Below are 53885 nucleotides of genomic sequence, written 5' to 3' on the forward strand. Positions count from 1 at the left end.
GGCTCTGGAACGTGCTTGAGAACGAGGTCGAGAAGCGGCGCGAGGCCCTCTTCCTTCGGACCTTCCGGATTGAGGTTCATCCAGCCGTTGCGGCCCGAACCGTAGAGGATCGGGAAATCGAGCTGCTCGTCGGTCGCGTCAAGGTTCGCGAAGAGGTCGAAGACTTCGTTGATGACTTCCTCATGGCGGCCGTCGGGACGGTCGATCTTGTTGATCGCGACGATCGGGCGAAGGCCCACTTTCAGGGCCTTCGAGACCACGAACTTGGTTTGCGGCATCGGGCCTTCTGAAGAGTCAACCAGAACGATTGCGCCATCGACCATCGAAAGGATACGCTCGACTTCACCACCGAAGTCGGCGTGGCCGGGCGTGTCGACGATGTTGATGCGGGTGCCCTTCCACTCGATCGAGGTGGCCTTCGCCAGAATGGTGATGCCGCGCTCTTTTTCGAGATCGTTCGAATCCATCATGCGCTCGGTCGTGCGCTGGTTGTCGCGGAAAGAACCCGACTGCTTCAGAAGTTCGTCGACAAGCGTGGTTTTCCCATGGTCAACGTGTGCGATGATCGCGATGTTGCGCATTTTCATGTGTGAATACTCGGAGGTTTCGGGGCGTATCTTAGGCACGCCGCATCTTCAATTGCGCGGCTCATACAGGTTTTTTTGCATTTGCGAAAGGGGGCAGGCTGCAAAGTCTTGCAAGACGGTGATCTCGTTGGCTGTCTCATACCGAATTTCCGGCGGGATCGAGCGTGATCTGCCAGAGCTCCCGATCGTCCCGGTCCATCAGCCGAACCGTCATCTGCTCGGTCTGGCCGTTGATATCGACAAGGCCGAAAAATTGCAGCCCGGTGGAGGGCGGCAGGTTCTGGTCAATGCCACCGCCCGAAGCCTTGATGAAGCGCACGTCGGGGCCGAACGTCATGTCCAGTTCCTTCGGGCCGTAGGTACCTGAATGCAGCGGGCCGGATACAAACTCCCAGAACGGCAGGAAATCCTTGAAGGCGCCGCGGGCGGGGTCGTAGTGGTGGGCTGCGGTATAGTGCACGTCGGCGGTCAGCCAGACGATGTTCTGAATGGCATTGTCGCGGATGAAGCGTAGGACATCGGCGAATTCCCGCTCGCGCCCGCCGGGCTGGCCGTTTTCGCCATTGGCGATCGCGTCGGAGCCGCGCTTGTGGCCAAAGTCGTCCCAGACCACGAGACCGAGCGGCATGTCGCAGGCAATCACCTTCCAGGTGGCCTTGGAGGCGGCCAGTTCCCGCTTCAGCCAATCGGCCTGCCGCCAGCCGAACAGATCGGCATTCGCATCGCCCTGGTTGGCGCTGCGATAGGAGCGCAGGTCGACGAAGAAGACATCGAGCAGCCGGCCATAGGGGATCTTGCGGAAAATGCGACCGGGCTGGGCCGGAATGGCGCGGATTGGCGTCATCTCCTGAAACGCCCGCATGGCGCGCGCCGCATAGACCGAAACATCTTTTTCCGGATAGCGCGGATCGTCGCGAAGGTCGGTCGATGCCGACCAGTTGTTCAGCACCTCGTGGTCGTCCCATTGATAGAAGGTCGGACAAACGGCGTTCATGGCGCGGACATGCTCGTCGAGAAGATTGTATTTCCACTGGCCGCGATATTCGTCCAGCGTGCGGGCGACCTCTCGCTTCTCGGGCGTGACGATGCGGTTCTTCCAGACCGTCCCGTCCCTGAGCGGTATCTCGTCGGGGATCGGGTTGTCGGCATAGATCGTGTCGCCGGAATGGATGAAGAAGTCCGGTTCGTGCAGCTTCATCGTCGAATAGGTCTTCATGCCGACATCGTCGATGCCCCAGCCCTGTCCCGCCGTGTCACCGGACCAGACGAAGCGGACGGAGCGCCTGTGAAGCGGTGCGGTGCGGAAGCGGCCGACGATCGGCTCGGAGACGCTGTTGCTGTCGTAAAGGTCGGTCGCGGTGAAACGGTAGAAGATGTCCTGATCGGCCAGCAGATTGTCAAGCGCGCATTTGACCGTGAAATCGCTGCCGGGCAATGCGTCGATCGGTGGTAGCCGAACCGGCGACGAAAAGCTTTCGGTCATCGAATATTCGACCGCGATGCGCGACGGGCGGTCGGCCCGCGTCCAGACCATGCCGGACTTGGTATCGACATCGCCGGACTGGACGCCATGGGTGAAGGAAGGCCTGCCGAAGTTTCGCGCGTAGAAGGGCGTAGCAAGAACCGACGTGGCCGCAAAGCCTGCGGCACCCGCGGAAAGCAGGAAGGAGCGGCGGGTCAGTGTATCGTGGGTAGTGGCCAAATCTGCCTCCGGTACCGTCTCGGGGAATCTTGGGAATCCCGAGGCGGACCTTTGGCGAAGTGCATGTCAGCTGGTTTACAGTTGGATGAATCTATTCCAACGGTTTGGCGACAGTTTCGTGACTCTCCGTCTTCGTCGTGCAATTTATTGACAATATATGCTACGATGCCCACTATGAAGGCTCACTAGGAGACCATCATGGCGTCTGAAAGCATTCATGTCCGCGTGACCGGCCCATTGCAGGCCCACATTCAACAACAGATTGGCCAAGATGGCCTTTACGAAAACGCCAGCGAATATATTCGTGCGTTGATCCGCCGTGACCTGCAAAACCGGACAGAAGCCTGGGCGTGGCTTCAAAAGAAGCTGGAGCCTGCTTTGAGGGCTGACGAGAGCGACTATGTCGCCGTCTCCGCCGAAGACGTCATTCGCCGCAATACCAGCCGATAGGATGAGCGGATACCTGTTCTATCCGCCGGCCGATGCCGCGCAGGACCGCATCTGGAGGGATACGGTTGACCAATGGGGCGAAGCGCAAGCGGTCGCCGACATTTCCGGCCTGCACGCACATCTGCAAAAGCTGTCGGAGACCAAAGCTCTCTGGCGCAAATTACCGGGCGATCTTGCGGTTCCAGCCGGTCTGAAGGCTCAGGCCTTTTTCACGAGATACGAGCGGCATTACCTGTTCTTCCGCGAACTCCGCAGCGGTATGATCGGCGTCATGGCCATCCTTCATGACAGGATGGATATCCCCGTGCGGCTGCTCGAGGATCTTGTCGGTATCGCTGATAGGCTCAGGGACGAGTAGCCCGGGCCTCAGGCGTCGGAGCCGGCCAGTTCTTCCATCATCGCCAGCCCCTTCTTCCTCAGCATCGCCTCCGGGCTCGGCAGTTTGCCGCGGAAGGCCTTGTAGGCGTCTTCCGGATCGATCGAGCCTCCAACGGAATAGATGTTGTCCTTGAGCTTTTTCGCCGTTTCTCGATCGAAGGCATCACCCGTTTCCTCGAAGGCGGCGAAGGCGTCGGCGTCGAGCACTTCCGACCACATGTAGGAATAGTAGCCGGCCGAGTAGCCGTCGCCGGAAAAGACGTGCTGGAAGTGCGGCGTCGCATGCCGCATGACGATCGAGGCCGGCATGCCGATCTTTTTCAGAACCTCGGCCTGCACCGCCATCGGATCCGCGACGGTGCCCTGCGTATGAAACGCCATATCCACCAGCGCCGAGGAGGTGAACTCGACGGTGGCGAAGCCTGAATTGAAGGTGCGGGCGGCGAGGACCTTGTCGAGCAATTGCTGCGGCATCGGCTCACCGGTTGCCTCGTGCACGGCATATTTCTTCAGGATCGCCGGCACGGTCAGCCAGTGCTCGTAAAGCTGCGAGGGCAGCTCGACGAAGTCGCGCGAGACGCTGGTGCCGGAAACCGAGGGGTAGGTCACATCCGACAGCATGCCGTGCAGGGCGTGGCCGAATTCGTGAAACAGCGTGCGGGCGTCATCGAGCGAGAGCAGTGCGGACTTGCCGTCGGCCGGCTTGGCGAAATTGCAGACATTGTAGATGATCGGCAGTTCGCCGATAGCGCCGTTCTTCAGCGGCAGCCGGTGCTGCGACTGGAAGGAACTCATCCAGGCGCCGGAGCGCTTCGAGGCGCGGGCGAAATAGTCACCGAGGAACAGCGCGACGAGCTTACCGTCCGCGTCACGGATGTCGAAGACGCGGACATCCGGATGATATCCCCTGACGCCCTTCTTCTCCGTTGCCGTGATGCCGAACAGCCGCTGCGCAACATCGAAGCAGGCGTCGATGATCTTTTCGAGCTGCAGATAGGGCTTCAGCTCGCTTTCTGAGAAATTGAACTTCTGCGCGCGCAGCTTTTCGGCATAGTGGCGCCAGTCCCAGGGCATGACCGGGTGGTTGCGGCCTTCCGCCGCGATCAGCTCCGCCAGATCGGCCTCCTCCTCCCGCGCCCGCGCAACCGCCTTTTCCCAGACCTGGGTCAGAAGTCCGTTCACGGCCTCCGGCGTCTTGGCCATGGTGTTGTCTAGCTTCAGTGCCGCATAGTTTTCGTAGCCGAGCAGCTTCGCCTTTTCGGCGCGCAATGCCAGCGTTTCGCGGATGATATCGCGATTGTCGGTCTCGCCGCCATTGGCGCCGCGCGCCACCCAGGCCTTGAAGGCCTGTTCGCGCAGATCGCGTTTTTCAGAAAAGGTCAGGAACGGCTCGATGATCGAGCGCGACAGGGTCACGGCATATTTGCCGTCCTCGCTACGATCGCTCGCCGCGGACGCCATGGAGTCTCTGAGGAATTGCGGTAGGCCTGCGAGATCGCCTTCGTTGTCGAGAACAAGCGCCCAGCTCTTCTCGTCTGCCAGCACGTTCTGCCCGAACTTCGCACCGAGGCTTGCCAGCGTCTCGTTGATCGCCGCCAGCCGCTCCTGCTCGACCTTCGGCAGTTTCGCACCGGATTTGACAAAACCCTTCCAGTGTCGCTCAAGCACGCGCGTCGCCTCCAGGTCGAGCCCCAGCTTGTCGCGGCCTTCCCACAGGGCGTCGATGCGGGCAAAAAGCGCGGCATTCATGCCGATCTTCGAATAGTGGCGAGACATCTTCGGCGCAATATCGCGCTCCAGCGCCTGGATCGTGTCGTTGGTATGGGCGCCGGCGCGGTTCCAGAACAGAGAGGAGACACGCGACAGCCGATCGCCCGCGATCTCCAGCGCCACGATGGTGTTGTCGAAGGTCGCCGCCTCCGGGTTGTCGGCAATCGTGTCGATCTCCGCCGCATGCTCGGCAAGTGCTGCGTCGAACGCCGGCGCAAAATCGCCGTCGCTGACCGCCTCGAAGCGAGGCAGGCCATCCGGGCCATTCCAGTCGGTGACGGCGGGGTTCAGCGCGGGGCTCGAAGTCATGAGGGGCAGTCCTTTCGCATTTCGATTTTTCCCGCCAGGGACGGCGGGACGCGGCCTGATCTTGTCGGCAGCGATTGTGGAGATATCAAGATTGTCAGGTGGGCGTGTGCAGGCTCCGTATCAAGCTTTGCGTACACCCAGTAGCCCCGGCGTCGCATGCCAGATCGCCTGCACGGCAAAGCCGATGAACAGCACGCCCGAAAGCCGGACGATGGCAAGTTCGTGTTTGCGATAGAAACGCCGCACGACGGACGCGCCGATGATGCCGATCAGGATAATGTAGGCGACGAGAAATCCGAGGACGGACACGGCGAGCAGCACCGGCAAGGCGCGGAAGTCCAGTGCATTCGAGGAGCTGGCAAGCAGGGCCGTAAACGTGGCAAGCGCCACTGGATATCCCTTGGGGTTGGTGAGGCCGAAAATCAGGCCGCGGCGATAAGGCCGCTCGACGGTGAGCAAAGGCCGGTTTTCGCCGCGCGGCTTTGCCCGGAGCGCCGTCCAGCCGATCCAGGCGAGATAGAAGCCGCAGAGCAGACCGAGAATATCGAAGATCGTGCTGCCGACGGTCTTGGCGCCGACGATCGCCACCAGCGCCAGCGCCGACCAGAGAAGATCGCCCGCCAGATGGCCGCCCATGAACAGTGCGCCCGCCGTGCGGCCCTGACCGGCGCCGATGCCGAGCAGGGCAAGAAAGGCGGGACCTGGAATGAGCACGTAGAACAGTGCCGCCAAAAAGGCGCCGAAGAGCAGGGCCTGCGTCATGGAATCTCCTTGCGTGTGGAGAGCCATTCCACCTTGCGTTGTCGATTCCGTCAAGATGGCGGCAGGGCTTTTGAGGGCCCTGCCGCGCCGGGCAATTCGAATTACTTCGCTTCCGTCGCCTTCATGGCATTGTCGAGATGCTTGGCGCAGTCGTCGGTCTTGCCGTCCTTCATGGCCATCTTGGCGCTGTCGACTTCCTTCATCGCCATCATCATTGCGTCCTTCTTCGTCGGATCGGTCATGCCCTTGGCCATTTCCTCGGTCTTCATGATCGATGCCTCGTCGCAGGCCATCATGCCCTGAGCGAAGGCCGGTGCCGACAGGCCGGAAATAAGGACCGTGGCGGCAAGAATTGTCTTCAACATTTTCTCTCTCCCAGTGAACGCGGGGCGTGGTTGCCCCAAGACGGACTGTGCACCCGCCGTGCGAACACGTTCAATTCACGCGTTCGCGATGCACGCTGTTGTCATCTGGCGTGCCTGCCTGTGATATTTCCGTGATCTGTCTATTCCTGTTGTTGCGCATGCTCAGATGCGTCCCCTGGGCCAAACTTGTCGCCTTCGTCGCAAGATGCTAAGTAAAACTTACGATAAACGGCGCCACGAGTTCTTATGCCCGTCAGACTGGAAACCGATACGATCGGCATGTTGCTGACCGATGTGTCGCGGCTTTTGCGCGGCGCCTTCGACCGGCGCATCAGTGCATCCGGCCTCGGCCTGACGCCGGGCGAAGCCCGCGCGCTGATCCAGGTCGCGGCGACCGAAGGCATCAAGCAGGCGGATATCGCGATCCGGATGGGCATCGAACCGATGACACTCTCCACCTATCTCGATCGGCTTGAAGGACTTGGGCTCGTCGAGCGGGTTCCCGATCCCTGCGACCGGCGGGCCAAGAACGTCGTCGTGACAGCCACGGCGGACCCGCTGCTCCTCAATATCCGCAAGGAAGTGCGCGGGCTGATGGATCAGGTGACGGCTGGGCTGGACGCCGACGGTCGTGAGGCCTTGCGGCTGAGCCTCAAGGGCTTGCGCGAGAACCTGCATCAGTTGGATCGCTGTGGGTTCACTGACAAGAAGAGTATCGCCGAATGAGCTTCCGGATGAGCGCACGCCGCACCAGCATGCTCGGCGCATTGCTTTCGACCCTTGGGCCGATCTCCATGTCGATCTACACGCCGGCCATGCCGGAACTGGTGCAGGCCTTCGGCACCACGGAATCGATGATCAAGCTCACTTTGTCGGTGTATTTCGGCGGCTTTTCCATCGCACAGCTCATTGCCGGACCGATGTCGGATGCATTCGGCCGTAAAACGGCGACGCTCGCCTTTGTCGGCATCAACCTCTTGGGCAGCCTCGTCTGCGCCTTCGCACCCTCCGTCGAATGGCTGCTTGCCGGCCGGCTGATCCAGGGTATCGGCGCTTCGGTCGGCATCACCGTCGCCCGCGCCGTCGTCCGCGACCAGTTTACCGGCGTCGAAGCATCGCGCATCATGAACCTGATCGGCATCATGCTGGCAATCGGCCCCGCCATCGCGCCGACGCTCGGCGGGCTGGCACTTGCCGCCTTCGGCTGGCAGGCGATCTTCTTCCTGCTCATCGGCTTCGGCTTGCTGGTCGCTGGCGCCGTGACCGCCTTCATGCGCGAAACCAGTGTACCTGACAGGTCACGCGCGCGGCCGTCGAAGCTTCTTGCCGCCTATGCCGAGCTGATCCTCGATCGGCGGTTCCTGGCTGGCACCATGGTTCTCGGCGGTTCGATCGGAACGCTCTATGCGCAGGCAACGATGTTGCCGTTTATCCTGATCGAGCGCGTTGGAATGACGCCGACGGCGTTCGGGATCGGCATGCTCATGCAGACGATTCCCTTTTTCCTCGGATCGGTCTGCCTGCGGCTGGTGTCGCTGCGGCTCGGCGGGGAAGGGTCGGTTCGTGCCGGCCTCCTCTCGCTTGGGCTTGCCGGCGCCCTCGCGGCGCTTTCCGTGCAACTGATCGAGCCAAGCTATCTGTCGATCATGGTGCCGGTGGCCTTCCTGAGTTTCGGCATCGCCTTCCTGACGCCGCATATGACGACGACGGTGCTGCGACCTTTTCCGCACATCGCCGGTTCCGCCTCGGCGATGATGGGGTTCATCCAGATGGGCAGCGGCTTTCTGGGCGGCTTCGCGGCGGCGATGATCGGCGTTCCGGTCCTCGCCTTCGGGATCATCATCCCGGTCATGACCCTGACGGCGATCATCGGCTATTATCTGTTTCAGCACGTTGCGCGGCAGGCTGTCTTGGCGGAAGCGGCCGCCGGGGAATAGCAAAGGAAAAGCCCGCCTCCTTCCGGAAGCGGGCTTCGATCCCAAACGTTTGCCGCTTCTTACTTGTCGCGGTTGCGGGCCGCCAGCGTGCGCAGGCGCAGCGCATTGAGCTTGATGAAGCCGGCGGCATCCTTCTGGTCGTAGGCGCCCTGGTCGTCTTCGAAGGTGACCAGCTTGTCGGAATAGAGCGACTTGGCGCTCTCGCGGCCGGTGACCATGACGTTGCCCTTGTAGAGCTTCAGCGTCACTTCGCCTTCGACATGCTCCTGGCTCTTGTCGATCAGCGCCTGCAGCATTTCGCGCTCCGGCGAGAACCAGAAGCCGTAGTAGATCAGCTCGGCGTAACGCGGCATGATCTCGTCCTTGAGATGCGCGGCACCGCGGTCGAGCGTGATCGATTCGATGGCGCGGTGGGCGGTGAGCAGGATGGTGCCGCCGGGAGTCTCGTAGACGCCGCGTGACTTCATGCCGACGAAGCGGTTTTCGACGAGATCGAGACGGCCGATGCCGTTGTCGCGGCCGAGCGCGTTGAGCGCCGTCAGGATCGAGGCCGGGCTCATTTCCTTGCCGTCGATCGAAACGGCATCACCCTTGCGGAAGCCGATCTTGACGGTCGTCGCCACATCCGGAGCCTCTTCCGGCGAGATGGTGCGCATGTAGACGTAGTTTGGCGCTTCGACTGCCGGGTCCTCCAGCACCTTGCCCTCGGAGGAGGAGTGCAGGAGGTTGGCATCGACGGAGAACGGCGCCTCGCCCTTCTTGTCCTTGGCAACCGGGATCTGGTGCTTTTCGGCAAATTCGAGCAGGTCGGTGCGGCTCTTGAACGACCAGTCGCGCCAGGGAGCGATGATCTTGATGTCGGGGTTCAGCGCGTAAGCCGACAGTTCGAAACGGACCTGGTCGTTGCCCTTGCCGGTCGCCCCGTGGGCGATGGCGTCGGCGCCGGTTTCGCGGGCAATGTCGATCAGGTGCTTGGAGATCAGTGGCCGGGCGATCGAGGTGCCGAGCAGGTAGACACCTTCATAGACGGCGTTGGCGCGGAACATCGGGAAAACGAAATCCTTCACGAACTCCTCGCGGACGTCCTTGATGTAGATTTCCTTGATGCCGAGCATCTCCGCCTTCTTGCGCGCCGGCTCGAGTTCTTCGCCCTGGCCGAGGTCGGCGGTGAAGGTCACGACTTCTGCGCCGAGTTCGGTCTGCAGCCACTTGAGGATGATGGAGGTGTCGAGACCGCCGGAATAGGCGAGGACGACCTTTTTCACTTGCTTTGCCATGTTAATCTGTCCGTCTTGTCGGAAAGGCACGGGATCGTGCCCCTAGGAAAAATTCTGCGGCACTTTTAGCGAGATTGCCGGGGCGCGCAAGCCTTTCGGCCAACGGAATTGCTGACTGTGCGCCTTTCCGAAGCCGGCTGGCGCGAAACATGGAGACCCGCCGCCCATGATGGTGGCGGGCGCTGATCTGATCGCTCTGTTTCACACCCTCTTACCAGCACTGCCGGCGAGGACCATAATATGGCTGGTAGGTGTTGTCCCAGGCGCGATACGAGCGATAACGGGCATAGCACGAGCGAGCATGTGCGTTTCCGCCATAGTAAGCTCTGTGGCCGTAATACGCTCTGGGACCATAGTAAGCTCTAGGGCCATAATAGGCTCTAGGACCATAGTAAGCTCCCGGGCCATAGTAAGCCCCCGGGCCATAGTAACTCGGTCCATAGTATGGGTAGCCGAGCATGCTGCCGAAGATCATGCCGGCCGCAAGACCACCGATGATCGCGCCGCCATAGTTGTGCCGGTGCCCGCGATAATAGCCGCGGCGATAGTAGTGCCCATAGCGATAGTCACGCCGGTCATGATAGCGCCGGTAACGAACGTCGACGACATCCGGATTTTTGACGGCGGTGGCCATATTGACGGGCGGGAATGCCTGTGCCGGTGTAATGCTTGTGAAGGCTGTGATCAGCGACACTAAAATGATCGCGAGTTTTCTCATCAGCTTCTCTCCTGTGTCAGCCCTTCTCCTCTTTTGTTTATATAAGAACTCTCGAACATGCCAAAACGTTCCGATAGGGCGTCCAAAAGCGGGTCCTGCCCTTTTAGAACATTCACCGCGCCTACTTTTGCACTAGCGATATCGCGGTGTTTTCGATACATGCTCCAGCGATTGCGCATGTTGCCATTCGAGGAATTCGCTCCATGGATTTTCTGCCCAGCCTGCCGACGCTTCTCGCCTTCACCGCCGCGACGCTGCTTCTGGCCGCGACGCCGGGTCCTGACATGACGCTGTCGATCAGCCGGGCGCTGTCGCAGGGCAAGGCGGCCGCCTTCTTCATCGTGATCGGCACGAGCCTCGGCTGTGTCGTGCACACGCTTCTCGTCGCCTTCGGCATTTCGGCGCTGATCACCGCCTCGCCGACAGCCTTCATGATCCTCAAGACCGGCGGTGCGGCCTATCTGTTCTGGCTGGCGGTGCAGGCGATCCGCTACGGCTCGAGCCTGTCGGTGAAGAAGGTGGAGGATACCGGCGCGTCCGCCATGGCGAACATTTCGACGGGGCTGTGGGTCAATCTGCTGAACCCGAAGGTCATCATCTTCTTCATGACCTTTCTGCCGCAATTCGTCACCGCCAACGATCCGGCCGTGACGCAGAAGCTCTTGTTTCTCGGATTCTTCTTCATCGTCGCGGCAATGCCGGTCAACGTGCTGGTGATCCTGACAGCCGATTGGCTGTCGGGCTGGCTGCAGCGCAAGAAAAGCGTCATGCGCGGCATAGACTACACGTTTGCCGGCGTGTTTTCGGTCTTCGCGGTCAAGATCCTGTTCACGCAGACGCGGTAACCGGCCTTCAGCCAATCAGGTTCTCGACCTGCAGCGTCGCCGGAGACGTAGAGCACCGTTTCGCCGGCATGCAGCATGCTGCGGTGCGGACGGTCACTGCGAGAGCAAGCAATCAATCCTCGCCGTGATTGGAGATCATCATGGCTTCGAAGGCCATGCGATCGACCTTGCGCATGCGCTCCGATTCGGACTTCAGCTGGCCGCAGGCGGCCAAGATGTCGCGGCCGCGCGGGGTGCGGATCGGCGAGGCGTACCCGGCCGCATTGATGAAATCGGCGAATTTCTCGATGTGCTCCCAGGAGGAACACTGGTAGTTCGTGCCGGGCCATGGATTGAAGGGGATGAGGTTGATCTTGGCGGGAATGCCCCGCAGGAGGCGCACCAGTTCCTTGGCATCCTCCAGGCTGTCGTTGACGCCTTCCAGCATCACATATTCGAAGGTGATGCGGCGCGCATTCGACAGGCCGGGATAGGCGCGGCAGGCGTCGAGCAGTTCCTTCAGCGGATATTTCTTGTTGATCGGCATCAGCATGTCGCGCAGGTCGTCCTTCACGGCATGCAGCGAGATCGCCAGCATGACGCCGAGCTCGGCGCCGGTGCGGTGGATTTCCGGAACGATGCCGGAGGTCGAGAGCGTCACGCGGCGCTTCGACAGCGACAACCCGTCACCGTCGGTTGCGATCAGGAGCGCTGTCTTGACGTGCTCGAAATTGTAGAGCGGCTCGCCCATGCCCATCATGACGACGTTGGAAACCTTGCGGCCTTCAGCCGGAACGATGGCGCCGGCCGGCGTATCGCGGTCCGGGAAATCGCCCAGCCGGTCGCGGGCGAGCAGAAGCTGCGCCAGGATTTCTTCCGCTGTCAGGTTGCGCACCAGCTTCTGTGTGCCGGTATGGCAGAAGGAACAGGTGAGCGTGCAGCCGACCTGGCTGGAAATGCACAGCGTGCCGCGGCCTTCCTCGGGAATATAGACGGTCTCGATTTCCACCGGGCGCCCAGCGCCGCGCGGGGGGAAGCGCAAGAGCCACTTGCGGGTGCCGTCGGTCGAGATCTGTTCCTCGACGATTTCCGGGCGGGCGATGGTGAAATGCTTCTTCAGCATTTCGCGCATGTCCTTGGACACATTGGTCATGTGGTCGAAATCGGACACGCCGCGCACGTAGAGCCAGTGCCAGAGCTGGCTCACCCGCATCTTCACCTGCTTCTGCGGAACGCCGATTTCGGCCAGAGCCTTGCCCATGTGCTCGCGCGAAAGACCGATCAGCGACGGCATTTCGGCTGGCATGACCGGACGGACCGGTGCCTTTAAAGGGCGGTCCAGATTGAGTGCTTCAGTCGCGGCCATTCTCGCCAATTCCCGTTTCGAGATACGCAACGCCCGTTCAAGCGCTTTCGCCTGCGGCCGGTCGCGTAAATGCTGAGATCAGAGTTCGTTTGCCGCGCCTTGGGATCGCCAAGGATCCGCGCAGCCATCATCGAGCGGGCCTTTAGCACGGTTTTTGGTTGACGTCACCATCCGGCGCGTCAGGGCAGATCTGCAAAAAGGCGAATGCCTTAACGGCAGAAGGCCGGACGAACCGGCCTTCTGTAACAACGATAGGATCGAACCGGTCCTACTTGCAGCCTTCGATCTGCTTCAGCGCGGCCGAAATGCCCGAGAGGGAGTAGGAGTAGGCCGTCGGCGTGCCCTTGCGCGACTTGGCGGCAACGGACATCGCCTTGCCGGATTTCATCGCGGCGACGAGCGCCGGTTCTTCGGCGGCGTTCTCGACCCAGGCGGAATTGCCCTTGGTGAACATGACGAAGTCCTTGGCGTCGATCGTGACGGTTACTTTGGAATTTTCCTGCAGCGGATAGCCCATCATGGCCTGCGGCTCGTAACTGATGTTCTGGCCGGGGCGCTGCGACACGAGGAAGAAGATATCGCCATGATCGACATTGGCCGGGGTCTTTTCCTTCGGCACGGACAGGACATAGCAGACCTTGCTGGAACCGGACTGATAGGAATAGGCACCCCAGGCATTGAACTGCTGGATACGGGTCGGCGACTGGGCCGAAGCCACGCCGGCAAACGCCGCCACGAGTGCGAGTGTGAGGTTAAGCTTTCTTACAAACATCTTGTCCTGCCGGTTTCTTGGCTGCCAGAGCCCGATCAGCATCAGCCGGGCAACGCATGGTCACGATTTGCTTTATTTTGACTTAATTCAGGTTACCAAACCGTCAACATTCTCTGAATTCACGGCGCATCCGCTTTAATACGGAACAGACTACGACGCAAATCCTGCTCGAGTTTCAGGCTTGCGAAAGCTTCCAGGCTTGCGACGGCGCGCCCGAACGACGCAAGCCTGTTTGATTCACGGTTTTGCGAAAATCCAGGGAACGGCTCCGGCGAGACGTGCCGAATTCCGTCTGCCTTGCGCGCTTCGCTTGCTGAGCGGCTGCCCATCAGCCAAAGCGTGCTCGACGCTCGTTTATGTCACAAAGAATCAGGCAAGAGTTTGACCTTTGGCAAAAGCGCTGTACCTGCCGTGGGATACTGAGAAAACGTGGCGGGGAAGGCCGTCAAAAGTGGAATGGATGTTTGGCAAGAGAGCAGTTCTTGCCGCGCCAACGGCGGCTCAGTCCGGCAGTTTGTCCTGCAAGGCTTCGTCCGCCCTGACGTAGTGCTGTTCCTTGATCTGGCCGGCGATCGCGGCGAAGGCGGCTGTCAGCACGGCGATGTCATCGGAAAAGCCGACCACGGCGAGAACGTCGGGGATGAAATCGAACGGCAGGACGAAATAGGCGAGCGCGCCGAGAAGGATGCCACGCGTGCGCATCGGCGTCGCAGGGTCCATGGCGCAATAATAGGCGGCAACGAGGTCGCGGCCGAACGGCACCTGCCGCATGGCGCGCTTCAGGGTGGGCCAGAAGCGGCGCTCGACCTTGCGGGCCCTTGCCTCCTGTTCGCTCTCCTCGCCAGGCAGCAAAATCTCGCCGATCTTGACGTCATCCATCTTCTTCGCCCCGTCCGTCATGGGAAATGTCTGTCATGGAAAAGCATATGGTGAGCGCGGCGGCTATTTCAAATGGGCCTCCTTCATATGGTCGGGCATGCGCCCGGCCGCAGCGCGGTCCATGCGCGCGGCGAGCTTGAAGTCCAGTTCGGTCAGGCCGCCAGAATCATGCGTGGTCAGCGTCACGTCCACCTTGTTGTAGACGTTGAACCATTCGGGGTGATGGCCGAACTTCTCCGCCGCCAGCGCGCATTCGCTCATGAAGCCGAATGCCTCGACGAAACTCTTGAACCGGAAGGTCTTCCAGATCGACAAGCCGTCCTCCGCCCGCACCCAGCCCTCCATCTTGTGCAGGTTCTCGGCAACGGTCTCGGCGGTGAGCTTTTCCTGTTTCATGACGGTTCCCTTTTGTCGATGGTTGCGAACATAGCCGTTTCACAACGCGGCAGGCTTAGATAGGTTCAACCTTTCTCAAGCCTTCTGGATAGCATGAAACCTGTCAGAATTCTCTTCGTCTGTCTTGGCAATATCTGCCGTTCGCCGCTGGCCGAAGGCATTTTTCGGCATCTGTCGCGGGGCTACCCGGTCGAGGTCGATTCCGCCGGAACCGGCGGCTGGCATATCGGTGATCTGCCGGACCGTCGCTCAATCGCCGTCGCCGGGCGTCACGGGATCGATATTACCGGCCAGCGCGGCCGTAAGATCGACGCCAGCGATTTCGAGGCCTTCGATCTGATCTTTGCGATGGATCGGAACAATCTCGCCACTTTGCGTGCGCTGGCGCCGCCGGCAGCACGGCGCAAGCTGCATCTGTTTCTCGACTACACGCTGGGTGTCGAGCGTGACGTGCCCGACCCCTATTACGAAGGTCCGGAAGGCTTCGAGGCCGTCTACAGCATGCTCTTCGAAGGCTGTTCTTCGCTCATCGGCAGGCTGGAAGACAGCGGCTCGTAGAGCGGGAAGACCTCCTCGGTGATGTAGGGGCCGCCGCCGATCGAATCGCGCGACGACAGAAGCACGAAGCGCGAGACGGCGAAGGGGTTGGTGAAGAAGCCACCACGCCCCGAGAGGTAGCCGACGACATCTTCGACCCGCGACGCGCGCAGCCGGGCGAGCGTCACATGCGGCGTGAACTTGCGCGGATCGGCCGGCAGGCCAAGCCGCTGGCAGATGCGCTCGATTTCGGCCTGGAGGGCATAGAGTTCCGGCGGGTTGGTGACGCCGGCCCAGACGGAGTGCGGTTTCTTCGACCCGAAGGCGCCGGTACCGGTCAGTTGCAGCTGGAATTCCGGACGTTCGACGCGGTCCAGCCGATCGACGATCTCGTCTGCGGTCCGGTTGTCGACGTCGCCTATGAAGCGGAGGGTGATGTGGTAATTCTCCACATCGATCCAACGGGCACCTGGAAGACCACCACGTAACAATGAAAGGCTCATTGCGGCATTACGCGGAATCTCGAGGGCGGTGAAAAGTCTCGGCATGACGAGCTCCCCGAATCTCTAGCAGATATCGTCAGCGAATCACGCCTGACACCTGCACGCAACTACAATTTCGCACCTGCAATATTTATCCAACGCGATTAACAGTCGTTGAACAAGAGTTTATTTTTTTCCCGGTTCCCTCAGCCTCCCGTTGAAAGCGATTGTACGAAGCGTTCGGCGACCGGCAGAAAGCGCTCGACCATGATGCCGATGCCATCGCCGTTCGGATGCATGCCGTCCTCGATCTTGAGCTTCGCATCCTCCACCACGCCGTCAAGAAAAAACGGATAGAGTTCCGTGCCATAGGTCTTTGCAAGGTCCGGATAGATCGGATTGAACCGCCCGGCGTAGTCGCCGCCCATGTTCGGTGGCGCCAGCATGCCGACGAGAAGAACGGCGATGCCGCGCGATTTCAGCTTCTCGATCATGGCGACAAGGTTCTTGCGGCTTTCCTCCGGCGCAATCCCGCGCAGCGCATCGTTGGCGCCGAGTTCGAGGATCACGCCCTTGGTGCCGTCCGGCACCGACCAGTCGATCCGCGCCAGTCCGCCCGAGGTCGTATCGCCGGAAACGCCGGCATTGGCGATCGTCACGTCATGGCCCTTTTCCCGCAGGGCCTTTTCCAAACGGGCAGGAAACGCGTCTCCCGGCGGCAATTGGTAGCCCGCCATCAGGCTGTCGCCGAAGCCGACGAGATTGAGTGTGGCGGAATGGGCAGGGACCGAGGCGATCACAATTGCCGTGATCGCCAACAAAAATGTGCAGAAACCTTTTATTCGCATCAATACGCCCTTAAATCGGTAAACGTCAGCCGCTCGGGCAATCTCCATATTCTACATATAGGGCAGTTTCCTTTGGCAAAAACCATGATCGAACTGAAAAATGCGGATCTGACACTCGGCCAGGCCGCCGCGTCCGTTCATGTGCTGAAGGGCATGGACCTGACGATCGACGCCGGTGAATCGGTCGGCATCGTCGGGCCCTCGGGTTCCGGCAAGTCGACGCTGCTGATGGTTCTTGCCGGTCTGGAGCGCCTCGACAGCGGCGAAATCACCATCGATGGCACGCCGTTGCATGGGTTGAGCGAAGATCGGGTGGCCGAGTTCCGCGGCCGCAACATCGGCATCGTCTTCCAATCCTTCCATCTCATTCCGAATATGACGGCGCTCGAAAATGTCGCCGTGCCGCTCGAGCTTGCCAATGTCCGCAACGCCTTCGAGATCGCCCGCCAAGAACTCGCCTCCGTCGGCCTCGGCGAGCGCCTGTCGCATTATCCCGGCCAGCTTTCCGGCGGCGAGCAGCAGCGCGTGGCGATCGCCCGGGCGCTGGCGCCGGCGCCGAAGCTCCTCATTGCCGATGAACCCACCGGCAATCTCGATGCCGAAACCGGCCGCCAGGTGGCCGATCTCATTTTCTCCAAGCAGGCCGAGCGCGACATGACGCTGGTCCTCGTCACCCATGATGCATCGCTTGCCGAGCGCTGCTCGCGTCAGGTGCGGGTCCGTTCCGGTGAGATCGTCTCCGGTTCCGGGCATGACCCATCGGTTGCCGCGTCGCTGTCGAAGGCCGTCTCGGCATGACGGCCGGCATTGCCAGAGGCTTTCGTCTTGGGCTCGCCTTTCGCCTGGCGCTGCGGGAAATGCGCGGCGGCCTGAAGGGCTTCTACATCTTTCTCGCCTGCGTTGCGCTCGGCACGGCCGCCATCGCCGGGGTCAATTCGCTGTCGCAGTCGATCACCAGCTCGATCGCCAGCCAGGGCCGCGAGCTTTTGGCCGGCGATATCCGCTTCGAACTCAACAACCGCGTCGCGACGCCTGAGGAAAAGGCATTCATCGACGACATAGGCACGGTCGCAGTGTCCGCCGGCCTGCGGTCCATGGCCCGGCTTCCCGATGGTTCCAATCAGGCGCTGGTCGAGTTGAAGGCCGTCGATGGCGCCTATCCGCTCTATGGCAAGCTCGAAAGCGAGCCGGCCGCGCCGATCGCCGGCCTGCTGGCCAATCATGGCGGTGTTTATGATGCGCTGGCGGCGCCGTTGCTCCTGGAGCGGCTCGGTATCAAGGCGGGCGACGAAATCCTCCTCGGCACGGCGCGTATCCGCATTTCAGGCCTGATCGTGCGCGAGCCGGACGCCCTGTCGGACGGGTTCGGTTTTGCGCCGCGCCTGCTTTTGTCTGCGGACGCACTTGCAGCCTCCGGGCTGGTGCAGACGGGAAGTCTCGTCGAACATGTCTACAAGGTGAAGGTCGCCGATCCCTCCAGCGTTCCCGCCCTGCGGCGGCAGGCAGAAGAGAAATTTCCGCAGGCCGGGTGGTCGATCCGCACCAGCCAGAACGCAGCGCCGGCGCTGACGGCAAACATCACCCGCTTCTCGCAGTTCCTGACCCTCGTCGGCCTGACGGCGCTCATCGTCGGCGGCGTCGGCGTCGCCAATGCGGTGCGCTCCTATCTCGATTCCAAGCGCGGCGTCATCGCGACGTTCAAATGCGTCGGCGCTCCAGCCTCGATGGTCACCGCCATCTATCTCATCCAGATCCTGATGATCGCGCTGATCGGCATCGTCATTGGCCTTGTGCTCGGCGCACTTATCCCCTTCGTCGCCGCGCAATTCCTGGCTGACATGTTGCCGGTGTCCACCGCGTTCCAGCTCTATCCGGAAGCGCTTGGTCTTGCCGCCCTGTTTGGTTTGCTGACGGCGCTCGCTTTCGCCATCCTGCCGCTTGGCCACGCCCGCGAAGTGCCCGCGACCGCGCTCTTCCGCGAGCAGAGCTTCGAACGCTCGCGCCTGCCGTCCTGGCCCTATCTGCTTGCTGCCGCGCTCTGCCTTGCAGCCCTTGCCGGCCTCGCCGTCCTGACGGCCTATGACCGCAGGATTTCGCTCACCTTCCTTGGCGCCATCGCCTTCGCCTTCATCGTGCTGCGCGGCGTCGCCGTTCTCGTCGCCATGCTTGCCCGCCGGGCGCCGCGTGTCAGCTCACCGGCGTTCCGGCTCGCCATCGGCAATATCCATCGCCCCGGCGCGTTGACACCGTCGGTGGTGCTGTCGCTCGGCCTCGGTCTTGCGCTTCTCGTCACGCTCGCGCTGATCGACGGCAATCTGCGCCGCGAGCTCACCGGCAACCTGCCGGAGCGGGCGCCGAACTTCTTCTTCGTCGATATTCAGGGCACCGATGTCGATGGTTTTCGCTCGCTGCTGCAGAAAAGCCTGCCCGAAGGCAAGATCGTCGAAGTGCCGATGCTGCGCGGCCGTATCCTCGCGTTCAACGGTGAAGATGTGACCAAGATGAACGTGCCGCCGGGCGGGCAGTGGGTTCTGCGCGGCGACCGGGGCATCACCTATGCTGAAAACCGGCCGGAAAATTCGTCTCTGAGGGAGGGGAGCTGGTGGGCGCCGGACTATTCCGGCGAGCCGCTCGTCTCCTTTTCGGCGGAGGAAGCCGGCGAACTCGGCCTGAAGCTCGGCGATACCGTCACCGTCAACGTGCTCGGCCGTAACATCACCGCCCGGATCGCCAATTTCCGCACGGTCGAATGGGAATCCCTGTCGATCAATTTCGTCATGGTGTTTTCGCCGAACACCTTTGCCGGTGCCCCGCATGCCTGGCTCGCCACGGTCATCGATCCCAACGCCACGGCCGCTGATGAGGCGGCGGCGCTGAAGGCTGTGACCAATAGCTATCCGACGATCACCAGTGTGCGTGTCAAGGACGCGCTCGACATCATCAATCAGTTGCTAGGCCAGCTTGCGACCGCGATCCGTGCCGCCGCCGCCGTCGCGCTCGTTGCCTCGGTCCTGGTGCTGGCCGGCGCGCTTGCCGCCGGCAACCGGGCCCGCACCCACGATGCCGTCGTCCTGAAGACGCTCGGCGCGACACGTTCGACCCTGATCCGCGCCTTCTGCTACGAATATGCGATGCTTGGCCTGTCGACGGCCGTCTTCGCGCTGTTTGCCGGCGGCGTGGCGGCCTGGTACGTGGTGAGCCAGATCATGACCTTGCCCTCCTCCTTCCTGCCGGATGTCGCCCTAGTGACGATGGTGGTCGCCCTTGTCGTCACGGTCGGTTTCGGGCTTGCTGGCACCTGGCGGGTGCTCGGTCAGAAGGCTGCGCCCGTCCTGCGAGAACTCTGATCACTCAGTTAACCGTTAACGCTATGGCGCAAAAGGCGTTCACAGCGGCTTTTCGATCGAATCGCGGCCCTGCCGGTCTTGTGCAAGTCGTATTTCGACATCATATTCTACACAGGCATGCTGGAGCCCCGCAGCGGCGCCTGGGCCAGGTGGCTGGCATCTTGAAAACGATGCGCCCTTGTGGCCTGACACCGTAAACTTAACCGGGGCTTATAAGAGGAAACAATGGCTGATCTTAGAAACTACCAAACCCGGACGGCGCAGACTGGTGCGCAGGCGGGGGCCGTAATCGATGAAGGTCTGCGCACCTATATGCTCAAGGTGTACAACCTGATGGCCCTTGGTCTGGCGATCACCGGTATCGCCGCCTACGCCGCGTTCCAATTCGCATTTGCGGACGGACAGCTGACCGCCTTCGGTCAGGCGATCTACGTGAGCCCGCTGAAGTGGGTCGTCATGCTCGCGCCGTTGGCACTGGTGTTCTACATGAGCTTCCGCATCAACTCCATGAGCGTGTCCGCCGCGCAGACCACCTTCTGGGTCTATGCGGGCCTGATGGGTCTTTCGCTGTCGTCGATCTTCCTGATCTATACCGGCCAGAGCATCGTCCAGACGTTCTTCGTCACGGCGGCTTCGTTCGGCGGTCTGTCGCTCTACGGCTACACCACCAAGCGTGACCTGTCCGGCATGGGCTCGTTCCTGATCATGGGTCTGTTCGGCCTGATCATCGCCTCGGTCGTCAACATCTTCCTCGGCTCGTCCGCGCTTGATTTTGCGATCTCCGTCATCGGCGTTCTGATCTTCGCCGGCTTGACCGCCTGGGACACCCAGAAGATCAAGGAAATGTACTTCGAAGCAGACGGTGCCGAAGTCGCCGGCCGCAAGGCCATCATGGGCGCTCTGACGCTCTACCTCGACTTCATCAACCTGTTCCTCTTCATGTTGCGTTTCCTTGGAAACCGCGAATAACCGGAACCTCTAGACAATCGAAAAAGGCGGCTTCGGCCGCCTTTTTTGTTGCCCGGTCTCCAACGTTTGGCGCTTGCTTGATCGCCCCATCCCGGTATGAGAGAGAACAGGTTACCTCCATCCAATCAGGCCTTCCCATGTCTTTCACCCTGCGCGATGCCACCCTCTCCGACATTTCGGCGATCACCAATATTTACCGGGAATCGGTGCTTAACGGCGTTGCATCCTATGAGATGACACCGCCGGCCGAAGCGGAAATGGCGTCGCGGTTTTCAGCGATCATCAGCAATGGTTACCCCTATATCGCCGCGGTCAATGCGGATGGTGCCCTGCTCGGCTACGCCTATGCCTCTGCATTCCGCACGCGCCCGGCCTATCGGTTTCTGGTCGAGGATTCGATCTATCTGGCGCCGGAATCAAGGGGCCAGGGTGCGGGCAAGGCGCTGCTGGCCGAACTCATCAGGCGCTGCACGGAACTCGGTTTTCGGCAGATGGTCGCCGTCATCGGCGGCGCGCATCCGGCGTCGGTGGCGGTGCACCGCGCGGCCGGCTTCGAACATGGCGGGTTGATGAAGGGCACCGGCTTCAAGCACGGCCGCTGGCTCGATACGATCATCATGCAACTGCCGCTCGGCGAGGGCTTGACGACCGATCCGGAGCCCGGCGTCTATCCGGATACGCTGTATCGCGGCTGAATCAGGTTTCGATCAGCTTCAGCATCTTGTCGAAGACTTTCAGGACCTGCTGCAGGTCATGGCCGCGTTTCAGGATCATCCCTTGGGTGTTGACAACGCTGTAGGCGCCCTGTTTTGCCGCCAGTTTCGGGTTTTTCTCGATCCGGAACAGCGGCATTTCTCCCGACCGCTTGAATACCGAGAAGACCGCCCTGTCGCGCAGGTGGTCCATCGCGTAGTCGCGCCATTCTCCCTCGCCGACCATGCGACCGTAGACCCTGAGGATCAGGTCGAGTTCCCTGCGGTGGAAGGTAATGGGGGGCGGGTCCTGGCTGCCGCTGCGGTATTCGTGCAGGTGGACAACCACATTGGAGGTTGGCTGCCTTTCGGAACGGGTCTCGCCTTGCGGCAAATCCGGCTGATCGGTCATCTGTACCCCGGCTTTTATTGTGACAGGACGGTTACAGTTTGCCTGACCTTCGCCGAAATGCAAGCCGCAAGCCACCCCGGATTGCCGGAGACTTTTTTTGTTGTGCCGCATTTCAGCCTAAACCGTGCCCCAATTCGAAACGACACTCGCGCTCGCCGACATGGGGGAGTCCTCCCGAGTGTCTGGTCTGCCTGTCCGTTCGAGGAATGCGTTTTTCGAGCGGGCGCAGTCTTGGAGTGGTTGGCCATCTAGCGCCCATCGGGCGCGGCCACTCCAAACGCCATGTTTCCTGGCAGCGCCCGTTGCCAAGAAACTTGGCAGGTTCGGTCCGGTATCTTCGAACCCTCAGCCCCAGCCCCTCGATGCTGCCGGGCCGAACCAGAATTTGAAGCCGTCAGTTCGCGGCTTTGTCCGCCATGACGGTCGTCGCGCCGAGGATCGCACCGGGCGTTTCATCGTCCTTCATCTTCTGCAAGAGCACGGCGCAGCCGCCATTTTTGCCGTCATTGAGGACCGAGGCCGGCAGCACGAAATTGGCCGGTTTGCCGTCCCACATGCCGATCGTCTGGATATCGCGAACGGAATGCCAGTAGGAGATCGTCCTGCCGCTGTTTTCGCCCTTTTTGACGTCCACCAGCTGTTCGCGGTTGAAATAGACGACGACGACATTGGCCTTGCCATTGCCGGCGCCGACGTTGATGTCGACCTCGTCCTTGCGCAGGGTCGCGTTGACTGGAACGGCCAAGCCCTTGCCTTTGACGGTCATTTCCGACAGCCGCCGGTTAATGCCATCGAGATCAGCGCCGTTGATGTGGTCACGTCCGTTGAGGATGGCCTGGGGCGTGTAGACACCGCTGCGGCCGAGCATCCTGGCATAGGCATATTGCCGGGCGGTGTTGTCCTTGGTGGCGAGCGTGTCGGCCCAGCCGAGATAGTTCCAGTAATCGACGTGATAGGAAAGTGCGACCACCTTGCCGTCGTCGATCAGCTTTTTCAGGGCCGCATCCGCCGGCGGGCAGGAGGAACAGCCCTGGCTGGTGAACAATTCGACGACACCTGCCGGTTCGCCGGCGGCGGCAGGCAGCGCCATAAGGCCAAGGCCACAGGCGAGCATGATGCGGCGAAGGTTCAGTGATCCAGGCATCGGGAGTTCCATTTCAAGGATGCGGAGAGCTGCGAAGCAATCGGAACCTCTTCATACGCCGCTCGCCTTTCAACAGAAAGTCACGTTGGAGTGAGGCGCGCGGCATCGCAGGCCTCCGCCAGTCAGACGCAAAAAGGCCGGGACTTTGCGGCCCCGGCCTTTTATTTCAAAACAGGTCGATCAGGCGGCGAGATCGCGCAGAACGGTCTGCAGGATGCCGCCATTGTTCATGTAGGTCACCTCATCGAGCGTATCGATTCGGCAGATGAGCGGAACTTCCTTCACCGTGCCGTCGCTGTAGGTGATCTTGGCAACCCGCTTTTCGCGCGGCTGCACGTTGGTCAGCCCGTCGATCTGGACGATCTCGTCGCCCTTGAGACCGAGCGTTTCCCAGGCCGTGCCCTGCTCGAAGACGAAGGGCACGATGCCCATGCCGACGAGGTTGGAGCGGTGGATGCGCTCGAAGGACTGGGCGATCACGGCCTTGACGCCCAAGAGATTGGTGCCCTTGGCCGCCCAGTCGCGCGAGGAACCGTTGCCGTATTCGACACCCGCGAAGATGACGAGCGGAACGCCCTCGGCCTTGTACTGCATGGCGGCGTCGTAGATCGACATCTCTTCCTTCGAAGGATAGTGGATCGTGTACCCGCCTTCCTTGCCGTTCGGACCCATCATGTGGTTGCGGATGCGGATATTGGCAAAGGTGCCGCGCATCATCACTTCATGGTTGCCGCGGCGCGTGCCGTACTGGTTGAAGTCGGCAACGCCGACGCCGTGGTCGATGAGGTAGGCACCGGCCGGAGACGCCGCCTTGATCGAACCGGCCGGCGAAATGTGGTCGGTGGTGATCTTGTCGCCGAACAGGCCGAGGACGCGCGCGCCCTTGATGTCGGAGATGCCCGAACCGGTCTTGCCCATGCCGACGAAGTAGGGCGGGTTCTGCACGTAGGTGGAGTTGTCGTCCCAGGCGTAGGTCTGGCCGGCCGGAACCTGAACCGCCTGCCAGTTCTCGTCGCCCTTGAACACGTCGGCATATTTCGATGCGTAGAGCGCGCGGGTGACGTATTTCAGGATGAATTCCTGAATTTCCTGCGAGGTCGGCCAGATATCCTTGAGGTAGACCGGCTGTCCGTCACTGCCCGTTCCGAGCGGCTCGGTCGTCAGGTCCTTCTGGACGGTACCGGCGAGCGCATAGGCGACGACCAGAGGCGGCGAGGCGAGGTAGTTGGCCTGGACGTCCGGCGAGATGCGGCCTTCGAAGTTGCGGTTGCCAGAGAGAACGCCGGCGGCGATCAGGCCCTTGTCATTGATGGTCTTTGACACCGGGCCCGGCAGCGGGCCGGAATTGCCGATGCAGGTCGTGCAGCCGAAGCCGACGAGGTTGAAGCCGAGCTTGTCGAGGTCAGCCTGTAGGCCGGACTTGGCGAGGTATTCGCCGACAACTTGGCTTCCCGGTGCGAGCGAGGTCTTGACCCACGGCTTGGTCTTCAGGCCCTTGGCAACGGCGTTGCGGGCGAGAAGGCCGGCCGCGATCAGCACCGACGGGTTCGAGGTGTTGGTGCAGGAGGTGATGGCGGCAATCGCCACATCGCCATGGCCGAGGTCGAAATCGGTGCCTTCGACGGCATAGCGGTTTTCAAGCTGGCCCGGCTTCTTGTAGTCGTTTTCGAGCGAGGCTGCGAAACCGGATGCGATGTTTTCGAGCGGGATGCGGCCTTCCGGACGCTTCGGACCCGCCATGGCGGGAACCACGTCGCCGAGGTCGAGTTCGAGCGTGTCGGTGAAGACGAGTTCGGCGCCGTCACCTTCGCGCCACATGCCTTGCGCCTTCGAATAGGCTTCGACCAGCGCGATGCGCTGTTCTTCGCGGCCGGACATGGTGAGGTAGTTGATGGTTTCGGAATCGACCGGGAAGAAGCCGCAGGTCGCGCCGTATTCCGGACCCATGTTGCCGATCGTCGCGCGGTCGGCGAGCGTCATGTTGTTCAGGCCCGAGCCGAAGAATTCGACGAACTTGGAGACGACGCCCTTCTTGCGCAGCATCTGCACGACCATCAGCACGAGGTCGGTCGCGGTGACGCCTTCCTTGAGCTTGCCGGTCAGCTTGAAGCCGATGACTTCAGGCAGGAGCATGGAGACAGGCTGGCCGAGCATGGCCGCTTCAGCCTCGATGCCGCCGACGCCCCAGCCGAGGACGCCGAGACCGTTGATCATGGTCGTGTGGCTGTCGGTGCCGACGCAGGTATCCGGATAGGCGGTGATCTCGCCGTCTTCTTCCTTGGTCCAAACGGTCTGGCCGAGATATTCGAGGTTCACCTGGTGACAGATGCCGGTGCCGGGCGGAACGACGCGGAAATTCTTGAATGCCTGCTGGCCCCACTTCAGGAAGCGGTAGCGCTCGCCGTTGCGCTCGTATTCGAGCTCGACGTTCTTGGCAAAGGCGGTCGGCGTGCCGAATTCGTCGACGATGACCGAGTGGTCGATGACGAGATCGACGGGAACCAGCGGATTGATCTTTTCAGGATCGCCGCCGAGCGAGACCATCGCGTCGCGCATCGCGGCGAGGTCCACGACAGCCGGAACGCCGGTGAAGTCCTGCATCAGCACGCGGGCCGGGCGGTAGGCGATCTCGTTTTCAGCCGTACCCTTATCGGTAAGCCAGGCGGCGACATTCAGGATGTCCTGCTTGGTGACCGAGCGGTCGTCTTCGTTGCGCAGCAGGTTCTCGAGCAGGACCTTCATCGAATAGGGGAGCTTGGAAACGCCGGTTAGGCCGTTCGCCTCGGCTTTCGGCAGGCTGTAATAGACATAGTCTGTGCCGTTGACCGAGAGCGTCGACCGACAATTGAAACTGTCAAGGGATTTGGACACTGGATACCCCGTTCCGTTTGATCGCCAAAATTGACGTACGAACGCCCGAGCGCATTTTATGCGCGATATGGGATGCGGGTACGGCCATTTCCGCTGTCCGTACGTGGAAATCATTCCATGTTCGGCGCTAGGATGAAATTCACGCCGACCGCTGGCGTGTTGGGGCGGTTATAGATAATTTCTCCGGAACGTGCCAGACCAAGGGCGACCAATTTGAGACAATTTTTTTGCGTTGCGACGAACGTCGTAAAAGGAATGTGAATGCCGATCAGCCTCGTCGTCGAAGGCCTCAGTGCGAAGCGCGGCGAGGACCTGATTTTCCACGATATTTCCTTCGTGCTTGTGGCCGGCGAAGCCCTTGTGGTGACGGGTCCGAACGGCTCGGGAAAATCGACCCTGTTGCGCGTTCTGGCAGGCCTTCTCAGCGCGGAATCAGGCAAGGTGCGGCTGGATGGAGTCGCGTCGGAAATTGGCCATCCGCGCGAGCTCTGCCACTATCTCGGCCACCGCAATGCAATGAAGCGCGAGCTCACGGTCGAGGAAAATCTTTCCTTCTGGAAATCCTTCATGGGTGATTCGGCCGGAGGGGCCGGGATAGCAGTTGAGGACGCCACGGAGGCGCTCGGGCTCGGCGGCATTTCCCACCTGCCGTTCGGCTACCTTTCGGCCGGCCAGCAGCGGCGGATGGCGATGGCGAAACTGCTGGTCGCCTATCGGCCCGTCTGGCTTTTGGACGAACCGACGGCGGCACTCGATGCCAGTGCCGACAGGCTGTTTGCGGCGTTGGTGACCCGGCATCTCGGCGCGGGCGGCATCGTCGTTGCGGCAACGCACCAGCCGTTGGGGGTGGAGACGGCGCGGGAATTGCGGATGACGGGGTTTGCGGGTGTTGCAGGGGGATTGGTTTGAATATCGAGTTTGCCGCAATCACCCCCCTCTGTCACTTCGTGACATCTCCCCCACAAGGGGGGAGATCACCAGCCGCACCTCTTCAAGGAATCTTGGCTGGCGGAATATTGATGAGGGCGAGTGGGAAAAGAATGATCTCCCCCCTTGTGGGGGAGATGTCGGCATCGCCGACAGAGGGGGGTGAAACCCTCCGCGCGGGAGGGGTTCACCCATGACCTCCCTCTTCCTCCGCGACCTCAGACTCGCCATGCGCGCCGGTGGCGGGGCGCTGATCGGCGTGTTGTTCTTCATGACGGTGGTCGCCGTCGTGCCGTTTGCCGTCGGTCCAGATCTCAATCTCCTGTCGCGGATCGGGCCGGCGATCCTGTGGATCGGCGCGCTGCTTGCCTCCCTGCTCGGGCTCGACCGACTGTTCCAGGCGGAGCGGGAGGACGGCTCGCTTGATCTCATGCTGATGCAGGAGACGCCGCTGGTGCTGACGGTGCTGGTGAAGTGCCTGGCGCACTGGACGGCAACCGGCCTGCCGCTGGTGATCGCCTCGCCGCTGCTGGGGCTGTTCATGAACATGAACGAGCTTGCGATCGGTGCGACCATACTGACGCTGCTCGCCGGCACGCCCGCCATTACTCTCATTGGCGCGGCCGGTGCTGCCGTTGCGGTGACGCTGCCGCGCGGCGGACTGCTGGTGTCGATCCTGGTGTTGCCGCTCGCCATTCCCGTCTTGATCTTCGGGGTCAGCGCGACTTACGCGGCCGTCGAGGATCCGGCGCCGTTTTTGCCGCCTTTGCTGATATTGATCGCAATTACGCTCTTCTTCGCTGTGATCGGACCGTTGGCGGCGGCATTGGCGCTGCGATCCGCGTCGGACTAGAGCATTCCGCCCTTTGGTAGGAGGGCGGATAAAATGCTCTAGAATTAAAAGATAGAGCGACCTTTACGCGTTCATTGAACGCGTGGCGCTCTAACGCAAATGTGATCGAAACGTCTTCATTGAAGAGAAGGCCCTTCGGCGTTAAAGAAGCATCATGAGCGAAAACAGTCTGGCCATCCGCAAATTCAGCGACCTTGCCAATCCCACCCGGTTTCTTGGCCTGGCGGCACGCGTCCTGCCGTGGCTGGCCGGCCTGGCCGCCGTGCTGTTTGCGATCGGGCTTTACCTCTCCTTCACCACCGAGGGCGACTACCAGCAGGGCGAGACGGTGCGCATCATGTATGTGCATGTGCCTGCCGCCTGGCTGTCGATGATGTGCTATACGGTGATGGCGATTTCGGCGCTCGGATCTCTGGTCTGGCGGCATCCGCTGGCTGATGTCTCTGCCCGGGCCGCAGCGCCCATCGGCGCCTGTTTCACCTTTCTGGCGCTCGTCACCGGTTCGCTCTGGGGCAAGCCGATGTGGGGCACCTGGTGGGTCTGGGATGCGCGGCTGACCTCCGTCTTCGTGCTTTTCCTGATGTATCTCGGGCTGATCGCGCTCAACCGGGCGATGGACGATCCGGGCAAGGCGGCGAAGGTGTCGGCCGTGCTGATCCTCGTCGGCTTCGTCAATATCCCGATCATCAAGTTCTCGGTCGAATGGTGGAACACGCTGCATCAGCCGGCGAGCGTCTTGAGGCTCGGCGGCTCGGCGGTCGATCCGGAATTTCTAGCGCCGCTGCTGGTAATGGCGGCTGCGTTCACGCTTCTGTTCTTCACCCTGCACATCGCCGCGATGCGCAACGAGATCTGGCGCCGCCGGGTGACCTCGATGCGCCGCCAGGCGGCGAGAGCCGCGGGCCGGGAGGTCTGATCATGATGACCCACACCGCCTATGTCGCCGCCAGCTATGGCATCGCCGCCGTTACGGTGGCGGTCCTCATCCTCTGGGTATGGGCCGATGGACGCGCCCGCCGCCGCGAATTACGGGCGCTGGATGACGCCGGCATCCGCCGCCGTTCGGCGCAGCCGGGGGAGGAGCAATGAGCGTCGAGACGCCGATCGAGCCGGACAATGCCCGACCCGGGAAGATGCGCATTGTCTTTGCGCTGCTGCCGCTTTTGATCTTTGCCGGATTGGCGGCGATCTTCTGGAGCCAGCTCGATTCCGGCCGGGATATCAGTGAAATCCCCTCCGCGTTGATCGGCACCAAGGCACCGTCGCTCGACCTGCCGCCGCTTGAAGGCGCGACCTTCAAGGGTGCTGCCATGCCGGCGCTGACCGATGCGGCGGTCAAGGGCAAGCTGACGCTGGTCAATGTCTGGGCGTCCTGGTGCGTGCCTTGCCGCGAGGAAAATCCGATTATTCTCGAACTGGCCAAGGACCCGCGGCTGACGGTGGTCGGGATCAACTACAAGGACCAGACGGATAATGCGCTCAGGTTCCTCGGTGAACTCGGCAATCCGTTCTCGGCGATCGGCGTCGATCCGCGCGGCAAGGCGGCGATCGACTGGGGCGTCTACGGCATTCCGGAATCCTATCTGGTCGATGCCAATGGCATCATCGTCTACAAGCGCGTCGGGCCGTTCGATGAGAAGAGCCTGAAAGAAGGGCTCTACCCGGCGATCGAGAAGGCTGTGGCGGGGAAGTGATACAGTTTCGGGAGATCACGCTTCCGCTCGGCTGTGTTGTCTGCGAGGCACCCACTCTCCTCCGTCATCCCGGCCTTGAGCCGGGATCCAGCCACGCGACGTCCGTCGCGTGAAAGGAGTCTTGCGCACCGCAGACGCGGTGCTACTGGATCCCGGCTCAAGGCCGGGATGACGGGAGAATGGGCCGTCCTCGGATAGAACAGATGCATTTTGCCGGGAGGCCAGCTCTACTAGGCTTGCGTGCTATCAGGCTTTCAAAGAACCGGGACTGCTGGCACGCTCTACGCGCCGCCTTGCCAAGCCTTCACCGCGTCCAGCGGATAAACCAGCATCAGCACGTTCAAGGTCAGGTTATCACGGATCAGCCAGCCGGTGAAAATCTCGAAGAAAATGGCGATGGCGACCGTTGCTGCGACCGGCGCGCGCCAGGCAAGCAAGAAGCCGAGCGCCATGAAGATCGTGTCCATCACCGAATTCAGGATGCTGTCGCCGTAATAGTCGAGCGAGATGGTCGCGGTGCGGTAGCGGTCGATGATGATCGGTGAGTTTTCCAGCAGTTCCCAGCCGGATTCGATGAGGAGCGCGAGCAGCAGCTTTGCGGCGAGCGGCTTGCGGCGCAGCACGAGATGGGCAAGGCCATAGAACAGGAAGCCGTGGATGATGTGCGAGGGGGTGTACCAGTCGGCCAGATGCTGCGAATTGCCGGGGCCGTTGGCGACCGGCTCGAACAACTTGACATAGCCGCACTCGCAGATCGGGATGCGGCCCATCCAATACATGATGACGACCTGCAGCACGACGATGGCGGCGCAGGCAAGAAGCCAGAGGGTCTGCCGTTGGGCGGGGTTTCGGGCGTCGACCGCGCTCACTTGCCGGCCTCTTCCGGCGGGTTCAGCGAGTGCTTCATGATCAGCGGCATCTGGAACATGGTGAAGGCGAGCGTGATGGGCATGGTGCCCCAGACCTTGAACGCGACCCAGAAATCATCGGCGGCCTTGGCGTCGGGCAGGTAATAGGCATTGGCGCCGCGCCAGACGATTTCGTTCAAGACGGCGAGGAACAGGAAGAACACGCCCCAGCGCAGGGTCAGCTTGCGCCAGCCTTCGGCATCGAGCTGGAAGGCGGCGTTGAAGACATAGCCGAGCAGCGATTTACCGAAGGCAAGGCCGCCAAGCAGCACGACGCCGAACAGCGTGTTGATGATGGTCGGCTTCATCTTGAAGAAGAGTTCGTCCTGCAGGTAGATGCCAAGGCCGCCGAAGACGATCACGACGATGCCCGATATGAAAGGCATCAGCGGCAGGTGGCCAAGCACGACCTTGGAAACGACGAGCGAAATCACCGTTGCCGCCATGAAGAGGCCGCTGGCGATGAAAAGCGGCCCGCCGAGCACGGACAGAACCGGAAAATTCGCGGCCAGCCATTCGCCGCGCAGATTGGCGAAGAAGAAGACGAGCAGCGGCCCGAGCTCCAGCGCCAGCTTGAGCATGGGATGGTGCCGGTCGGCGGCGGTGGGCGTGGTATCGCTTTCGAATTTCATGCGTTAAGTCAAACCTGGTTCGTTTCGCCTCGCCATGTACGCTTCCCGTGGCGCGGCATCAATGGGCAATCCCGGCAATGGCATGGGCAAAGTCGCTGGCCTCGAAGGGCTCGAGATCATCGACGCCTTCGCCGACGCCGATGAAATAGACCGGCAGCTTGTGCTTGGCGGAGATGGCAACGAGGATACCGCCGCGCGCCGTGCCGTCTAGCTTGGTCATGATCAGCCCGTTGACGCCGGCGATGTTGCGGAAGATCTCGACCTGGTTCAGCGCGTTCTGGCCTGTGGTCGCGTCGAGCGTCTGCAGCACCGTGTGTGGTGCATCGGGATCGAGCTTGCCGAGCACGCGGACGATCTTTTCCAGCTCCGCCATCAGCTCTGTGCGATTCTGCAGCCGGCCGGCGGTGTCGATGATCAGCACGTCGCTTTTTTTCAGTTTTGCTTGCTCGAAAGCCTCATAGGCGAGCCCGGCGGCATCGGCGCCGAGTTTCGAGGAGACGATGTCGGACTTGGTGCGCTCCGCCCAGATCTTCAGCTGCTCGATCGCTGCCGCCCTGAATGTGTCGCCGGCGGCGAGCATGACCTTGAGGCCGGCGCCCGAAAGCTTGGCGGCGAGCTTGCCGATGGTGGTCGTCTTACCGGTGCCGTTGACACCGACGACGAGGATGACATGGGGCTTGTGGGAAAGATCGAGCTGCAGCGGCTTGGCGACGGGGGCCAGAACCTTGGTGATCTCGGCCGCCATGATGCGGGTGACGTCCTCGCCGGTCACGTCCTTGCCGTAGCGTTCGGAGGCGAGCGTGTCGGTGACGCGCAGCGCCGTTTCGACGCCGAGATCGGCCTGGATCAAGAGGTCTTCGAGGTCCTGCAGCGTCTCGTCGTCGAGCTTGCGCTTGGTGAAGAGCGCGGTGATCTGGCCGGTGAGCTGCGACGACGTGCGGGCAAGGCCGAGGCGCAGGCGCTGGAACCAGCTGAGTTTCTGCTTCGGTGCCTCGGGTTCTGGCGCGGGCTCGGCACGGCCGGTGGCGAAGCCCTTGGGGAGGGCGATTTCCGCGGTCGTTTCGGGCTCCGCGTTTGCGGAGAGATCGTTACCCCCCTCTGCCCTGTCGGGCATCTCCCCCTCAAGGGGGGAGATCGCTTGCGGCACGCTTTCGGTTTGGTCTTTGGCTTCTGAGAGTGCGGAGAGTTTACCCCCCTCTGTCGGTTGCACCGACATCTCCCCCACAGGGGGGGAGATTGGACTCGCGGAAAGTTCCTGCGTTTCGTCAATCGTAGCGAGTCGCGGTGAAGTAGCGTCAATCTCCGTCTGATCTCCCCCCTTGTGGGGGAGATGTCCCCCCCGGGTCTTGCCTTCGGCAAGCCCGAGGACAGGCTCCGGGACAGAGGGGGGTACAAGGCTTTCCTCAGCCGCGGAATCCTCGGCTTCCGCCTCCAGCAGCGACAGCGGCATCAGGCCGAGATCGCCGATCTGGTCGGCGGGGGGCAGGAGCGCGGGGGCTTCCTCTTCGGCTTCTGCCGCAAATTCGGGTACATCCGCGGTATCCGCGGAGGGGCCGCCGGCGGTATCCATTTCTTCCGGCAGCACCGGATCGGTGGCGAGCGGCAGACGCTCCTCGGTGCGGGAATGCGGTGCCAGTTCCGCTTCGATCGCCCGGGTTTCTTCAGGCGTGAAGGCCGATTCGGCGAGATCCAGGACCTCGTCGACCGCAGGCGGGGCGGCGGGCTCGGCTCCAACCGGCTTGTCCTTGCCGAAGGTGAAGACCTTTTTGAGAAAGCTGAGCGCCATTGGGTATCCGTAAAACTCAGGCCGCGTCGGCGGCCATCAATTGTATGTCGAGATGCTTGCCGTTGTGGCCGGTGATCGTCGCCTGCACGAATGTGCGTGGCGTCAAGCCGGGGACTGCGGCAGCTGTGAAATTTTCCGTATGCGCCAGGCCGTTGTTCTCGACGAGCAGCCATTGCTGCGTTCCGACCATGCTGTCAAGATGGGACTGATGCAGCTGAAGTCCAGTGGCGCGCAACCGGGCGGCACGTTCCTTGACCAGAGCCCGGTCGATCTGCGGCATGCGGGCGGCGGGCGTTCCCTCGCGTGGTGAGTAGGGAAAGACGTGCAGATGGGCGATGCGGGCTTCCTCAGCCAAGCTTACGGCATTTGCAAACATCTCTTCCGTTTCCGTCGGGAAACCGGCGATCATGTCGGCGCCGAAGCTTACCTCCGGCCGCAGACGGCGCACGTCTTCGATGAAACGCAGCGCATCGGCGCGGCTGTGGCGGCGCTTCATCCGCTTCAGGACCATGTCGTCGCCATGCTGCAGCGACAGGTGCAGATGCGGCATCAAGCGCGGCTCGTCCGCGATCAGGTCCATGAGATGGTGGTCCACCTCGATGCTGTCGATCGAGGAGAGGCGCAGGCGCAGGATGTCGGGCAGCTGCTTCAGCAGCGTCTTGGCGAGCAGGCCGAGTGTCGGCGTGCCGGGCAGGTCGGCGCCGTAGCTGGTGGCATCGACGCCGGTCAGCACGATCTCGCGATAACCGCTGTCGGCGAGCTTGCGCGCCTGATCGACGACGGCGCCCATTGGCACCGAGCGGGAATTGCCGCGGCCATAGGGGATGATGCAGAAGGTGCAGCGGTGGTCGCAGCCGTTCTGCACCTGGATGAAGGCGCGGACATGGCCCTCGATCAGCTTGACCATCTGGGGGGCGGTTTCGCGCACGCTCATGATGTCGTTGACGCGCAGCTTTTCTTCCGCCGAGACGCCGAAATCGGGCAGCGACCGGTAGGAGGCGCTTTTCAGCTTTTCCTCATTGCCGAGCACGGCATCGACCTCAGGCATGTCGGCAAAAGTCTGCTTTTCGACTTGGGTGGCGCAGCCGGTGACGATGATGCGGGCATGCGGATTTTCGCGGCGGGCGCGGCGGATTGCCTGGCGGGCCTGGCGCACCGCCTCGCCGGTGACGGCGCAGGTGTTGACGAGGATGGCGTTGTTCAGCCCCGCCTTCTCGGCTTCAGCCCGCATCACTTGCGCTTCGTAGGTGTTGAGGCGACAGCCGAAGGTTATGACGTCGACGCCGCTCAAAGCGCCCGGCTTTCCGTTTCCGGCTCTTCGTCGCGCGACCAGAGGCCGGTTGCCGGATCGACGGTGCCGGACCATTCCCATTCGGCAGGTCCCGTCATGACGACATGATCGTCGCGCTCGCGCCATTCGATTGAAAGGATGCCGGGCGGGGTGGCGCTGGCGACCGTGATCGCGACATTGCGGCCGGTGCGGCCGGTGCGGGCGGCGGAAACTGCGGCGGAGCAGGCGGCGGAGCCGCAGGCGAGCGTCAGGCCGGCGCCACGCTCCCAGGTCCGGGTTATCAGCGACGAGGGCGAGGTGACCTGAGCCAGCGTGATATTGGCGCGCTCGGGAAACATCGGATGATTTTCGAGCAGCGGGCCGAAGCGTTCGAGATCGAACGACATCACGTCGCGATCGACCCAGAAGATCGCATGCGGATTGCCCATCGACATGACGGAGGGCGAATGCAGGATCGGGGCGTCGATCGGGCCGATCTGCAGCTCGATGCGGCTGGTGTCGTGGAATTCTTCCGATAGCGGAATGCGGTTCCACTCGAAAACGGGCGTGCCCATGTCGACGGAAATCGTGCCGTCCTGGTGCTCCTCGGCATTGAGGATGCCGGCGACGGTCTGGAAGGTGAAGGCCTTCTTTCCAGTTTCGGTGGCCAGCGCCTGGACGACACAGCGCGTGCCGTTGCCGCAGGCCTGTGCCTTCGAGCCGTCGGAATTGAGGATGTCGATGAAGGCGTCGGTTCCCTCGGCCTTCGGATCGTGGATCGCCATGATCTGGTCGAACTGGGTCTCAGGATCGGCATTGAGCGTGATCGCCGCCTCTGGTGTGACCCTGTCCTTGCGGCCGCGCATGTCGACGACCAGGATCTTGTTGCCAAGCCCGTTCATCTTCGCGAATTCGACCGTTGTGCTCATGACGTCCATTTCCAGCGTTTGTTGGCGTGTATATGGCGGAATTGCGGGGAAATTACCAGTGGGCCTATCACCCTCCCCTTGAGGGGGAGGTGTGTTTTTTCCTCTTCTCCCCAGCGGGGAGAAGGTGCCCGAAGGGCGGATGAGCGACTATCTGGATTGTCAAGTTGCACTTGCGAATTCCTTTCGCGCGTCTCGTGCTTTTGCATTGAGAATGACGAGCAGTTTTCGGGCCAGCGCGATGCGGATGACCATTTTCGGTTTGCCGGCGCTTTGCAACCTTTGCTGGAAAGAGGACAAATGCGGGTCGTAGCGGGCGGCGATTTGTGCGACGAGAAAGAGGATGCCGCGCGGGCCGCTGCGTCCGCCGCGCACGGGGCGGTGCCCCGTGCGCTTGCCACTGTCATTGGCGATCGGCGCCAGCCCCGCAAGCTTGGCGATCGCCTTGTTGGAGACCAGGCCGATCTCGGGCAGTTGCGCCATCAGCCGGGCGACGGTGCGCGCAGCGACGCCCTTGATCGAGCGGAAAGCGGCGTCGAGGCGGGCCCAGAGCGGGTCGTCGTCGATCAGCGAGGCGATCTCGCCTTCGAGCGTGCGGCTCTGGCGCAGGAGAAGGGCGATGACCTCGTCGAGGCTTGCACGGCTTTCCTCATCGCGCGCCGCATGCCGGCGCTGCTTCTGGACAACGAGATCGCCCGTCACCTGGGAAAGGCGCGCCACCAGCGCCGACAGCCGCACCTGGGCGGCCTGGGGCGGTGGCGTCGGAGTGATCGACTTGACCGCCGCGTAATGGGCGATGACGCCGGCATCGATCCTGTCGGTCTTTTCCATCCGTCCCATTGCCTCGGCGAAGTGGCGGACACTGCGTGCATTGGCCAACGCGCAGGCGATCCCCAGTTCCCACAACAGCAGGAAGGCGGTGCGCTCGTAACCGCCGGACGCCTCCATGACGACAAGCACCACGCCATGCGCCCGACACAGCTCAGCAAGGGCTCCAATGCCGGCCGCATCGTTGCCGAAGCGCTGGAAAACCCCGGCCGGCCGGATGTGTGCATCCAGCCAGTCCTTCGAAACGTCCACTCCACAAATGATCCTGTTCACGGTAACCTGCCTTGTGCGTGCGGTTGGAACCTAGCGACTGTTCGGTCGTACGTGACGATGCCGAAGATCCCTGGCTCATCCACGGTTGTAACCGGAGGGGCAACGGGCGACTTCGGCACGCCTCGGGTCGGGTGGCCACCCGGCCCGAGGCTCAGTCGCTTCCATCCCACAAAATCCTTTCGGGGAAGATACAAGGGGGTGGTGCTGCATATGCGGATAGCTCTTGTCATTGCCGTGCTTTCGAAACCTCCTTCTGCCCAGGCTTCTCATCACAAGGTGGCTTCGCCCCCCTCATCCGGCCCTGCGGGCCACCTTCTCCCCGCCGGGGAGAAGAGGGAGCGTGCCGCAAACACCTTCACCCACGCCCGGGAAATCCGTCGTGGTTCTGCTTTGTCGTTCACTTGGCCGGGGCGCTGGAAAGTGCCGCAACTAAGTAATTTTATATGACGCCTTCCAGCGCCCCGTTCAGTGTTGGTCGACGGGCAACTCCGGTTTCTCTGCGGGGATGGCGGCGCCTTTTTCTGGCACAGGGTGACGCTCGACGGATACCGGATTGCTCCGGTTCCCGCGGCGCCACGAAAGGCCTGTCTTTCGACACACCAGTCGCCGGTCCTCATGTGTGCCTCACAAGCACGCCCCGTCCTGTTTCAGACGAGAGGGAAACCATTTTCTGACAGTCCACCGGGCAAAGGCGCACGTCCTTCCTCCACCCGGCACCGGTCCCGTCTCGCCGCGACGCCTCGCAGGGTAGCCGATGACGGAACACCATGATCATCGCACAGGTTTCAAGGGCGGGGATGGACGGGGATTAAATTTCCTGCCGGCCGAACCGGGCGGTACCTGAGCGTCGAGACATTGCCATCTTGCTAGTCGCGGGTCATCTTGGCGGCTCGTCTGTGACGTTTCCGGAGACAAGAAATGCCTGAAACACCTTCCGTGCTGACCGGAAAATGCATGTGCGGTGCCGTGGAATACGCGGTCGACGACGCCTTCGAATATTCGATGAACTGCCATTGTTCCAACTGCCGCCGCACCACCGGATCGGCCTTCAAGCCATTCGCCGGGATCAGGCGGGAGCGGCTGCGGGTCGTCAAGGGCCATGGCGCTGGGCTGATCTATGGCAATTGCGACGATGCCCATGACGTGCATTGCGGCACCTGCGGATCGCTCGTCTATTCGGTGGTGCGAGAAGGCGCCTATGTGCATGTCGCCATGGGGACGCTGGTCGATGCGCCGTCAATCCGGCCGGCGGGGCACATTTTCGTGGGATCGAAGGCGCCGTGGTACGAGATCACCGATGAGCTGCCGCAGTATCGCGAGTTTCCGGAGAATTGAGGGCTGCATGATGTTGGGAGGGCAAGGGCAGTCCTCATCCTCCGTCATCCCTGTGCTTGTCACAGGGATCCAGCCGCCGCGCGTCGGCGCGGCGAGGGATTTTTGGCGAAGAACAGGGGAGTCTCTCACGCGCGGACGTCGCGTGACTGGATTCCTGTGACGAGCACAGGAATGACGGAGGAGGGGATGAGCTACACCGGAGGCACATCGAACACCTCGCCAGCCCTCAGCGCCCGGAAACGCTCCGGCGCAACGCCCTGCTTTCTCAATGCCTTTTCCAACGCCGCCACCGGCTCCTCGATCCCCTCATTCGTCAGCCGGATCGTCGCGAAGTGATGGCCGGCGACATAGGCCGCGTTGCAGAGCCGCATGCCTTTGACCGCTTCCGCCGGGTTCTGGTGCTGCGCCTTCATGAACCAGCGCGGCTCATAGGCACCGATCGGCAGGTTGGCGAGGCGGAAGGGGCCGTGTTTTTCGTGGGCGGCGCGGTAGTTGATGCCGCCGTGAAAGCCGGTGTCGCCGATGTGATAGATCTTTCCGGCGGGCGTCGAGATGACGAAGGCGGCCCACAGCGCCATGCGGCGGTCGCGGGTGCCGCGGGCCGACCAGTGGTGGCAGGGTTCGCAGTCGACGGTGACGCCGTCCCGGAACGAGAGCTGGTCACCCCAGTCGACGGCGGAAATCTTCGCCACGGGAATGGCGCGGCGGATGATCGTGTCGTTGCCGAGCGGCGTTATGATATGCGGCCCGTGCGCCTTGTGCAGCCGTTTCAGCGTGGCGAGGTCGAGATGGTCGTAGTGATTGTGGGTGACGAGCACGATATCAATCGGCGGCAGGTCGTCGAAGCGGATGCCGGGCTCGACGACGCGCTTCGGGCCGGCAAAGGCAAAGGGGCTGACGCGCGGCGACCAGACGGGATCGGTCAGGATATTGAGGCCGGCGACCTGGATCAGCAGCGTCGCATGGCCGACCATGGTGACGCGCAGATCGCCGCCATCGACGCGATCGTCCGGCTTTGCCGGCGGAAAGGGGCATGGCACACGCTTCGGCCAAGGCGTTCTGCCGCCGCCGAACTGCCAGCGCATCAATTCGCGAAAACCGAGCGGGGCCTCGCCTTCGGGGTTGAAGAAATGCGTGCCGTCGAAATGATCGGAGACGGGGCCGGTGTAGTAGGGATTGCTCGGTTTCTTTGATGGTGGCGTCTTTGGCATGGGGGACCGATCGGTGAAATCAGGAGGATGATCTGGTATGCCGGGCTCCTCTTTGTAAGGGCGTGCTGCGGCTATTCCAGCATTTTTGGCCTCTATCCTTGACTTTCCCGCCGCTTTCCTGTTTATCCGCGCCATCTGCGACAAGTAACGAGACTTGAAGCCACCGACCGGGACCCCAAGAGGGTATAAAGAGATCCCGGAGGTCAACACCCGACAGCGCGTTGCGCCCTCGGGTGCTTTTTGGCTTTGCGTCTTGTTTTCGTCAAGGAAAAGCACAACGTTTCGGGCATCCGCGCATGTCCCTTTCGAGGCGAAGCCGAGAAAGAAAGGCATATGCGCAAAACCAAAAGTCCGAAACGACAAGGATGAAGCGATGTTTGAAAGTCTCCAGGACCGCCTTGGATCCATTCTGAATGGATTGACCGGCCGTGGCGCGTTGTCGGAAGCCGATGTGTCGGCGGCCCTGCGCGAGGTTCGCCGTGCGCTCCTGGAAGCCGACGTCGCGCTCGAGGTCGTGCGGTCCTTTACCGACAAGGTGCGCGAAAAGGCGGTCGGCGCCGAAATCCTGAAGTCGATCAAGCCCGGCCAGATGGTCGTCAAGATCGTTCATGACGAACTCATCAACATGCTGGGTTCGGAAGGCGTGCCGATCGATCTCAACGCGCCGGCGCCGGTCGTCATCATGATGGTCGGTCTGCAGGGTTCGGGCAAGACGACGACGACGGGCAAGATCGCCCTTCGCATGACGACGCGGGACAAGAAGAAGGTCCTGATGGCGTCGCTCGATACGCGCCGTCCGGCAGCGCAGGAGCAGCTGCGACAGCTCGGGGCCCAGACCGGCGTCGATACGCTGCCGATCATCGCCGGCCAGTCGCCGACCGATATCGCCGCGCGCGCCGTCCAGGCGGCCAAGCTCGGCGGCCACGACATCGTCATTCTCGATACCGCCGGCCGCACGCATATCGACGAGCCGCTGATGATCGAGATGGCCGAGATCAAGCGCCGCTCGAACCCGCATGAGATCCTTCTGGTCGCCGATGCGCTGACCGGTCAGGACGCCGTCAACCTCGCCCGCAATTTCGACGAGCGCGTCGGCATCACCGGCCTCGTCTTGACCCGCATGGACGGCGACGGCCGTGGCGGTGCAGCCCTTTCGATGCGCGCCGTCACCGGCAAGCCGATCAAGCTGATCGGCGTCGGCGAAAAGATGTCGGAGCTGGAAGAATTCCATCCGCGCCGCGTCGCCGACCGTATCCTCGGCATGGGCGACATCATCTCGCTGGTCGAGAAGGCTGCCGAAAATATCGATGCCGAGAAGGCGGCGGCGATGGCCGCCAAGATGAAGTCGGGCAAGTTCGACCTCAACGACCTCGCCGACCAGCTCAAGCAGATGCAGAAGATGGGCGGCATGGGCGGCATCATGGGGCTGATGCCCGGCATGTCCGGCATGAAGGACAAGATGGCCGCCGCCGGCCTCGATGACAGGATGTTCGGCCGCCAGCTCGCCATCATCTCCTCGATGACCAAGGCCGAGCGCGCCAATCCCGACATCCTCAAGCATTCGCGCAAGAAGCGCATCGCGGCCGGTTCCGGTACGGATGCCAGCGAAATCAACAAGCTGCTGAAAATGCACCGCCAGATGGCCGACATGATGAAAATGATGGGCGGCAAGAAGGGCGGCGGCATGATGAAGCAGATGATGGGCGGCCTCGCCGGCAAGATGGGTCTTGGCGGCATGGGGGGCGGCATGGGCGGCGGAATGGGCGGCATGCCGGACCTGTCCAAGATGGACCCCAAGCAGCTCGAAGCCCTGCAGAAGCAGGCCGAGGCCGCGGGCCTCGGCAAGGGCCTGCCCGGCGGCGGCGGATTGCCGGGTTTGGGTAATGGCATGAAACTGCCCGGTCTCGGCGGCGGCTTCCCGGGGCTTCCCGGCCTGCCGAAGAAGAAGTGAGCGAGGACGGGAAGCGGAATGGTTGATCCTGCCGTCAAAACAGAACTGGCGAGCTACCGTCAGTCGATCGACAATATCGACGCGGCGCTCGTCCATATGCTGGCCGAACGGTTTCGCTGCACCAAGGCGGTGGGCGTGCTGAAAGCCAAGTACAATTTGCCGCCGGCGGACCCGGCGCGCGAGGAATACCAGATCGCCCGTCTTCGGCAGCTTGCCGAAGACGCACATCTGGACCCGGATTTCGCGGAGAAGTTCCTGAACTTCATCATCCACGAGGTGATCCGGCATCATGAAGCAATCGCTGCCGATCTCAAGGATTGATCCCGAAAAGTGGAAACCGGTTTTCGGACCAGATCAATCCCAAAGCAAACAGCACCAACAATCCGGTCGTCAGAAACGGCTGAAAACTATCTCAAGGAGTACATGACATGGCACTGAAAATTCGTCTCGCCCGCGGTGGTTCCAAGAAGCGCCCGTTCTACCAGATCGTCGTTGCCGACGTGCGTTCGCCGCGCGATGGCCGCTTCCTGGAAAAGGTCGGTTCGTGGAACCCGATGCTGAAGAAGGACGATGCCAAGCGCGTTGAACTGAACAACGAGCGCATCCAGCATTGGCTGTCGAACGGCGCGCTGCCGACCGACCGCGTCCTGCGCTTCCTCAACGAAGCCGGCATCGCCAAGCGCGACGTTCGCAACAACCCGGAAAAGGCAGTGCCGGGCAAGAAGGCCCAGGAACGCGCCGCCGAAGCCAAGCAGAAGGCCGAAGACGCCGCTGCAGCTGCTGCCGAATAAGCCGCGCGACAGCATATTTTTTTGAAGGCGGGCGGCGTTTTCATGCCGCCCGTTTTCGTTTATTCGAAGGGCACACTCTGGAGACGACCCGGCGATGAGCAAACTGAAGAATCCCGTCCTGATGGGTACGATCGGCGGCGCACAAGGCTTGCGCGGCGAAGTGCGCGTCAAATCCTTTGCCGCCGAGCCGACGGCGATCGGCGACTACGGGCATCTCCATGCCGAGGACGGCCGTTCCTTCGAGGTGCTCGAGGTGCGCGAGGCGAAGAACGTCGTCATCGTCCGCTTTCGCGGCGTCAACGACCGCAATGCCGCCGAGGCGCTGAACGGGCTGGAACTCTACGTCGAGCGCGACAACCTGCCGGACGACGATCTCGACGACGACGAATTCTTCTATGCCGACCTCGAAGGGCTGGAAGCGCTCGACGGCGAAGGCAAGAGCTATGGCACCGTCACCGGCGTCTTCGATTTCGGCGCCGGCGATCTCTTGGAACTCAAAGGCCCCGGCAAGCGGCCGGTGCTGATCCCGTTCTCCGAATGGTCGGTGCTGGAAATCGATCTCGAAGCCGGAACCATACTGGTCGATCCGCTGGCGGCCGGGCTTGTCGACGACAAGGACGCGGACCCGAGCAGCCAGTTCAAGCCGAAGAAGAAATGACGGCCAAGCCATGAGCTTCCGCGCCACCATCCTGACGCTTTATCCGGACATGTTTCCGGGGCATCTTGGCCATTCGCTGTCGGGCAAGGCGCTCGAGCGCGGCCAATGGTCGCTCGATACTGTGCAGATCCGCGATTTTGCCGAGGACAAGCACCGCACCGTCGATGACACGCCGGCCGGCGGCGGCGCCGGCATGGTTCTCAGGGCGGACATTCTCGCCAAGGCGATCGATCATGCCTCGGCTGGCGACGATCGGCCGCGGCTGTTGATGAGCCCGCGTGGGCTGCCGCTGACGCAGAAGCGCGTGCGCGAGCTTGCGGCCGGTCCGGGCGCCATCATCGTCTGCGGCCGGTTCGAAGGTGTCGACCAGCGGGTGATCGACAGCCGCGGGCTCGAAGAGGTTTCGATCGGCGACTATATTCTTTCCGGCGGCGAACCGGCGGCGCTCACCCTGCTCGACGCGGTCGTGCGCATCCTGCCCGGCGTCATGGGCAATGACTTGTCGGGCGTTCACGAGAGTTTCGAGGGCGGGCTGCTGGAGCATCCGCACTATACCCGGCCGCAGGTTTTCGAGGGCATGGAAATCCCGGCCGTGCTCACGTCCGGCCACCATGGCGAGATCGAGAAATGGCGGGAGGCCGAGGCGCGCAAGCTGACGGAAGAGCGGCGGCCGGATCTTCTCAATCACCCCGTCACAAAATAATAAACCGCCAGCAACAGCCCGACAGCAATGACGATGGCGCGGATAAAAACCTGCGGCACGCGGCGGGCAAGCCAGACGCCGGCATAGCCGCCGAGCGCGCCGCCGGGGACCATGAAGGCGGCATGCAGCCAGCCGATAACATTGCCGCCGGCAAAGACGACGATGGCGACCGCGGCAATCACCATGGCGAGAAAATTCTTCAAGGCATTGACGCGGTGATAATCGCCGCCGGTCGAGAGGCCGAGCACGGCGAGCATCATGATGCCCATGCCGGCGCCGAAGAAGCCGCCATAGATGGCGGTGACGAACTGGCCGGCGAGGCCGGCCATGCCGACGGGCGTGCCGCTCTCCTTCGGGTTCGGACGCAGCAGCGGGCCGAGCGCGAAGATCGCGGTTGCGGCGATCAGCAGCCAGGGAACCATCGCCCGGAAGGACGGATTGGACAGGGACAAGAGGATCAGCGCTCCGGCGAGCCCGCCGATGAGTGAGATGATACTTAGAACGATCACCTCGCGGCGGTCGGCGATGATTTCGCGGCGATAGGCCAGCGCCGAGGTGACATAGCCCGGAAACTGGACGATCGAGGAGGTGGCATTGGCGACGATCGGCGGCAGGCCGGCCAGCGTCATGGCACCGAAGGTCAGGAACGTGCCGCCGCCGGCGACGGCATTGACGGCGCCGGACAGGAAGCCGGCGACAAACAGAAGACAGGCGGTGGTGATGGACATGACGCTCCTCCAGCGGTACAAACGCACATAACCCGAGGGCCGACCGGCGGCAAGTCGCGGAAACTACCAACCGCAGGCTTGCGGCACGAAGAAATTTTGTCCCTTGGGGATGACAAATGCCGGTCTTTGGTGTATTCGCCCGACCGGTTCGGGAAAATCCCGCAGCTCGAAAACAAAGAATGGTGAATTCGCTCCTGTTTCTCCCTCCGAGAAACAAATCCTTGAGGCCCTCATCCGAGGCTTGGTCCAAGAGGCATGATTGAGCGCTCTGGCTGTTTCAGAAGAACTTGAGAAGGTTAGACCAATGAACATCATCCAGCAGCTGGAAGCCGAACAGGCCGCCAAGATCGAAGCCAAGCGCACGCTTCCGGAATTTTCCGCAGGCGACACCCTCCGCGTCAACGTCCGCGTGACGGAAGGTACCCGTACCCGTATCCAGGCCTATGAAGGCGTTTGCATCGCCCGCTCCGGCGGCGGCATCAACGAAAGCTTCACGGTCCGCAAGATTTCCTACGGCGAAGGCGTCGAGCGCGTATTCCCGGTTTACTCTCCGCTCGTCGAGAGCGTCGAGATCGTTCGCCGCGGTAAGGTCCGCCGTGCCAAGCTCTACTACCTGCGCGATCGTCGCGGCAAGTCGGCCCGTATCGTTGAAGACACCGGCGTTCGCGCCCGCAAGCTGAACGACGCCGAGCGCCAGGCCGTTGCCGACGAAAAGGCACGTCTGGAAGCTGAAAAGGTCGCAGCAGCACAGGCTCTGGCCGCCGAAAAGGCAGCAGCAGAAGCCGCAGCGGCAGAAGCTGCAGCAGCCAAGGCCGCTGAAGAAGCAGCCGCTGCCAAGGCTGCTGAAGAGACAGCAGCAGAATAAGATTCAATCCATTGGGATTGTTGGACAAGGCGGTCTTCGGGCCGCCTTTTTCTTTGGGGAAGAAGACGATGGACGACTATCTCAAGACCAACCGGCTGAACTGGGACGACCGGGCGGCCCTGCACGCAACCGACACGACCGGCAGCTACCGGATCGACAGGGTGCTTTCCGGCGGCTCGTCGCTGCATGCGCTGGAGGCGAGCGAGATCGGCGATGTCTGCGGCAAAGACATTGTCCACCTGCAATGCCATATCGGGCTCGACACGCTGAGCCTGAAGCATCTGGGCGCGGCAAGCGTGACCGGGCTCGATTTTTCGTCCATCGCCATTGCCGCAGGACGCGAATTTGCCGCCAGGGCGAAAGCGGAAGCGACATTCGTCGAGGCATCCGTCTACGACGCGGCGGCAGCTCTCGGGCACCGGACCTACGACATGGTCTTCGTCACCTGGGGGGCGATCCACTGGCTGCCGGATATTTCCCGCTGGGCCAAGGTGGTCGCAAGCCTGCTCAGGCCCGGCGGAACGCTCTACCTGCTCGACGGGCACCCGCAGATGTTCCAGCATGAGGCCGTGGACGGCCGGCTTTCGCTGGCTCACGGCTGGCGCACGCCGCACGATGCGCCGCTATTGTTCGAGGAATCTCACACCTATACCGGCGACACGCGGCCGCTGACGCACAAGCGGATGTATGAATGGTTCCATCCCTTGAGTGACATCGTCAACGCGCTTTTGAAAGCCGGGATGACGCTTGAGTTCCTCAACGAGCACGAGATCCTGACCTGGCGTCACTATCCCGGCATGGTCGAGACCGGCGAGGACCAGTTCGAACTCGGTCTGGGCCTGCCGCGCATGCCGCTGTCGTTTTCGATCGGGGCGAGGAAGACGGGGCAGGACGGGTAACATCGGTCCGACTCTATCCGGGTCGAAAGAACCAGCCGGATAGACGACTTGATATATGTACGGTTTTACCGTACATATATCGGCAATGAAAATTCGCTCTGTTCGACACAAGGGTTTGAAGCGCTACATCGAAAACGATGATGCGAAAGGCATTCGGCCCGACCTCGTCAACCGAGTGCGGAACATTCTGGCATGCTGATTTCTTCCGCAGACATAGAGGGTCTCAACGGCCCTCCAGGTTGGCGTACCCATCAATTGACAGGCAACCGGGCGGGGACGTGGAGTATTTCCGCATCGGGAAATTGGCGGGTCACGTTCGAGATCGAAGATGGCGAAATTTCCAACCTGGACTTGGAGGATTATCACTGATGAGCGAAACCATTGAAAAAATCGGCATGATGCCGCCACATGTCGGCGCTTTCATTCGCGAAGAAATTTTAGACGAACTCGGCCTGTCCGTTCTCAAGGCTGCCGAGGTGCTGGGCGTGCGACGCGCGACCCTATCCGATCTTGTGAACGAAAAGGCCTCCCTGTCTCCAGAAATGGCCTTGCGGATCGAAAAGGCCTTCGGAGTGAAAATGGACACGCTTCTGAAAATGCAGGCTTGGTATGACACAGTAACTATGCGTCAGCATGCCGACGAAATCAGCGTGCAGCGTTACAATCCAAGATACTGAGCGGATTACGAATGCCCTTGCCAGCCCGTTGGCTTCTGTGACAGGTTCCACTCGCCACAATTCAGGAGCCCACGCATGTTTTCCCGCCGCACCATTCTCGCCGGCCTGACCGGCCTTGTTCTTGCACCCTTGAGCGCTTCCGCCGCCGATCTGCCCGATCTCGGCGGCCGCACCGTGGTGGTCGTCACCGAGAATGCCTATCCGCCGCTGCAGTTCGTCGATCCGAAGAGCGGCAAGGCGATCGGCTGGGAATATGACGCGATGGACGAGATCGCCAAGCGGCTGAATTTCAAGCTGGAAATCCAGAACACAAGCTGGGACGCAATGATCCAGGCGGTCTCGGACGGCCAGTACGATATCGGCATGACCGGCATCACCATCAAGGATGAGCGCAAGACGCAGGTGGATTTCTCCGATCCCTATATGCGCTCGCAGCAGTTCATGCTGGTGCGCGGCGACGAGAGCCGCTTCACCGACGCCAAGACTTTTGGCGCGTTTGCCGATGGGCTGGTCGGCGCCCAGCCGGGCACCTCGCCCTTCTACACGGCAGTCTATGAAATCCTCGACGGCAACGAGCAGAATGCACGCATCAAGCTGTTTGAGACCTTCGGCGCGACGGTGCAGGCCTTGAAGGCCGGTGATGTCGATACGGTGCTGACGGACAGCGTCGCGGCCAAGGGCTATGTCGATTCCTCGAACGGTGCCTTGGAGGTGATCGGCGGGCCGCTCGGCACGGAGGATTTCGGCTTCATCTTCAAGAAGGGCTCGGATCTCGTAGCACCCGTCAATGCCGCGATCGCCGCGCTGAAGGCCGATGGCACGTTCGACAAGCTGAACCAGAAGTGGTTCGTCGACTACAAGATGGGCGAATGATCCCCGCCCGATGACGCCTGCGCAGCCGCAACACACATCTTCGAAGGGCGACTATCCCTGGTGGCTGGTCGCCCTTGCCGTTATCGCCGCAGCACTTGCCGTGGTGATTGTTTCCAACGATATCTACGCCCAAGTCTTCACCATCGTTTCGGCCGGCATCGGCATCACCATCCTGGTGACGTTGCTCGGCTTCTTCTTCGCCACGCTGCTGGGGCTCGGCATCGCGCTGATGGCGCTGTCCGAGCGCGCAGCACTGCGCCAGATCGCCCGGTTCTATACCGAGGTCATCCGCGGCATCCCGATCCTCGTGCTTCTGTTCTACATCGCCTTCGTCGGCGCGCCGGCGCTGGTGACGATGGTCAACGCGGTTCTGAGCCCGCTGGTGGAGGCCGGCTATGCCAAGCCGCTTCTGGTGCGCGACGTCTCCTTGATGTGGCGGGCGATCATGGCGCTCACCATCGGCTACTCCGCCTTCATCGCCGAGGTCTTCCGCGCCGGCATCCAGTCGGTCGACAAGGGGCAGATCGAGGCGGCGAAGGCTCTGGGGCTGTCGCGCTATCAACGCTTCCGGCTGGTGGTCTTCCCGCAAGCGGTTCGCGTCATCCTGCCGCCGCTCGGAAACGATTTCGTGGCGATGGTGAAGGACTCATCCCTGGTCTCCGTGCTCGGCGTCGCCGACATTACCCAGATGGGCAAGATCTATGCGTCCGGCTCGTTCCGCTTCTTCGAGACCTATTCGATCGTCGCCTATATCTACCTGGTCCTGACGATCGGGCTGTCGCTGGGGTTGCGGCAGTTGGAGAAGAGGCTGCGGCGGGTGCGGTAAGCCTACCCCCCTCTGTCGGCGACGCCGACATCTCCCCCTCAAGGGGGGAGATCATCCGCGGTCTTTGTGCGTCCCTTACTTTGGCGTGAATAAGGGAAAAGAATGATCTCCCCCCTTGAGGGGGAGATGTCACGCAGTGACAGAGGGGGGGCTGGACTCTCCGGGAGCACCTGCGTCGCCGTCACTCTGCCCAATTGCCCAACCGTCAAAAAATTGATATATCCGCGCCCATGGAATCCAAATTCGGATGTTTTGCGCAGAAAATCGTCGTGCTGCAGGACCACAAGCGTCTGCCGGCACGGTTTTTTGCGTGCGTTTCGGGCGCGCTCAACAGCCGACTTCGTTGATCTTCGGGGCTTGATCCCGATTGGGCCACCGGCGCCCTTTTTGCCGGATATTTTCCAGACCTTCTTCTTCATGTTGGATGAAAAGCCATGAGCGCACCGCGTACTCTCTACGATAAAATCTGGGACGACCATCTGGTCGATCAACAGGACGACGGAACCTGTCTTCTCTACATCGACCGCCATCTCGTTCACGAAGTGACGAGCCCGCAGGCGTTCGAGGGGCTCCGCATGACGAACCGCAAGGTGCGCGCGCCGCAAAAGACGCTTGCCGTCGTCGACCACAACGTGCCGACCTCGCCGGATCGCCATCTCGGCATCAAGAACGAGGAAAGCCGCATCCAGGTCGAGGCGCTGGCTCAGAACGCCGCCGATTTCGGCGTCGAATATTATTCGGCCAGCGACAAGCGCCAGGGCATCGTCCACATCGTAGGGCCGGAACAGGGCTTCACCCTGCCGGGCATGACGATCGTCTGCGGCGACAGCCACACCTCGACGCATGGCGCTTTCGGGGCGCTGGCGCATGGCATCGGCACGTCCGAGGTCGAGCATGTGCTCGCAACCCAGACGCTGATCCAGAAGAAGGCCAGGAACATGCTGGTGCGTGTCGATGGCCAGTTGCCGGAAGGCGTCACCGCCAAGGACATCATCCTTGCCATCATCGGCGAGATCGGCACGGCCGGCGGCACCGGCCACGTCATCGAGTTCGCCGGCGAAGCGATCCGTTCGCTGTCGATGGAAGGCCGCATGACCATCTGCAACATGACGATCGAAGGCGGCGCCCGCGCCGGCCTGATCGCGCCGGACGAGAAGACCTTCGACTATATCAAGGGCAAGCCGCGTGCACCGAAGGGCGAAGAGCTGGAGCAGGCGATCGCCTACTGGAAGACGCTGCACACCGACGAAGGCGCCCATTTCGACCGGGTCGTCGTGCTCGATGCCGCAGCCCTGCCGCCGATCGTCTCCTGGGGTTCCTCGCCGGAAGACGTCATCTCCGTCCAGGGCATCGTTCCGAACCCGGACGAAATCCAGGACGAGAACAAGCGCACCTCCAAGTGGCGCGCGCTCGACTATATGGGCCTGAAGCCGGGCACGAAGATCACCGACATCACCGTCGACCGCGTCTTCATCGGCTCCTGCACCAATGGCCGCATCGAGGACCTGCGCGAAGTCGCCAAGGTCGTCGAAGGCCGCACCGTCGCTCCGACGGTGTCTGCGATGATCGTTCCGGGCTCGGGCCTCGTCAAGGAGCAGGCGGAAGCCGAAGGCCTCGACAAGATCTTCAAGGCGGCCGGCTTCGACTGGCGCGAGCCGGGCTGCTCCATGTGCCTTGCGATGAACGACGACCGCCTGAAGCCGGGCGAGCGTTGCGCCTCGACCTCCAACCGCAACTTCGAAGGCCGCCAGGGTTTCAAGGGCCGCACGCACCTCGTGTCGCCGGCAATGGCAGCGGCAGCAGCCGTCTCCGGCCACTTCGTCGATATCCGCGACTGGAGTTAAGACTTTTACCCTCCCCTTGAGGGGGAGGGTCGGACCGTAGGTCCGGGGTGGGGTGATCTGCGGGCTGTCCCGTTGGCATTGGAGTTCGCGGCTGTCACCCCCACCCGCAGCTTTGCTGCGACCTCCCCCTCGAGGGGGAGGTGGGAGGAGCCATATGAGCAAGAAATCCGCGAAGCTGAAACGCCGCCTCATTCTCCTGCGCCACGCAAAATCCGCCTGGCCGGACGGTGTTGCCGATCGTGAGCGGCCGCTGGCGGAACGCGGCCGCAAGACAGCACCCGTCATCGGCGCCTATATGGCGCGCGAAAAGCTTATCCCCGATCTCGCCCTCGTCTCGCCCGCCCGGCGAGCGCAGGAGACGTGGAAACTCGTTTGCGAGGCCCTGTCGAAAAAGGTCGCCGAGCGCGAGGCTCCGGGCGTCTACGAGGTGTCGGCCGAGCGCATCCTGGATGTGATCCGGTCAGTCGAGCCCGGCATCCGCACCTTGCTGGTCGTCGGCCACAATCCGGGCATGGAGGATGCCGCGTCGTTGCTCGTGGCGGATGGCGATGCGGATGCGATGGGCCGCATGAAGGAGAAGTTTTCGACGGCGGGGCTTGCCGTCATCGACTTCGATCTCGACGGATGGGGCGATGTTGCCAAGGGTACCGGTTATCTGGAGCGGTTCGTGACGCCGCGATCTGTGGGGTGAGGCGGCAGCGGACGCTCGTTTTCACATCGACGGCTACGGCATCACCCTCACCACAGTCCCCCGCCGCATGAACCGCAACAGCCGCTTCATCGCCGGCAGGCTGACCGCAACACATCCTTCGGTCGGCGTGTAGCCGGGCTTGGCGAGGTGGAAGAAGATGGCCGAGCCGCCATGGCGTTTGCGCGAGCGCAGGTTCCAGTCCATCACCAGGCAGATATCGTAGAGGCTGTCGGCGCGGCGCATCCTTTCGTGACTGGGCTTGAACGGCGCGATGACGGGGCGGTTGTAGTTCGCATCGCGCGGTTCGTCGCACCAGAGCAGGTTTTGCGGCGTGAAGCGGAGCGGCAGGGCCGTCGGCGGCGGGATGACGCGGTCGTGGCGGACGTGGCCGCCGACGAGGCGCATGGCCGCGATCGGGGTGGCGCCGTCGCCTTCGCGCTTGCGTGAACTGACGCCGCTGCGGCCGATCGCGGCCTCTTCGGTGCGGCCTGCGAAGGTGACGAGGGCGCGGCTTGGATTTCCCGGTTTTCTTCTGACGACGATGATGCTGGGGTGATTTGCGGCCTTGCGGGGTTTTCGTCGCATTTTACACACAGTTTTTTGCGTTGTCCGTGATCTGAAACCACACCATAGCACTACACAATATGTAACAAACGGGTGAAGCTTCCGTTGCTTGTTTATGGCGGCGATTGAGTTAGTTTCAATCCGGAAGCAAGGAGGGATCTCAGCATGTCGGCCCGCACCATTCTTCTCGTCGATGATGACAACGACCTGCGCGATACGCTGACGGAGCAGCTTGCCCTCTATGAGGAATTCACCATTCTTCAGGAGCCGACGGCGGCCAAGGGCATCCATACGGCCCGCAACCAGCAGATCGCCCTTCTGGTGATGGATGTCGGCCTGCCTGATATGGACGGGCGCGAGGCGGTGAAGCTCCTGCGCAAGGGCGGCTTCAAGGCGCCGATCATCATGCTGACCGGCCATGACACCGATTCCGATACCATTCTCGGTCTGGAAGCGGGTGCCAACGATTATGTGACCAAGCCGTTCCGGTTCGCCGTGCTGCTTGCCCGCATAAGGGCGCAGCTGCGCCAGCACGAACAGAGCGAGGACGCGACCTTCACCGTCGGCCCCTATACGTTCAAGCCGGGGCAGAAGCTGCTGACGCTGGAAAACGGCCAGAAGATCCGGCTCACGGAAAAGGAAGCGGCGATCATCCGTTATCTCTATCGTGCCGACCAGAAAGTGGTGACGCGCGACGTGCTGCTCGAAGAGGTCTGGGGGTACAATTCCGGCGTGACCACCCACACGCTCGAAACCCATGTCTATCGCCTGCGCCAGAAAATCGAACGCGACCCTTCCAATGCGGAGATTTTGGTGACAGAGAATGGCGGGTACAAGATCGTTCCCTGATATGGGGAGCGCTGGCATCACGCTGTCTCCGAGGTATTCCCGTGTCGCTGAACGACGACATCGCCCTTCTCTCCCTCGTGCCGCTGTTTGCGGATATCGATGACGACAAGCTGCGGCTGATCGCCTTCGGGGCCGAGCGCCGGCGCCTCAACAGGGGCCAGCAACTCTTTCGCGAGGGCGCACCCGCCGATTGCGCCTTTGCCATTGCCAGCGGCTCGTTCAGTCTGACCCGCAGCCAGGTCGATGGCGGCGTCGAGGTCGTCGATACGGTCGGGCGGGGAACACTTCTCTCGGAACTGGCGATGATTTCCTTCGTCGAGCGCAAGTTCACCGCGACGGCCGAGGAAGACAGCGAAGTCATCCGCATCAACCGGCCGCTGTTTCGCCGCATGCTGGAGGAATATCCGGAAGTGGCGGTCGTCGTCGAAGCGCGGATCAAGGACAATCTGCAGACGATGATCCGCAACATGCAGAAGCTGGCGCCGAAATTCGGGTGACAGGCCCGAATTCTCACAAATCGAAATGGGCAATCACCGGCACGTGGTCCGACGGGCGGTCCCAGCCGCGGGCTTCCTTCAGGATATCGAAGCGGGTGAGATGAGGGGAGAGATCGGCGGAGGACCAGACGTGGTCGAGGCGGCGGCCCTTGTCGGCGGCTTCCCAATCCTTGGCGCGGTAGCTCCACCAGGTATAGAGCTTTTCCGGCGACGGCGTGTGCTGGCGCATCAGATCGACCCAGGCGCCGCCGGTGAGGACGGCGGTCAGCCCCTCCGTCTCGATCGGCGTGTGGCTGACGATCTTCAAAAGCTGCTTGTGCGACCAGACGTCGTGCTCGAGCGGTGCAATATTGAGGTCGCCGACGAGGATCGACGAGATACCGGCTTCGCTTTCGGCATGCAGCAGCTTCATCTCGTCGATGAAATCGAGCTTGTGGCCGAATTTCTGGTTGATCGTGCGGTCCGGTTCGTCGCCGCCGGCCGGCACATAGAAATTGTGCAGCCGGATCTTCTTGGCTGATTTTTCAAACACCACGGAAAGATGGCGGGCATCGCCGACGCCGCAATAATCGCGCCGGTCTGCCAGTTCATGCAGCGGCAGACGGGAAATGGTGGCGACGCCGTGGTAACCCTTCTGGCCGTGTATGGCGATGTGCTCGTAGCCGAGCGCCTTCAGTGGCGAAAAGGGGAACAGATCGTTCGGGCACTTGGTTTCCTGCAGGCAGAGAATATCCGGCGACCAGGTCTTCAGGAGATGCTCGACCAGCGGCATGCGCAGGCGCACCGAGTTGATGTTCCAGGTCGCGATCGACAATGCCATGCGGGAGGTCTTTCCTTGGATGTGCTTTCGTTGAAGCGGACGTCATATTTCACAATACGCGACAGTGGCCGTCTCACCCCCCTCTGCCCTGCCGGGCATCTCCCCCTCAAGGGGGGAGATTGGCTTGGGGCTGGCCTCTTGCTCCTAATCTCCCCCCTTGAGGGGGAGATGTCACGAAGTGACAGAGGGGGTATTTCCGATGCTGTCGTGTACTGCGGTCATAAGGGCTTTTTTCGTGCTTGGCCAATGGATTTGCAGCCGATATTGACAGTTGCGTCTGGTGATATCTATTGCCGTCCAGGTTTCATTTGCCGCGATGATGCGGCCCTGCTTCTCGCGGAAAGGTCCTGCATGATCCGGCATCTCAGCCCCGAGGATTTCGAAATCTTTCGCCGCATCCGGCTCGAAGCGCTGCGTGCCGAGCCTGCCGTCTTTGCCAGCAGTGCCGCGGATTGGGAAAAGCTGCCGGATGACGAGTGGCGCCGCCGCTTGACCGCCGCTGCCGTCTTTGTCGATTTTCACGAGGAAGAGCCGGTTGCCATCATGGGGCTCATTCGGCAGGGCGCCAGCAAGATGGCGCACCGCGCAACCGTTGTCATGGTCTATGTGCGTCGCGACCGGCGCGGCGGCGGTCATGCGAAAGCGCTTCTCGAAGCGATCGTTCGCCACGCTCGCGAAGCCGGTATCCGCCAGCTGGAGCTTGCCGTCAGTGGCGAAAACCCGGCTGCGATCCGGTTTTACCGGCGCGAGGGTTTTGTCGAGGCCGGCCGCATCGCCGGCGGCACGATCCACGAGGGACGGGAGATCGACGAGATCCTGATGACGCGGCGCATCGACGGCGAGGCGTCATCGGCCTGACGTTACGGTCACGGCGGCTATGGGCCAATCAGGTTTGGATCACTTCGACTTGTTGCGCACGTCGTTATAGGGGATCTGGAAGACCTTGTCGTCCATCGGCACGCCGTTTTTGACGTTGAAGATCATCACGGACGTGTCCTTCTTCTGCGCGTCGGTGATCGTCCATTGGCGCAGATCATAGGTCTTCGGGTCGAACATCAGGGTGATCGTCGCATCGCCGAAGACGCTTCTGTCGCCCAGCACGATGGTGATCAGATCGGCCTCTTCCTTGACGTCGCGCACCATCTTGCCGGTCAGGTCGATATTGTCGGAGAGAAGCAGCTTCAGCGGCGTCTTCGACAAGGGATAGATATC

General features: G+C 62.0%; 60 protein-coding genes (2 of these 60 running past the window's edge). 32 read left to right on the top strand and 28 right to left on the bottom strand.

The features are described from left to right. Nucleotides 1-587 carry the 5' end (the start) of a translational GTPase TypA gene (gene typA / locus ACSQ3F_RS07420; RefSeq protein ID WP_436099630.1) on the bottom strand. The gene continues 1243 nt to the left of window position 1, outside the view, so only the first 587 of its 1830 coding nucleotides appear in the window; the start codon lies at nucleotides 585-587; its stop codon lies beyond the left edge, outside the window. Between the two features lie 136 nt (nucleotides 588-723). Beyond that, nucleotides 724-2289, bottom strand: a complete 1566-nt coding sequence (locus ACSQ3F_RS07425; RefSeq protein WP_436099631.1) for an alkaline phosphatase D family protein — start codon at nucleotides 2287-2289, stop codon at nucleotides 724-726. A gap of 198 nt (nucleotides 2290-2487) precedes the next feature. Here ACSQ3F_RS07425 and ACSQ3F_RS07430 point away from each other — a divergent pair, with 198 nt between their 5' ends. Together ACSQ3F_RS07430 and ACSQ3F_RS07435 are read left to right on the top strand one after the other, a co-directional pair. Next, entirely contained in the window at nucleotides 2488-2739 is a 252-nt protein-coding gene (locus ACSQ3F_RS07430; protein ID WP_436099632.1) for a ribbon-helix-helix domain-containing protein, read from the top strand. A 1-nt stretch (nucleotide 2740) separates the two neighbouring features. Beyond that, the gene (locus tag ACSQ3F_RS07435) at nucleotides 2741-3097 is read left to right on the top strand and encodes a type II toxin-antitoxin system RelE/ParE family toxin (RefSeq protein ID WP_436099633.1); all 357 of its coding nucleotides are present in this window, start codon (nucleotides 2741-2743) and stop codon (nucleotides 3095-3097) included. A gap of 8 nt (nucleotides 3098-3105) precedes the next feature. On the opposite strand, the gene ACSQ3F_RS07440 is transcribed toward ACSQ3F_RS07435, so the two are convergent. The 3 genes from ACSQ3F_RS07440 to ACSQ3F_RS07450 form a co-directional block, all read right to left on the bottom strand. Next, nucleotides 3106-5196, bottom strand: a complete 2091-nt coding sequence (locus ACSQ3F_RS07440) for a M3 family metallopeptidase (protein ID WP_436099634.1) — start codon at nucleotides 5194-5196, stop codon at nucleotides 3106-3108. Nucleotides 5197-5316: 120 nt separating this feature from the next. Further along, nucleotides 5317-5958, bottom strand: a complete 642-nt coding sequence (locus ACSQ3F_RS07445; protein ID WP_436099635.1) for a LysE family translocator — start codon at nucleotides 5956-5958, stop codon at nucleotides 5317-5319. Nucleotides 5959-6059: 101 nt separating this feature from the next. Further along, nucleotides 6060-6323, bottom strand: coding sequence for a hypothetical protein (locus tag ACSQ3F_RS07450; protein WP_436099636.1), 264 nt, complete (start codon nucleotides 6321-6323; stop codon nucleotides 6060-6062). A gap of 246 nt (nucleotides 6324-6569) precedes the next feature. On the opposite strand from ACSQ3F_RS07450, the gene ACSQ3F_RS07455 reads away from it, so the two are divergent. Together ACSQ3F_RS07455 and ACSQ3F_RS07460 are read left to right on the top strand one after the other, a co-directional pair. Next, entirely contained in the window at nucleotides 6570-7049 is a 480-nt protein-coding gene (locus tag ACSQ3F_RS07455) for a MarR family winged helix-turn-helix transcriptional regulator (RefSeq protein ID WP_436099637.1), read from the top strand. A gap of 8 nt (nucleotides 7050-7057) precedes the next feature. Continuing rightward, a complete protein-coding gene (locus ACSQ3F_RS07460; protein ID WP_436099638.1) occupies nucleotides 7058-8260 on the top strand; it encodes a multidrug effflux MFS transporter in 1203 nt (400 codons plus the stop codon). Between the two features lie 59 nt (nucleotides 8261-8319). On the opposite strand, the gene ACSQ3F_RS07465 is transcribed toward ACSQ3F_RS07460, so the two are convergent. Next, nucleotides 8320-9537, bottom strand: a complete 1218-nt coding sequence (locus tag ACSQ3F_RS07465) for an argininosuccinate synthase (RefSeq protein ID WP_436099639.1) — start codon at nucleotides 9535-9537, stop codon at nucleotides 8320-8322. 211 nt (nucleotides 9538-9748) lie between these two features. After that, on the bottom strand, nucleotides 9749-10255 hold the full coding sequence (locus tag ACSQ3F_RS07470) for a BA14K family protein (RefSeq protein WP_436099640.1): 507 nt from the start codon (nucleotides 10253-10255) through the stop codon (nucleotides 9749-9751). Between the two features lie 203 nt (nucleotides 10256-10458). On the opposite strand from ACSQ3F_RS07470, the gene ACSQ3F_RS07475 reads away from it, so the two are divergent. Beyond that, entirely contained in the window at nucleotides 10459-11100 is a 642-nt protein-coding gene (locus ACSQ3F_RS07475; RefSeq protein WP_436099641.1) for a LysE family translocator, read from the top strand. A 112-nt stretch (nucleotides 11101-11212) separates the two neighbouring features. Here the strand turns inward: ACSQ3F_RS07475 and rlmN are convergent, their stop codons facing one another. The 5 genes from rlmN to ACSQ3F_RS07500 form a co-directional block, all read right to left on the bottom strand. Further along, the gene (gene rlmN, locus ACSQ3F_RS07480; RefSeq protein WP_436102071.1) at nucleotides 11213-12385 is read right to left on the bottom strand and encodes a 23S rRNA (adenine(2503)-C(2))-methyltransferase RlmN; all 1173 of its coding nucleotides are present in this window, start codon (nucleotides 12383-12385) and stop codon (nucleotides 11213-11215) included. A 328-nt stretch (nucleotides 12386-12713) separates the two neighbouring features. Continuing rightward, nucleotides 12714-13217, bottom strand: coding sequence for an invasion associated locus B family protein (locus ACSQ3F_RS07485; RefSeq protein ID WP_436099642.1), 504 nt, complete (start codon nucleotides 13215-13217; stop codon nucleotides 12714-12716). 119 nt (nucleotides 13218-13336) lie between these two features. Beyond that, complete coding sequence (locus ACSQ3F_RS07490; protein ID WP_436099643.1) at nucleotides 13337-13546, bottom strand: hypothetical protein; 210 nt, start codon at nucleotides 13544-13546, stop codon at nucleotides 13337-13339. Between the two features lie 172 nt (nucleotides 13547-13718). Then, nucleotides 13719-14096 (bottom strand): YkvA family protein, encoded by a 378-nt coding sequence (locus ACSQ3F_RS07495; RefSeq protein WP_436102072.1) that lies wholly within the window; start codon nucleotides 14094-14096, stop codon nucleotides 13719-13721. Between the two features lie 63 nt (nucleotides 14097-14159). Next, a complete protein-coding gene (locus ACSQ3F_RS07500; protein WP_436099644.1) occupies nucleotides 14160-14492 on the bottom strand; it encodes a 4a-hydroxytetrahydrobiopterin dehydratase in 333 nt (110 codons plus the stop codon). 93 nt (nucleotides 14493-14585) lie between these two features. Here ACSQ3F_RS07500 and ACSQ3F_RS07505 point away from each other — a divergent pair, with 93 nt between their 5' ends. Continuing rightward, nucleotides 14586-15050 carry a low molecular weight protein-tyrosine-phosphatase gene (locus ACSQ3F_RS07505; protein WP_436099645.1) on the top strand — a complete coding sequence of 155 codons (465 nt, stop codon included), beginning with the start codon at nucleotides 14586-14588 and terminating at the stop codon, nucleotides 15048-15050. Here ACSQ3F_RS07505 and thpR read toward each other — a convergent pair. Next, entirely contained in the window at nucleotides 14987-15577 is a 591-nt protein-coding gene (gene thpR / locus ACSQ3F_RS07510; protein ID WP_436099646.1) for an RNA 2',3'-cyclic phosphodiesterase, read from the bottom strand. The genes ACSQ3F_RS07505 and thpR overlap by 64 nt on opposite strands. A gap of 140 nt (nucleotides 15578-15717) precedes the next feature. Then, complete coding sequence (locus tag ACSQ3F_RS07515) at nucleotides 15718-16359, bottom strand: arylesterase (protein WP_436099647.1); 642 nt, start codon at nucleotides 16357-16359, stop codon at nucleotides 15718-15720. Between the two features lie 72 nt (nucleotides 16360-16431). Here ACSQ3F_RS07515 and ACSQ3F_RS07520 point away from each other — a divergent pair, with 72 nt between their 5' ends. The 4 genes from ACSQ3F_RS07520 to ACSQ3F_RS07535 all read left to right on the top strand — a co-directional run bounded on the left by ACSQ3F_RS07520 (nucleotide 16432) and on the right by ACSQ3F_RS07535 (nucleotide 21370). After that, a complete protein-coding gene (locus ACSQ3F_RS07520; protein WP_436099648.1) occupies nucleotides 16432-17157 on the top strand; it encodes an ABC transporter ATP-binding protein in 726 nt (241 codons plus the stop codon). Further along, on the top strand, nucleotides 17154-19706 hold the full coding sequence (locus tag ACSQ3F_RS07525) for an ABC transporter permease (protein ID WP_436099649.1): 2553 nt from the start codon (nucleotides 17154-17156) through the stop codon (nucleotides 19704-19706). The genes ACSQ3F_RS07520 and ACSQ3F_RS07525 overlap by 4 nt, the downstream gene beginning before the upstream one ends. A gap of 225 nt (nucleotides 19707-19931) precedes the next feature. Further along, entirely contained in the window at nucleotides 19932-20675 is a 744-nt protein-coding gene (locus ACSQ3F_RS07530; protein ID WP_436099650.1) for a Bax inhibitor-1/YccA family protein, read from the top strand. Between the two features lie 137 nt (nucleotides 20676-20812). Beyond that, nucleotides 20813-21370 carry an N-acetyltransferase family protein gene (locus ACSQ3F_RS07535; RefSeq protein ID WP_436099651.1) on the top strand — a complete coding sequence of 186 codons (558 nt, stop codon included), beginning with the start codon at nucleotides 20813-20815 and terminating at the stop codon, nucleotides 21368-21370. Between the two features lies 1 nt (nucleotide 21371). Here ACSQ3F_RS07535 and ACSQ3F_RS07540 read toward each other — a convergent pair whose 3' ends face one another. From ACSQ3F_RS07540 to acnA, 3 genes are all read right to left on the bottom strand, one after another. Then, a complete protein-coding gene (locus ACSQ3F_RS07540; RefSeq protein WP_436099652.1) occupies nucleotides 21372-21779 on the bottom strand; it encodes a DUF2794 domain-containing protein in 408 nt (135 codons plus the stop codon). Nucleotides 21780-22173: 394 nt separating this feature from the next. Next, on the bottom strand, nucleotides 22174-22893 hold the full coding sequence (locus ACSQ3F_RS07545) for a DUF1223 domain-containing protein (protein ID WP_436102073.1): 720 nt from the start codon (nucleotides 22891-22893) through the stop codon (nucleotides 22174-22176). A 210-nt stretch (nucleotides 22894-23103) separates the two neighbouring features. Next, complete coding sequence (gene acnA, locus ACSQ3F_RS07550) at nucleotides 23104-25794, bottom strand: aconitate hydratase AcnA (protein WP_436099653.1); 2691 nt, start codon at nucleotides 25792-25794, stop codon at nucleotides 23104-23106. Nucleotides 25795-26061: 267 nt separating this feature from the next. Here acnA and ccmA point away from each other — a divergent pair, with 267 nt between their 5' ends. The 5 genes from ccmA (at nucleotide 26062) to ACSQ3F_RS07575 (ending at nucleotide 29268) form a co-directional block, all read left to right on the top strand. Further along, nucleotides 26062-26703: a heme ABC exporter ATP-binding protein CcmA gene (gene ccmA / locus ACSQ3F_RS07555; protein WP_436102074.1), complete on the top strand. Its 642-nt coding sequence runs from the start codon at nucleotides 26062-26064 to the stop codon at nucleotides 26701-26703. A gap of 211 nt (nucleotides 26704-26914) precedes the next feature. Then, nucleotides 26915-27574 (top strand): heme exporter protein CcmB, encoded by a 660-nt coding sequence (gene ccmB / locus ACSQ3F_RS07560; RefSeq protein WP_436099654.1) that lies wholly within the window; start codon nucleotides 26915-26917, stop codon nucleotides 27572-27574. Nucleotides 27575-27728: 154 nt separating this feature from the next. Then, nucleotides 27729-28490: a heme ABC transporter permease gene (locus ACSQ3F_RS07565; RefSeq protein WP_436099655.1), complete on the top strand. Its 762-nt coding sequence runs from the start codon at nucleotides 27729-27731 to the stop codon at nucleotides 28488-28490. A 2-nt stretch (nucleotides 28491-28492) separates the two neighbouring features. Beyond that, entirely contained in the window at nucleotides 28493-28663 is a 171-nt protein-coding gene (gene ccmD, locus ACSQ3F_RS07570) for a heme exporter protein CcmD (protein ID WP_436099656.1), read from the top strand. After that, nucleotides 28660-29268 (top strand): DsbE family thiol:disulfide interchange protein, encoded by a 609-nt coding sequence (locus tag ACSQ3F_RS07575; protein WP_436099657.1) that lies wholly within the window; start codon nucleotides 28660-28662, stop codon nucleotides 29266-29268. Before ccmD ends, ACSQ3F_RS07575 begins: the two co-directional genes overlap by 4 nt. Nucleotides 29269-29549: 281 nt before the next feature. Here ACSQ3F_RS07575 and ACSQ3F_RS07580 read toward each other — a convergent pair whose 3' ends face one another. The 6 genes from ACSQ3F_RS07580 to ACSQ3F_RS07605 form a co-directional block, all read right to left on the bottom strand. Beyond that, nucleotides 29550-30137: a DUF2585 domain-containing protein gene (locus ACSQ3F_RS07580; RefSeq protein ID WP_436099658.1), complete on the bottom strand. Its 588-nt coding sequence runs from the start codon at nucleotides 30135-30137 to the stop codon at nucleotides 29550-29552. After that, nucleotides 30134-30808 (bottom strand): septation protein A, encoded by a 675-nt coding sequence (locus tag ACSQ3F_RS07585; protein ID WP_436099659.1) that lies wholly within the window; start codon nucleotides 30806-30808, stop codon nucleotides 30134-30136. The genes ACSQ3F_RS07580 and ACSQ3F_RS07585 overlap by 4 nt, the downstream gene beginning before the upstream one ends. A gap of 58 nt (nucleotides 30809-30866) precedes the next feature. Further along, complete coding sequence (gene ftsY, locus ACSQ3F_RS07590; RefSeq protein ID WP_436099660.1) at nucleotides 30867-32594, bottom strand: signal recognition particle-docking protein FtsY; 1728 nt, start codon at nucleotides 32592-32594, stop codon at nucleotides 30867-30869. Between the two features lie 16 nt (nucleotides 32595-32610). Then, nucleotides 32611-33885, bottom strand: coding sequence for a tRNA (N(6)-L-threonylcarbamoyladenosine(37)-C(2))-methylthiotransferase MtaB (gene mtaB / locus ACSQ3F_RS07595; protein WP_436099661.1), 1275 nt, complete (start codon nucleotides 33883-33885; stop codon nucleotides 32611-32613). Beyond that, nucleotides 33882-34793 carry a diaminopimelate epimerase gene (dapF, locus tag ACSQ3F_RS07600; protein ID WP_436099662.1) on the bottom strand — a complete coding sequence of 304 codons (912 nt, stop codon included), beginning with the start codon at nucleotides 34791-34793 and terminating at the stop codon, nucleotides 33882-33884. The genes mtaB and dapF overlap by 4 nt, the downstream gene beginning before the upstream one ends. 159 nt (nucleotides 34794-34952) lie before the next feature. Continuing rightward, nucleotides 34953-35891 (bottom strand): IS110 family transposase, encoded by a 939-nt coding sequence (locus ACSQ3F_RS07605; protein ID WP_436098946.1) that lies wholly within the window; start codon nucleotides 35889-35891, stop codon nucleotides 34953-34955. A 918-nt stretch (nucleotides 35892-36809) separates the two neighbouring features. On the opposite strand from ACSQ3F_RS07605, the gene ACSQ3F_RS07610 reads away from it, so the two are divergent. Beyond that, nucleotides 36810-37226, top strand: a complete 417-nt coding sequence (locus ACSQ3F_RS07610) for a GFA family protein (RefSeq protein WP_436099663.1) — start codon at nucleotides 36810-36812, stop codon at nucleotides 37224-37226. 191 nt (nucleotides 37227-37417) lie between these two features. On the opposite strand, the gene ACSQ3F_RS07615 is transcribed toward ACSQ3F_RS07610, so the two are convergent. Beyond that, the gene (locus ACSQ3F_RS07615; RefSeq protein ID WP_436099664.1) at nucleotides 37418-38437 is read right to left on the bottom strand and encodes an MBL fold metallo-hydrolase; all 1020 of its coding nucleotides are present in this window, start codon (nucleotides 38435-38437) and stop codon (nucleotides 37418-37420) included. A 373-nt stretch (nucleotides 38438-38810) separates the two neighbouring features. Between ACSQ3F_RS07615 and ffh the strand changes: the two genes are divergently transcribed. From ffh to trmD, 5 genes are all read left to right on the top strand, one after another. Next, nucleotides 38811-40388 (top strand): signal recognition particle protein, encoded by a 1578-nt coding sequence (gene ffh / locus ACSQ3F_RS07620; RefSeq protein ID WP_436099665.1) that lies wholly within the window; start codon nucleotides 38811-38813, stop codon nucleotides 40386-40388. Between the two features lie 18 nt (nucleotides 40389-40406). Next, nucleotides 40407-40709 (top strand): chorismate mutase, encoded by a 303-nt coding sequence (locus ACSQ3F_RS07625; RefSeq protein ID WP_436099666.1) that lies wholly within the window; start codon nucleotides 40407-40409, stop codon nucleotides 40707-40709. 107 nt (nucleotides 40710-40816) lie between these two features. Further along, a complete protein-coding gene (rpsP, locus tag ACSQ3F_RS07630; RefSeq protein ID WP_113003734.1) occupies nucleotides 40817-41179 on the top strand; it encodes a 30S ribosomal protein S16 in 363 nt (120 codons plus the stop codon). Between the two features lie 94 nt (nucleotides 41180-41273). Continuing rightward, a complete protein-coding gene (rimM, locus tag ACSQ3F_RS07635) occupies nucleotides 41274-41837 on the top strand; it encodes a ribosome maturation factor RimM (protein ID WP_436099667.1) in 564 nt (187 codons plus the stop codon). Between the two features lie 10 nt (nucleotides 41838-41847). Further along, entirely contained in the window at nucleotides 41848-42540 is a 693-nt protein-coding gene (gene trmD / locus ACSQ3F_RS07640) for a tRNA (guanosine(37)-N1)-methyltransferase TrmD (RefSeq protein ID WP_436099668.1), read from the top strand. On the opposite strand, the gene ACSQ3F_RS07645 is transcribed toward trmD, so the two are convergent. Continuing rightward, complete coding sequence (locus ACSQ3F_RS07645) at nucleotides 42522-43268, bottom strand: sulfite exporter TauE/SafE family protein (RefSeq protein ID WP_436099669.1); 747 nt, start codon at nucleotides 43266-43268, stop codon at nucleotides 42522-42524. The genes trmD and ACSQ3F_RS07645 overlap by 19 nt on opposite strands. Nucleotides 43269-43572: 304 nt before the next feature. Here ACSQ3F_RS07645 and rplS point away from each other — a divergent pair, with 304 nt between their 5' ends. The 8 genes from rplS (at nucleotide 43573) to ACSQ3F_RS07685 (ending at nucleotide 49943) form a co-directional block, all read left to right on the top strand. Beyond that, a complete protein-coding gene (rplS, locus tag ACSQ3F_RS07650) occupies nucleotides 43573-44133 on the top strand; it encodes a 50S ribosomal protein L19 (RefSeq protein WP_037128361.1) in 561 nt (186 codons plus the stop codon). A gap of 68 nt (nucleotides 44134-44201) precedes the next feature. After that, nucleotides 44202-45032, top strand: a complete 831-nt coding sequence (locus ACSQ3F_RS07655; RefSeq protein ID WP_436099670.1) for a class I SAM-dependent methyltransferase — start codon at nucleotides 44202-44204, stop codon at nucleotides 45030-45032. A 192-nt stretch (nucleotides 45033-45224) separates the two neighbouring features. Next, nucleotides 45225-45401, top strand: coding sequence for a type II toxin-antitoxin system RelE/ParE family toxin (locus tag ACSQ3F_RS07660; RefSeq protein ID WP_436099671.1), 177 nt, complete (start codon nucleotides 45225-45227; stop codon nucleotides 45399-45401). Further along, the gene (locus ACSQ3F_RS07665) at nucleotides 45401-45709 is read left to right on the top strand and encodes a HigA family addiction module antitoxin (protein WP_436099672.1); all 309 of its coding nucleotides are present in this window, start codon (nucleotides 45401-45403) and stop codon (nucleotides 45707-45709) included. The genes ACSQ3F_RS07660 and ACSQ3F_RS07665 overlap by 1 nt, the downstream gene beginning before the upstream one ends. A gap of 75 nt (nucleotides 45710-45784) precedes the next feature. Next, on the top strand, nucleotides 45785-46582 hold the full coding sequence (locus ACSQ3F_RS07670) for a basic amino acid ABC transporter substrate-binding protein (RefSeq protein WP_436099673.1): 798 nt from the start codon (nucleotides 45785-45787) through the stop codon (nucleotides 46580-46582). Nucleotides 46583-46592: 10 nt separating this feature from the next. Further along, nucleotides 46593-47408, top strand: coding sequence for an amino acid ABC transporter permease (locus tag ACSQ3F_RS07675; RefSeq protein ID WP_436099674.1), 816 nt, complete (start codon nucleotides 46593-46595; stop codon nucleotides 47406-47408). Nucleotides 47409-47842: 434 nt separating this feature from the next. Beyond that, entirely contained in the window at nucleotides 47843-49252 is a 1410-nt protein-coding gene (gene leuC, locus ACSQ3F_RS07680) for a 3-isopropylmalate dehydratase large subunit (protein WP_436099675.1), read from the top strand. Nucleotides 49253-49406: 154 nt separating this feature from the next. Continuing rightward, a complete protein-coding gene (locus ACSQ3F_RS07685) occupies nucleotides 49407-49943 on the top strand; it encodes a SixA phosphatase family protein (RefSeq protein WP_436099676.1) in 537 nt (178 codons plus the stop codon). A 33-nt stretch (nucleotides 49944-49976) separates the two neighbouring features. Here ACSQ3F_RS07685 and ACSQ3F_RS07690 read toward each other — a convergent pair whose 3' ends face one another. Further along, entirely contained in the window at nucleotides 49977-50528 is a 552-nt protein-coding gene (locus ACSQ3F_RS07690) for a L,D-transpeptidase family protein (RefSeq protein ID WP_436099677.1), read from the bottom strand. Nucleotides 50529-50672: 144 nt separating this feature from the next. Between ACSQ3F_RS07690 and ACSQ3F_RS07695 the strand changes: the two genes are divergently transcribed. Both ACSQ3F_RS07695 and ACSQ3F_RS07700 read left to right on the top strand, forming a co-directional pair. Beyond that, the gene (locus ACSQ3F_RS07695) at nucleotides 50673-51356 is read left to right on the top strand and encodes a response regulator transcription factor (protein ID WP_436099678.1); all 684 of its coding nucleotides are present in this window, start codon (nucleotides 50673-50675) and stop codon (nucleotides 51354-51356) included. A 41-nt stretch (nucleotides 51357-51397) separates the two neighbouring features. Then, entirely contained in the window at nucleotides 51398-51853 is a 456-nt protein-coding gene (locus ACSQ3F_RS07700) for a cyclic nucleotide-binding domain-containing protein (RefSeq protein ID WP_436099679.1), read from the top strand. A 13-nt stretch (nucleotides 51854-51866) separates the two neighbouring features. Here the strand turns inward: ACSQ3F_RS07700 and ACSQ3F_RS07705 are convergent, their stop codons facing one another. Continuing rightward, nucleotides 51867-52673, bottom strand: coding sequence for an exodeoxyribonuclease III (locus ACSQ3F_RS07705; RefSeq protein ID WP_436099680.1), 807 nt, complete (start codon nucleotides 52671-52673; stop codon nucleotides 51867-51869). Nucleotides 52674-53024: 351 nt separating this feature from the next. On the opposite strand from ACSQ3F_RS07705, the gene ACSQ3F_RS07710 reads away from it, so the two are divergent. After that, the gene (locus ACSQ3F_RS07710; RefSeq protein WP_436099681.1) at nucleotides 53025-53531 is read left to right on the top strand and encodes an N-acetyltransferase family protein; all 507 of its coding nucleotides are present in this window, start codon (nucleotides 53025-53027) and stop codon (nucleotides 53529-53531) included. Between the two features lie 39 nt (nucleotides 53532-53570). On the opposite strand, the gene ACSQ3F_RS07715 is transcribed toward ACSQ3F_RS07710, so the two are convergent. Beyond that, on the bottom strand, nucleotides 53571-53885 hold the end of the coding sequence (locus ACSQ3F_RS07715) for an outer membrane lipoprotein carrier protein LolA (protein ID WP_436099682.1). The gene runs 354 nt beyond the window's last position; the window shows 315 of its 669 coding nt (coding positions 355-669); its start codon lies off the right edge, out of view — the gene reads right to left on this strand; the stop codon is at nucleotides 53571-53573.

Origin of the sequence: Pararhizobium sp. LjRoot238 (assembly GCF_964252955.1) — a bacterium.
Classification (GTDB): domain Bacteria; phylum Pseudomonadota; class Alphaproteobacteria; order Rhizobiales; family Rhizobiaceae; genus Pararhizobium.

Bases quoted from the DNA above. Each gene is read 5' to 3' on its own strand.
- ACSQ3F_RS07675 (WP_436099674.1), top strand. From the start codon at position 46,593: ATGACGCCTGCGCAGCCGCAACACACATCTTCGAAGGGCGACTATCCC.
- ACSQ3F_RS07690 (WP_436099677.1), bottom strand. From the start codon at position 50,528: ATGCGACGAAAACCCCGCAAGGCCGCAAATCACCCCAGCATCATCGTC.
- ACSQ3F_RS07460 (WP_436099638.1), top strand. From the start codon at position 7,058: ATGAGCGCACGCCGCACCAGCATGCTCGGCGCATTGCTTTCGACCCTT.
- ACSQ3F_RS07535 (WP_436099651.1), top strand. From the start codon at position 20,813: ATGTCTTTCACCCTGCGCGATGCCACCCTCTCCGACATTTCGGCGATC.
- ffh (WP_436099665.1), top strand. From the start codon at position 38,811: ATGTTTGAAAGTCTCCAGGACCGCCTTGGATCCATTCTGAATGGATTG.
- ACSQ3F_RS07615 (WP_436099664.1), bottom strand. From the start codon at position 38,437: ATGCCAAAGACGCCACCATCAAAGAAACCGAGCAATCCCTACTACACC.
- ACSQ3F_RS07470 (WP_436099640.1), bottom strand. From the start codon at position 10,255: ATGAGAAAACTCGCGATCATTTTAGTGTCGCTGATCACAGCCTTCACA.
- rlmN (WP_436102071.1), bottom strand. From the start codon at position 12,385: ATGCCAGCCGAAATGCCGTCGCTGATCGGTCTTTCGCGCGAGCACATG.
- ACSQ3F_RS07440 (WP_436099634.1), bottom strand. From the start codon at position 5,196: ATGACTTCGAGCCCCGCGCTGAACCCCGCCGTCACCGACTGGAATGGC.
- ACSQ3F_RS07660 (WP_436099671.1), top strand. From the start codon at position 45,225: ATGCTGATTTCTTCCGCAGACATAGAGGGTCTCAACGGCCCTCCAGGT.
- rplS (WP_037128361.1), top strand. From the start codon at position 43,573: ATGAACATCATCCAGCAGCTGGAAGCCGAACAGGCCGCCAAGATCGAA.
- ACSQ3F_RS07450 (WP_436099636.1), bottom strand. From the start codon at position 6,323: ATGTTGAAGACAATTCTTGCCGCCACGGTCCTTATTTCCGGCCTGTCG.
- ACSQ3F_RS07670 (WP_436099673.1), top strand. From the start codon at position 45,785: ATGTTTTCCCGCCGCACCATTCTCGCCGGCCTGACCGGCCTTGTTCTT.
- ccmB (WP_436099654.1), top strand. From the start codon at position 26,915: ATGACCTCCCTCTTCCTCCGCGACCTCAGACTCGCCATGCGCGCCGGT.
- ACSQ3F_RS07500 (WP_436099644.1), bottom strand. From the start codon at position 14,492: ATGAAACAGGAAAAGCTCACCGCCGAGACCGTTGCCGAGAACCTGCAC.
- rimM (WP_436099667.1), top strand. From the start codon at position 41,274: ATGAGCAAACTGAAGAATCCCGTCCTGATGGGTACGATCGGCGGCGCA.
- ACSQ3F_RS07645 (WP_436099669.1), bottom strand. From the start codon at position 43,268: ATGTCCATCACCACCGCCTGTCTTCTGTTTGTCGCCGGCTTCCTGTCC.
- ccmD (WP_436099656.1), top strand. From the start codon at position 28,493: ATGATGACCCACACCGCCTATGTCGCCGCCAGCTATGGCATCGCCGCC.
- ACSQ3F_RS07665 (WP_436099672.1), top strand. From the start codon at position 45,401: ATGAGCGAAACCATTGAAAAAATCGGCATGATGCCGCCACATGTCGGC.
- ACSQ3F_RS07625 (WP_436099666.1), top strand. From the start codon at position 40,407: ATGGTTGATCCTGCCGTCAAAACAGAACTGGCGAGCTACCGTCAGTCG.
- ACSQ3F_RS07455 (WP_436099637.1), top strand. From the start codon at position 6,570: ATGCCCGTCAGACTGGAAACCGATACGATCGGCATGTTGCTGACCGAT.
- ftsY (WP_436099660.1), bottom strand. From the start codon at position 32,594: ATGGCGCTCAGCTTTCTCAAAAAGGTCTTCACCTTCGGCAAGGACAAG.
- ACSQ3F_RS07695 (WP_436099678.1), top strand. From the start codon at position 50,673: ATGTCGGCCCGCACCATTCTTCTCGTCGATGATGACAACGACCTGCGC.
- ACSQ3F_RS07430 (WP_436099632.1), top strand. From the start codon at position 2,488: ATGGCGTCTGAAAGCATTCATGTCCGCGTGACCGGCCCATTGCAGGCC.
- ACSQ3F_RS07530 (WP_436099650.1), top strand. From the start codon at position 19,932: ATGGCTGATCTTAGAAACTACCAAACCCGGACGGCGCAGACTGGTGCG.
- ACSQ3F_RS07465 (WP_436099639.1), bottom strand. From the start codon at position 9,537: ATGGCAAAGCAAGTGAAAAAGGTCGTCCTCGCCTATTCCGGCGGTCTC.
- ACSQ3F_RS07490 (WP_436099643.1), bottom strand. From the start codon at position 13,546: ATGGGCAGCCGCTCAGCAAGCGAAGCGCGCAAGGCAGACGGAATTCGG.
- ACSQ3F_RS07515 (WP_436099647.1), bottom strand. From the start codon at position 16,359: ATGCGAATAAAAGGTTTCTGCACATTTTTGTTGGCGATCACGGCAATT.
- ACSQ3F_RS07705 (WP_436099680.1), bottom strand. From the start codon at position 52,673: ATGGCATTGTCGATCGCGACCTGGAACATCAACTCGGTGCGCCTGCGC.
- trmD (WP_436099668.1), top strand. From the start codon at position 41,848: ATGAGCTTCCGCGCCACCATCCTGACGCTTTATCCGGACATGTTTCCG.
- ACSQ3F_RS07435 (WP_436099633.1), top strand. From the start codon at position 2,741: ATGAGCGGATACCTGTTCTATCCGCCGGCCGATGCCGCGCAGGACCGC.
- ACSQ3F_RS07585 (WP_436099659.1), bottom strand. From the start codon at position 30,808: ATGAAATTCGAAAGCGATACCACGCCCACCGCCGCCGACCGGCACCAT.
- ACSQ3F_RS07710 (WP_436099681.1), top strand. From the start codon at position 53,025: ATGATCCGGCATCTCAGCCCCGAGGATTTCGAAATCTTTCGCCGCATC.
- rpsP (WP_113003734.1), top strand. From the start codon at position 40,817: ATGGCACTGAAAATTCGTCTCGCCCGCGGTGGTTCCAAGAAGCGCCCG.
- ACSQ3F_RS07565 (WP_436099655.1), top strand. From the start codon at position 27,729: ATGAGCGAAAACAGTCTGGCCATCCGCAAATTCAGCGACCTTGCCAAT.
- ACSQ3F_RS07485 (WP_436099642.1), bottom strand. From the start codon at position 13,217: ATGTTTGTAAGAAAGCTTAACCTCACACTCGCACTCGTGGCGGCGTTT.
- ACSQ3F_RS07505 (WP_436099645.1), top strand. From the start codon at position 14,586: ATGAAACCTGTCAGAATTCTCTTCGTCTGTCTTGGCAATATCTGCCGT.
- thpR (WP_436099646.1), bottom strand. From the start codon at position 15,577: ATGCCGAGACTTTTCACCGCCCTCGAGATTCCGCGTAATGCCGCAATG.
- ACSQ3F_RS07575 (WP_436099657.1), top strand. From the start codon at position 28,660: ATGAGCGTCGAGACGCCGATCGAGCCGGACAATGCCCGACCCGGGAAG.
- ACSQ3F_RS07475 (WP_436099641.1), top strand. From the start codon at position 10,459: ATGGATTTTCTGCCCAGCCTGCCGACGCTTCTCGCCTTCACCGCCGCG.
- ACSQ3F_RS07610 (WP_436099663.1), top strand. From the start codon at position 36,810: ATGCCTGAAACACCTTCCGTGCTGACCGGAAAATGCATGTGCGGTGCC.
- ACSQ3F_RS07445 (WP_436099635.1), bottom strand. From the start codon at position 5,958: ATGACGCAGGCCCTGCTCTTCGGCGCCTTTTTGGCGGCACTGTTCTAC.
- ACSQ3F_RS07540 (WP_436099652.1), bottom strand. From the start codon at position 21,779: ATGACCGATCAGCCGGATTTGCCGCAAGGCGAGACCCGTTCCGAAAGG.
- ACSQ3F_RS07655 (WP_436099670.1), top strand. From the start codon at position 44,202: ATGGACGACTATCTCAAGACCAACCGGCTGAACTGGGACGACCGGGCG.
- ACSQ3F_RS07495 (WP_436102072.1), bottom strand. From the start codon at position 14,096: ATGGATGACGTCAAGATCGGCGAGATTTTGCTGCCTGGCGAGGAGAGC.
- ACSQ3F_RS07685 (WP_436099676.1), top strand. From the start codon at position 49,407: ATGAGCAAGAAATCCGCGAAGCTGAAACGCCGCCTCATTCTCCTGCGC.
- ACSQ3F_RS07545 (WP_436102073.1), bottom strand. From the start codon at position 22,893: ATGCTCGCCTGTGGCCTTGGCCTTATGGCGCTGCCTGCCGCCGCCGGC.
- dapF (WP_436099662.1), bottom strand. From the start codon at position 34,793: ATGAGCACAACGGTCGAATTCGCGAAGATGAACGGGCTTGGCAACAAG.
- leuC (WP_436099675.1), top strand. From the start codon at position 47,843: ATGAGCGCACCGCGTACTCTCTACGATAAAATCTGGGACGACCATCTG.
- ACSQ3F_RS07525 (WP_436099649.1), top strand. From the start codon at position 17,154: ATGACGGCCGGCATTGCCAGAGGCTTTCGTCTTGGGCTCGCCTTTCGC.